This is a genomic window from Stenotrophomonas sp. Marseille-Q4652, assembly GCF_916618915.1.
GTDB lineage: Bacteria > Pseudomonadota > Gammaproteobacteria > Xanthomonadales > Xanthomonadaceae > Stenotrophomonas.
Window position 1 is genome coordinate 3,171,702 of record NZ_CAKAKE010000001.1, and the last position, 55,893, is coordinate 3,227,594.

Here is a 55,893-nt window from a genome sequence, read left to right on the forward strand (position 1 = left end):
TCGCGATCAGCATGCAGGCACATGGTCCGTACCATGACAAGGCAGAAGTGGAGGATCCCACGGCATGGGCTGCCATCCAGCTTCCGTCAAGCCTGCAAGGCGATGCGGAGCTGCCACTACGCAACCACCTTTATCACGTGAGCAAGGCAGACGAGCAGTTTGGTCGGCTGTTGCAGGAGATGCGCAAGCGAGGGCGTCCGTTTGTACTGGCCTTCTTCGGGGATCACCTGCCTGGGCTGCCGGAAGCCTGGTCTGCAATGGGATTCACCAACGGCGGTGGTACAGATCTGCAACTGCTGCCCTGGACTGTCGTGGCTGAAGGCATCGAGCGACCATCGGGTCCGAGTGCCGCCGTGCCTCAGCATTCGTGGCAGTTGCCGGCCTACATCCTGTCCAGTGCCGGTATCGAGCCCCGTACTTCAGTTTCATTGGACGGGCTGGGCATAAATTGGAAGGAACAGGTCCCCTGCGGGAGCGACCGGTATTCCGCGGCATCAGGACTGCCGCGGTACTGAACCTGGATGGTGAATTCGAGGAGGCGCTGGAATGAACCTCGCATCGATTGCCGATCTCCGGCTTCTTCTTATGCTGGTAAGCGCCATCGTCTTGACTGGGTGCACGGCCAAGGCTGAGCTGACGATGGTTCCCGAAGTGGTTCGCGAGTGCGAGGCGCCCGTGGCCACCCGGGTAATCTGGGATGTCTCGCCGCTGGGCCTGCAAAAGGCGACCCTTGAGATCAACAATATTGGCCAACCCCGCAAGTTCTGGGAGGCTGGTGGTGCCAAGGGCAGTGCGGAGGCTCCGGCCTGGGCGCAGGATGGTTATACCGTGACCCTGGTGTCCGCCAATGGCGTCGTGCTTGCGAGACGCACGCTGATGACGGTGCCGTGCAAATAGGTGCATGCAGGGATTGAATCACGGCGTTACGCCGGTCCGGTCATCCCCCCCCGGGCACTCCGTATAAAAGAAGAGGGCCTCGTGATGAGGCCCTCTCGTCATATCAGAGCTGTGCTTCCAGCTCCGGCAGCAGGGTGAACAGGTCACCCACCAAGCCGATGTCCGCGATCTCGAAGATCGGGGAGTCCGGGTCCTTGTTGATGGCCACGATCGTGCCGGCATCCTTGATGCCGGTCAGATGCTGGATGGCACCCGAGATGCCAACGGCGATGTACAGGTCTGGCGCGATGATCTTGCCGGTCTGCCCGACCTGCAGCTCGTTTGCGACGTAGCCGGCGTCGACCGCAGCGCGCGAGGCGCCCACCGCCGCGCCGAGCTTGTCGGCCAGCTGGTAGATCACCTTGAAGTTCTCGGCCGAGCCGACGCCGCGGCCACCGGAGACCACGCGCTTGGCGCTCTGCAGGTCCGGACGGTCGCTGCTGGCTGCGGCCAGGCCGACGAAGCGGGTGTGGCTCGGCAGCGCTGCATCGACGCTCAGTGCCTCGATGGCGGCGTTGCCGCCCTGCGCCGCTTCCGGCCACGAGGCGGTACGCACGGTGGCGACCACGACCTGGTCGGCCGGGGCCTCGACGGTGATGATCGCGTTGCCGGCGTAGATCGGACGCTTGAAGGTGTGGCTGCCTTCCGCGGCCATCAGGTCGGACACCTGGTTGACGCCCAGCAGGGCGGCCACGCAGGGCATCAGGTCCTTGCCGAAGGTGGTCGACGGGCCGAACACATGGCTGTAGCCGGCTGCGGCCTTGGCAATCTGCGGGGCGAGGACCTGTGCGACCGGGTTGGCATTGGCGGCGTTGCCCACGGTCAGCACCCTGGACACGCCGGCGATCTTCGCCGCTTCGGCAGCCACGGTGGCCGGATCGGCAGCCAGCACCAGCACGTCGATCTGCGCACCGGGGATGGCCGCGGCAGCACTAACGGTCTTGGCGGTGGCGGCATTGAGCTTGCCGCCGAGGTGCTCGGCGATGACGAGAATCTTGCTCATTACAGCAACCCCTTCTGCTTGAGTGCGGCCACCAGCTCGGCGGCATCCTTGACCATCACGCCCTTGCTTCGCTTGCCCGGCGCGGAGTAATGGGTGGTCTTGAGGGTATCGGCGGCCTCAACGCCCAGGTCGGCCAGCTGCAGCGTCTCCAGCGGCTTGCTCTTGGCCTTCATGATGTCCGGCAGCTTGATGAAGCGCGGCTCGTTCAGGCGCAGGTCGGTGGTTACCACCGCGGGCAGGTCCACTTCCAGCGTTTCCAGGCCGGCGTCGACCTCGCGGGTAACGGTGGCCTTGCCGTCGGCGATCTCCAGCTTGCTGGCGAAGGTGGCCTGCGGCCGGCCCCAGATCGTGGCCAGCATCTGGCCGGTCTGGTTGGCGTCGTCGTCGATGGCCTGCTTGCCCAGGATCACCAGCTCCGGCTGTTCCTTCTCGATCAACTTGAGCAGGGTGCGGGCGGCGGTCAGCGGCTGGATGGCCTGGTCGGTGACGACATGGATGGCGCGGTTGGCGCCCATGGCCAGGCCGTTGCGCAGGTGCGCCTGGGCGTCGGCGGGGGCGATGGTGGCCACGATCACCTCCGATGCGATGCCCTTGTCGCGCAGCCGCAGCGCTTCTTCCAGTGCGATCTCATCGAAGGGATTGGGGGACAGCTTGACGCCGTCGGTGACCACGCCGGACCCGTCCGGCTTGACCTGGATGCGGACGTTGTAGTCCACAACGCGCTTGTAAGCGACGAGGATTTTCATCTGGTGCAGGGTCCTTTTCAGTTACTGGGAACCAGGCGGGCCGGTTCAGAGAGTTCCCGATTCTAACTGCCCCGGAGGGACCATGCGAGAGCGTATGGTGGGGAGACTGGGAGGGTCGCCGCTTGTTAATGCTCCGTAGGGACCGCCGGGAACGGCCGTTGTATCCTTCCATGCTTAACGGCGGGCCATGGTGGGCTGCCAAAGTTTGATCAGGAGAACAGCGAGTGTCCACGTGGCTTGTCACCGGCGGGGCCGGGTTTATCGGCGGTAACTTCGTGTTGGAAGCGGTCGCCAAGGGCCATCGGGTCATCAATCTGGATGTACTGACCTATGCCGGCAACCTGCAGACCCTCGCCAGCCTGAAAGGCAACCCCGACCATGTATTCGTGCAAGGCGACATTGGAGATCGCGAGTTGGTCTCGAGGCTGCTGGCCGAGCACAAGCCCGATGCGGTGCTTAACTTCGCTGCCGAAAGCCATGTCGATCGTTCAATCGACGGTCCCGGTGCCTTCATCCAGACCAACGTGGTTGGCACCCTGGGGTTGCTCGAGGCCGTGCGCGATTACTGGAAGGCACTCCCGACGCAGCAGGCCGAGGCGTTCCGGTTCCTGCATGTGTCCACCGACGAGGTCTACGGCACCCTGGGCGAGACCGGCAAGTTCACCGAAACCACCCCGTATGCGCCGAACTCGCCGTACTCGGCATCCAAGGCGGCGTCAGACCACCTGGTCCGCGCCTTCCACCACACCTACGGCCTGCCGGTGCTGACCACCAACTGCTCCAACAACTACGGTCCATACCACTTCCCGGAAAAGCTCATCCCGCTGGTGATCGCCAAGGCGCTGGCCGGCGAGCCGTTGCCGGTCTACGGCGATGGCAGGCAGGTGCGCGATTGGCTGTTCGTCTCCGACCACTGCGAGGCGATCCGCACCGTGCTGGCCAAGGGCACGGTCGGCGAGACCTACAACGTGGGCGGCAATTCCGAGCGCCAGAACATCGAAGTGGTGCAGGCCATCTGCGCCCTGCTGGACGAGCGTCGCCCACGCAAGGATGGCCAGCCGCGCAGCAGCCAGATCACCTACGTCGCCGATCGCCCTGGCCATGACCGCCGCTACGCCATCGATGCGTCCAAGCTCAAGAACGAGCTGGGCTGGGAGCCGGCCTACACCTTCGAGCAGGGTATTGCCCTGACCGTCGACTGGTACCTGGCCAACCAGGACTGGGTAAACGGCGTCCTGGACGGCAGCTACCGCTTGCAGCGCATCGGCACCTCAGCCTGATATCGGACGATCACAATGACCCAACGCAAAGGCATCATCCTCGCCGGCGGTTCCGGCACGCGTCTGTATCCGATCACCAAGGGCGTCAGCAAGCAGCTCCTGCCGGTGTATGACAAGCCGATGATCTACTACCCGCTCAGCGTGCTGATGCTGGCCGGGATCCGCGAAGTGCTCATCATCAACACGCCGCACGAGCAGGCCCTGTTCCAGCACCTGCTGGGCGATGGCTCGCAGTGGGGAATGGACATCCGGTACGCGGTGCAGCCGAGCCCCGATGGCCTGGCGCAGGCCTACCTCATCGGCCGCGACTTCGTGGACGGCAAGCCGAGCTGCCTGGTACTGGGCGACAACATCTTCCACGGCCACGGCATGCGCGACATGCTGGCCCGTGCCGATGCCCGCGAGGACGGTGCGACTGTGTTCGGTTACTGGGTCAATGATCCCGAGCGCTACGGCGTGGCCGAGTTCGGCGCGCAGGGCAAGGTCGTGGGCCTGGTCGAGAAGCCGACGCAGCCGCGTTCGAACTACGCCGTCACCGGCCTGTACTTCTACGACGGCAAGGCCAGCGACTACGCGGCCGAACTCAAGCTCTCGCCGCGCGGCGAACTCGAGATCACCGACCTCAACAAGCGTTACCTCGAAGACGGGGCCCTGTACCTGGAACAGCTCGGACGTGGTTATGCCTGGCTGGATACCGGTACCCATCAGTCGCTGCTGGAAGCCTCCAACTTCATCGAGACCATCCAGACCCGCCAGGGCCTGCAGGTCTGCTGCCCGGAGGAGATCGCCTTCGGCAAGGGCTGGATCGATGCTGCCCAGCTCGAGAAGCTTGCCGCGCCGCTGAGCAAGAACGCCTACGGCCAGTACCTGCTGTCGCTGGCCAAGCGGGGGATCGTGCCATGAAGGTGATCCAGACCCGGCTGCCGGGCTGCGTGGTGATCGAACCGGCGGTATTCGGCGATGCCCGTGGTTATTTCTTCGAGACCTGGAACGCCGAGCGCTTTGCTGCCGCCGGCCTGCCGGACCGTTTCGTGCAGAGCAACGTCTCCACCTCGGCCAGGGGTGTACTGCGCGGCCTGCATTACCAGTGGCCGCGGCCGCAGGGCAAGCTGGTCAGCGTGCTCGAAGGAGAGGTCTACGACGTCGCGGTCGACATCCGTCGTGGCTCGCCGACCTTCGGTCAGTGGGAAGCGGTGATCCTGAGCGCGGAGAACAAGCGCCAGTTCTGGATTCCCGAGGGCTTTGCCCATGGGTTTGCGGTGCTGTCCGAGCGCGCGGTGTTCAGCTACCTGTGCACCGAGGTCTACCTGAAGGACTTCGATGCCGGCGTGCGCTGGAACGATGCCGCCATCGGCGTGGACTGGCCGGTCAGTGCGCCGACCCTGTCGGCCAAGGACGAGAGCGCCCCGTTCCTGGAGGACATCGCCGAGGACCGCCTGCCGGTCTACACGCCATGACCGTGCTGGTGTTCGGTGGCAATGGCCAGGTGGGTCGGGAGCTGCTGCGCGCGCTGTCGCCACTGGGCCCGGTGATCGCCACCACCCGTAGCGGCCAGTTGCCTGATGGCAGCGCCTGCGAGGTGGCTGATTTCGGCCAGCCCGACACTCTCACCACGCTGCTGGACCGGCTGCAGCCATCAGCCGTGGTCAACGCCGCGGCATACACTGCGGTGGACCGTGCCGAGCAGGAGCCCGAAGCCGCGTTCGCGGCCAATGCCGTGGCTCCCGGCGTAGTCGCGCGCTGGTGCGCGGCGCACGACGTACCGCTGGTGCATTACTCCACCGACTACGTGTTCGACGGGCAGGGCAGCGCGCCGTATCGCGAGGACGAGCCGACCGCCCCGCTCGGCGTGTATGGCGCCAGCAAGCGCGATGGCGAGGAGGCCGTGCGTGCAGCCGGCGGGCGTCACATGATCTTCCGCACCGCGTGGGTGTATGCCTCGCATGGCGGCAACTTCCTGCGCACGATGCTGCGCGTGGGCGCCGAGCGCGACCAGCTGCGCGTGGTGGCCGACCAGATCGGCACGCCGACCCCGGCCTCGCTGATCGCCGATGTCACCGCGCAGGCATTGCGCCATCCGGGCAGGCTGTCCGGCACCTGGCACCTCACCGCAGGTGGCCAGACCAGCTGGCATGGCTTTGCCGAGGCGATCTTTGCCGAAGCGGTCGCCGCCGGCCTGCTGCCGCGTGCACCACGGGTCGAGGCGATCGCCAGCTCCGAATACCCGACGCCCGCAAAGCGTCCGGCCTGGTCGGTGCTGGACAACCGCAAGCTGCAGCACGACTTCGCACTGGAGCTGCCGTCCTGGCAGGCGGGGCTGAAGCGTGTCATCGCCGAACTGGCCGCCTGAAACGAAAACCCCGGCCGAAGCCGGGGTTTTTTTGTTGCCTGCGGTCAGCCTCAGCTGCGGCCGTAGGTGTCCTCGAAGCGGACGATGTCGTCCTCGCCCAGGTAGCTGCCGGACTGGACTTCGATCAGTTCGAGCGGGAGCTTGCCGGGATTGCGCAGGCGGTGGGTCACGCCCAGCGGGATGTAGGTGCTCTGGTTTTCGGCCAACAGGATCACCTCGTCGCCACGAGTGACCTCGGCGGTGCCGCTGACCACGATCCAGTGCTCGGCGCGGTGGTGGTGCATCTGCAGGCTCAGCGTGCCGCCGGGCTTGACCGTGATGCGCTTGACCTGGAAACGCTCGCCATGGTCGATCGAGTCATACGCGCCCCACGGTCGGTAGACCTTGCGATGCCACGCGGCCTCGCTGCGCTTCCCGGCCTTCAGCCGGGCCACGACATCCTTTACTTCCTGCATGCGGTCGGCCTTGCCGACCAGGATGGCGTCATCGGTTTCCACCACAACCACGTCATCCAGGCCCACCAGCGCGACCAGACGTCCGCCATAGACGTAAGTGTTGCGGCAGTCGATCGCGATGACATCGCCCTTGTGCGCGTTGCCATCGGCATCGCGCGGGGAGACGTCGCGCAGCGCGGTCCACGAACCGACGTCGTTCCAGCCCGCGTCGAGCGGCACGACGACGGCATCCTGGGTCTTCTCCATCACCGCGTAGTCGATGGAATCCGACGCCACGGCCGAGAACAGGTCGCGGTCCAGCCGGGTAAAGTCCGAATCGCGCTTTGCCTGCTCCCAGGCCCTGCGGCTGCCCGCGAGCATGGCCGGGTTGAGTCGTTCCAGCTCCTGCAGGTAGCGCGAGGCCTTGAACAGGAACATGCCGCTGTTCCAGTAGTACTGGCCGCTGGCCACGTACTCGCTGGCGGTGGCCAGGTCCGGCTTCTCGACGAAGCGCTCGACTGCACGCACCGAGTCGCCGGCGACGGCCTTGATGTAGCCGTAGCCGGTTTCCGGGCCGGTAGGGACGATGCCGAAGGTCACCAGCTTGCCGGCGTCGGCCGCCGGTGCAGCCAGCTGCACGGTTTCTCGGAACTTCGCCTCGTCGGCAATCACGTGGTCCGAGGGCAGGACCAGCAGCAGGGCATCGCCGCCGCTGCGGGTGGCTTCCAGCGCCGCCACCGCAATCGCAGGCGCGGTATTGCGGCCGATGGGCTCCAGCAGCATCGCCTGCGGGCGGACGTCGAGCTGCTGCAGCTGCTCGGCGGCCACGAAGCGGTGCTCCTCGTTGGCGACCACGATCGGGGGCTGCGCGGCCAGCGCGGCCACGCGCAGCCAGGTGGCCTGCAGCATGCTGCGCTCGCCGACCAGCGGCAGGAACTGCTTGGGGTAGCTCTCGCGCGAGAGTGGCCACAGGCGGGTGCCGGAGCCGCCGGACAGGATGACGGGAACAATCGGGTTCATTCGTGGGGGCTCCGGGAATCAGCCATTGAGCAGGCGGGAGATCTCGTCGGTGCGCTGCCGCAGCAGGTCGGCGTCACCGCGGGTTTCGACGTTCAGGCGCAGCAGCGGTTCGGTGTTGGAGCTGCGCAGGTTGAAACGCCAGTCGGAAAATTCAGCGCTGATGCCGTCGGTGTGGTCCAGCGACGGCGACAACGCGGCGTAGTGCTGCATGACCCGATCTACTGCTTCCTTGGCATCGGCGACCTTGAAGTTGATTTCGCCACTGCAGGGGAAGCGCGCCATCCGGTCCTCGACCAAGTATGCCAGCGAACGGCCGGATTCGGACACCAGCGCGGCGATCAGCAGCCACGGGATCATGCCCGAGTCGGCATAGGCGAACTCGCGGAAATAATGGTGGGCGCTCATCTCGCCGCCGTAGATTGCATCCTCGGCGCGCATCTTTTCCTTGATGAAGGCGTGGCCGCTCTTGCACAGCACCGGGACGCCGCCGGCGGCTTCCACCATTTCTACCGTGTTCCAGACCAGACGCGGGTCATGCACGACCTTGCCGCCCGGATGGCGGGCCAGCGCGGCCTGGGCCAGCAGCCCGACCAGGTAGTAGCCCTCGATGAAGCGGCCGGTGTGGTCGAAGAAGAAGCAGCGGTCGAAGTCGCCATCCCAGGCAATGCCGAAGTCGGCGCCATGCTCGATCACCGCCCTGGCAGTGAGGTCACGGTTCTCCGGGAGCAGCGGGTTGGGAATGCCGTTGGGGAAGCTGCCGTCGGGCTCATGGCAGATGCGCACGAACTCGAAGGGAAGGTGTGGGGCCAGCAGGTCCACGATCGCACCGGCACCGCCATTGCCCGCGTTGACCACCAGTTTCAGCGGCTTGAGCGGGGCCTGCTGCACGTAGCCCAGCAGGTGCTCGATGTAGTGGGCCTTGTCCAGGTGCTGGCTCTGCCCGGCGGTTGGCGCGCCGGCCTCGGCGGTGCCGGCGGCCACCGCGTCGGAGATGGCGAAAAGGCCGGTGTCCGAGCTTATCGGCCGGGCCTGCTCGCGCACCAACTTCATGCCGTTGTAGTCCATCGGGTTGTGGCTGGCGGTAACCATCACGCCGCCGGCCGCGCCCAGGTGGTCGACCTGGAAGTACACCTCTTCGGTGCCACACAGGCCGATATCGATCACCTCGCGCCCGGCGCTGCGCAAGCCGAGTGCCAGGGCGTCCTGCAGTTCGGGACTGGTCAGGCGCACGTCATGCCCCACCACGACCGGACCGGGACCAAGCTGCGCGGACAGTGCCACGCCGATGCGGCTGGCTAACCCGGCGTTCAGTTCGTCGGGCACGCGGCCACGGATGTCATACGCCTTGAAGGCAGGTAGGGGCATGGGGATCCTGCTGTGCTGAAAGGAACCGCTAGTCTAGTGCGCGCGGCGTCGGCCTGCCGAGGTTTCGGTGGACGAAAGTCCAAGGGGGAGGGCCCGGTGCTGCGGCTAGAATGCCGGGCAACCTTTCAAGCGAGTCAGGCTGATGAGCGAGTCCCGTCCCACTTCACCCACCCGTCGCGGCAAGCTTTTCCCCGATGCCCGGCAGGCGCTGTCCGGCGTCGTGGCCGATGGCCAGATGCTGGCAGTCGGCGGATTCGGGCTGTGCGGCATCCCGGAGGCGCTGATCGAGGCGCTGCGCGGTTCCGGAGTAAAGGACCTGACCGTGGTGTCCAACAACGCCGGTGTCGACGGCTTCGGCCTGGGCCAGCTGCTGGCCACGCGCCAGATCCGCAAGATGATTTCGTCCTACGTGGGCGAGAACAAGGAATTCGAACGCCAGTTCCTGGCCGGTGAGCTGGAGCTGGAATTCAACCCACAGGGCACCCTGGCCGAGCGCCTGCGTGCCGGCGGTGCGGGCATCCCGGCCTTCTTCGCCGCCACCGGCTACGGCACGGTGGTGGCCGAGGGCAAGGAAACCCGCGAGTTCGACGGCAAGCACTACGTGCTGGAAACCGCGCTGCGCGCCGATGTTGCCCTGGTCAAGGCGTGGAAGGCCGACGAGGCCGGCAACCTGGTGTTCCGCAAGACCGCGCGCAACTTCAACCCCGCCTGCGCGATGGCCGGCAAGGTATGCATCGTCGAGGTCGAGGAAGTGGTGCCGGTGGGCAGCATCGATCCGGACCAGGTGCACCTGCCGGGCATCTACGTGCACCGCATCGTCCACAACCCGCATCCGGAAAAGCGCATCGAGCAGCGCACCGTGCGCCAGGGCTGAGTCCGACCTTCCCGATGCGGCCCGGGCCAGTGCCCGGCGTCCATACCACACCCCGCAAGGCCGACATGGCCGACGAGTAACGGAGAACTGCAATGGCCTGGACCCGCGATGAAATGGCGCAGCGCGCCGCACGCGAACTCACCGATGGCGCCTACGTCAACCTGGGCATCGGCCTGCCGACCCTGGTGGCCAACCACATCCCCGACGGCATGGACGTCTGGCTGCAGAGCGAGAACGGCCTGCTCGGCATCGGTCCGTTCCCGACCGAGGAGGAAGTCGACGCCGACCTGATCAACGCCGGCAAGCAGACGGTCACCGCACGCGCGGGCGCCAGCTATTTCGGCAGCCACGATTCGTTCGCGATGATCCGTGGCGGCCACATCAACCTGGCCATCCTTGGCGCGATGCAGGTCACCGACAAGGGCGACCTGGCCAACTGGATGGTGCCGGGCAAGATGGTCAAGGGCATGGGCGGTGCAATGGACCTGGTGGCCGGTGTGCAGCGTGTGGTGGTGCTGATGGAGCACACCGCCAGGAACGGCGAACACAAGATCCTGCCTGAATGCACGCTGCCGCTGACCGGCGTGCGCGTGGTCGACCGCATCATCACCGACCTGGCCGTGTTCGACGTCACCGCCGATGGCCTGGTGCTGGTGGAGACCGCCGAAGGCGTCGACGAGGAAGAACTGAAGCAGAAGACCGGCGTCGCATTCCGCCGCGCCTGATCCTGACGATGCGCCAGATAGTCAGTTGGCGCACAGATTCCCCCGGAACTGCCGTGATACGGTCACGGCATGTCTTTTCCAGCAGATATCCGGGGCGCCGAGCTCCGCCATCTGCCAGGCTGGATGCCGGCACCGCAGGCGGATCGGCTGCTTCAACACCTACTCAAGGCCGTGCCCTGGGAAGTCCATCGCATACGTTTTTTCGGTCGCGACGTCGATTCTCCGCGACTGAGTTGCTGGATGGGCGATGCCGACGCGCGCTACCGCTATTCAGGCGTCCAGTTCGAACCCCATCCGTGGCTGACCGAACTGCTGCCGTTGCGTAGTGAACTGGAGGAAGCGACCGCCGGTCGCTTCAACAGCGTGCTGATCAATCGTTATCGTGATGGCCGCGACAACATGGGCTGGCACAGCGACAACGAACCCGAGCTCGGTCCCGAGCCGGTGATCGCGATGGTCAGTCTCGGCGAAACCCGCCGCTTTGTGCTTCGCGAGCGGGCCAATCACCGCAACAGGATCAAGCTGCAGCTCGCCCACGGTGACCTGCTGGTCATGGCCGGCGAGACCCAGCGGCTGTACCAGCACTCGCTGCCGAAGACGACCAAGCCGGTCGGCGAGCGCATCAGCCTGACCTTCCGCTGGGTGGAGCAGGTCGCTCCCGTCAGCGAGTAGCCGGATCCACGGCGTCGGGCCCGCGCTGCCGGTCGCGCTCGCCGTTGGCCAGGGTCCAGCCGATCAGCTCGCTGCCCATGGCCTGCATCACCTGCTCGAAGGCATTGGCGACGTCGGCCACCGCGGTGGAGCGTGCCGGCTGTACCCAGGTGAAGCTCTGCGAGGCCACCACGCGCTGGTCGGTGCTGTGGATCAGCTTGGCGTTGAGTTCGATCGTCGCTGCAGGCGTTGAACCACCCTGGTAGTCGGCTTCAAACCGGCGCAGGTCCAGCGCCAGCTTGTAGTCGGGGCGGATGCCGGTGGCGGTGCGTGCAACCGCGGCGATCCGGCCCGAATCCTCGAAGCCGCGCAGCAGCGCGCCTTCCAGCAGGTCCGGCGCCGGCTGCGACCACGTCGCGCCGCGATAGACCTCCAGCTCGCCCGGCGTCGGTCGTACCGCGATGCGCGGGCTGTCGAGCAGGCGCGAGGCGCTGGGCTTGGCGATGGCCAGCTGCCACTGCACCGTGGGCCACGACGGATCTGCGCTGATCCGCGCCTCGGGTGCATAGATGGTGATGGGATCCTTGTTGCGGCCGCCGCCAAGCAGCGAGCAGCCACCCAGGGCCAGGACCAGCAGTGGGGCGAACAGACGGAAGGTGGCGTGGCGGCTCATTCGGGGTCGAACTCCTTGGGTGCGTCGCGACCGAGCAGGAAGCGCGCAGGGTTGCTCTCCAGCCGGTCGCTGACCTGGCGCAGGTCGCGGATCAGGCCGCGCATCTCGGTCAGGGTCGGGCCGAGCTGGCCGAGACCGTCGTTGGCGAAGCTGTTGATGGCCGCCCGGTTCTCGCCAAGGATGGAATCGGCATTGCCGGCGGCCGAGTCCAGCTTGACCAGCGTGGTTTCCATCTTCTCCAGGATCGGCGGCAACTGCTGCACCAGGTTCTGGTCCAGGCGGCGGATCGCGCCATTGGTCGTGGTCAGGGTGGCATCGAGGTTGCGTGCGGCGTCGCGTGCGCTGGCCAGCAGTGCGCGCGTGCCTTCCTCGCGATCGGCCAGGCCGTCGCTGATCGTCTCGAGGTTCTGCAGCGTGGAAGAGATGCTGGCCACGTTCCTGTCGCTCAGGATCTGGTCCATGCGCTCGACGATGCGGTTGGCCACGTCGGCGATGTTCTGCAGCGCCGAGGGCGAGGTCGGGATGATCGGGGCCGGGTCCTTGCTGGCCGTGGTCAGCGCGGGCGCCTGCGGGCTGCCGCCGCTGAGCTGGATGATCGACGGGCCGGTCAGGCTGGTGATCGCCAGCTTGGCGCGGGTATCGGTCTTGACCGGGGTGTTGGAGGCCAGGCGGATGCGTGCGACCACCTGGCGCGGGTCGTCCGGGGCCAGGGTCAGCTCGGTGATCGAGCCGACGGCAATGCCGTTGTACTGGACCGGACTGCCTACCGACAGGCCGGTCACCGCCTCGTTGAACACCACCCGGTATTCCTGCCAGGTGCGGTCGGAGGAGAACTTGGCCGCCCACAGTCCAAACGCCAGCAGGGCGATGCCGGTGAGCAGGGTAAACGCGCCGATCAGCACGTAATTGGCTTTGGTTTCCATGCGTCAGGCACTCTCGGTCTTGGCTTTGCGCGCAGCGCGCGCGCGCGGCCCGTGGAAATATTCGCGGATCCAGGGGTGATCAAGGCGTTCAATCTCCTCCAGCGGCGCGTTGGCGACCACCTTGCGGTCAGCCAGCACCGCCACGCGGTCGCAGATCGCATACAGCGTGTCCAGGTCGTGGGTGATCAGGAGCACGGTCAGGCCCAGCGCCTGTTGGAGGGTCCTGAGCAGGCGGTCGAAGGCGGCCGCGCCGATCGGATCCAGGCCGGCGGTGGGCTCGTCCAGGAACAGCAGCGGCGGATCCAGCGCCAGTGCACGGGCCAGGCCGGCGCGCTTGCGCATGCCGCCGGACAGCTGCGAGGGCAGCTTGTGGATGGCATCGGCCGGCAAGCCGGCGAGCTTGACCTTGAGCAGGGCCAGTTCGTAACGCCACTGCTCGGGCAGTTCGCCGAAGTGCTCCTTCAACGGCACCTGCACGTTCTCGCCGACGGTGAGCGAGGAGAACAGCGCGCCGTCCTGGAACAGCACGCCGGTGTTGCGCTCGATGTGCAGGCGCGCGGCGGCGTCGCTGGAGCGGGCATCCACGCCCAGCACCTCGATCTGGCCGTCATCGGGCTGGCGCAGGCCGAGGATGCTGCGCATCAGCACCGACTTGCCGGTACCCGACCCGCCGACCACGCCGAGGATCTCGCCGCGGCGTACCTCCAGGTCCAGCCCGTCATGCACGACCTGGCTGCCGAAGCGGTTGACCAGGCCACGCACGCGGATTGCCGGCTCGCCAGGAGACGAAGCGGAAGAGGACGGCGGGGGCAGGGAGTCGTTGTCCATCACCAATCCATGTGCATGAACCACAACGCGGCCAGCGCGTCGATGATGATCACCAGCGAGATCGTCTGCACCACGCTGGAGGTGGTGCGCTCGCCCACCGACTGCGCGGTGCCTTCGACCTTCATGCCCTCCAGGCAGCCGATCAGTGCGATCAGCGCGGCGAATACGGGCGCCTTGGACATGCCGACCAGCATGTGCCGCACCTCGATGGTCTCGTGCATGCGTGCCAGGTACATGCGTGGCGGAATGTCCAGGTCGAACGCGCCGACGGTGATGCCGCCGGCCAGGCCCGCGGCCATCGCCACGAAGGTCAGCAGCGGCAGCATCACCAGCAGCGCAACCACGCGCGGCAGTACCAGCAGGTCCACCGGGTCCAGGCCCAGGGTCTTGATCGCATCGATCTCCTCGCGCGCCTTCATTGCGCCGATCTGCGCGGTGAAGGCGCTCGCCGTGCGACCGGCCAGCACGATCGCCGTCAGCAGCACTGCGAACTCGCGCAGGAAGGCGATGCTGACCAGCTCCACCACGTAGATCTCCGCGCCGAAGTCGCGCAGGATCGTCGAACCCAGGAAGGCGATCACCGCGCCGACCAGATAGGACAGCAGGGCCACCAGCGGCACCGCATCCAGACCCACCTGCTCCATGTGGTAGACGGTGGCGGTCAGGCGGAAACGCCGGGGTTGTCGGAACAGGCGCGCCAGCTTGACCAGGTTTTCGCCGAGGAAGCTCACCAGCGCCACGATGTTGGTGGCCGTGCCATGGGCCGCGATGCCCAGGCGCTCCAGCGCCGCCGCAACGCCGAGGTCACGCTTGCGCTTGGGGCGTTCGTCGGCGACATCCTCGATGGTCGAGACCAGAGCCTGGTGTTCGGCGCGGAACTGCAGCGCGTCCTCGCCCAGCTGGTGGCGCTTGGCATGGCGCAGCAACTGCAGCACGCCGGCCGAATCGAGGTGGTCGATGCCGGTGGCGTCGAGCTGGCGCACATCGGACGGCAGCGATTCCAGCGTCTCCCCGACCCGCAGGGCGGTGGCCAGCGTCCAGCAGCCGCTCAGCCGGATGCGGTCGGCGCTGTCGGGGTCATGCTGGAAGGCGGGGGATTTGAGTTCGGTCATGGGCGCGTCCGCCGCGGAGCATACCGTGTCCCTTCGTCAAGCGAAGATGAGGAAGATGAGCACGCGCCCTGTTCGCGCCATACTAGCGGGCATGTCGCCCGATCCGATCGCGTCCACGAACCAGGCCACCTATGCCCAGCGGGTGGCGTTCGTGTCCGAGATTGCCGGTCGCCTGCACAGCTATGGCACCACCGCGCAGCGCCTGGAAGCCGCGGTGGTGGCGCTGTCGCAGCAGCTGGACCTGGACTGCGAACCGTGGTCCAACCCGACCGGCCTGATCCTGAGCTTCAGTGATCCGACCAAGGCGATCGGCTCCAGTGACATCACCCGCGTGATCCGGCTGGCGCCCGGCGACAACGACCTGCACAAGCTGAGCGTGGCCGACCAGATCGCCGACGCGGTGGCGCAGGGGCGGATGAGCATCGCCCAGGGCCACACCGCGCTGCGCCAGCTCGACCGCCCGATGGACTGGCGCGGACACACCCGCAACCTGCTGTCCTTCGCCCTGGGCTCGGCCGGCGTGGCCGGGCTGTGGGGCCTGCCGTGGCTGGACATCGCCACCGCCGGCGTCACCGGCCTGCTGATCGGGCTGATGCTCTATTACACCGATCGCCGCCCGGCCACCCGCGAGGCCAGCGAGGCACTGGCGGCATTGCTGGCCGGCTTCCTTGCGGTCGTGGTCGCCAGCTTCATCGGGCCGCTCAACCTCAATTCGACGATCATCGCCTCGCTGGTGGTATTGCTGCCGGGTATGACGCTGACCAATGCGGTCAACGAACTGGCCAGCCAGCACTGGGTATCGGGTACCGCCCGTTTTGCCGGGGCGGTGACCACCATCATGAAACTCACGGTAGGCGCGGTGATCGCGGTCACCCTGGCCGGCCTTATGGGTCTGGAGCCGGTGGTGAAGGCCTCGCGCCCGCAGTCGGACTGGGTGATCTGGGGCGCGATGCTGCTGACCTCGTTCGCCTTCGCGATGCTGTTCCGCGCCAGCCGCCGCGATTATCCCTGGGTGATGGCCGCGGCCATCGCCGGTTATGCGATTTCCCGTTATGGCGGGGAAATATGGGGCGTGCCGGCGGGGGTATTCCTCGCGGCGATGGTGCTGACCGCGGCCGGCAATCTTTTCGGCCGCCTGGCCCAGCGCCCGGGCGCGATCGTGCGCCTGCCCGGCATCATCATGCTGGTGCCGGGAAGTACCAGCCTGCGCGGCGTGCTCAACCTCATCCAGCAGCAGGACGTGAATGCCGGCCAGTCGGCGCTGCTGATCGTGCTCAACGTGGTGATGGCGCTGGTGGCCGGCCTGCTGTTCGGCAACCTGGTGATTCCGGCGCGCAAGAACCTCTGAAAACAAAAAACGCCGGCAGGCGCCGGCGTTTTTCCAGGCAGGCCGTTTACCGGCTTACTTGGTGATCAGGAAATCCTCGACCTTGGCGCCCTTGCCGGTCAGTTCGGCCAGCCAGCGCGGCTGCTTGCCGCGGCCGGTCCAGGTCTCGTCCGGATTGGCCGGGTTGCGGTACTTGGGGGCGACCTTGCCACCCTTGGCCGGGCCCTTGCCGGCCCTGGCGGCCCTGGCCGGACGCCCGGCCCTGGCGCTGGTGGAAGCGCCGGCGGTACCGAACAGTTCCTCGATCGAATAACCGGCCTTGCGGGCGGCGGCGGTCAGCTGGGCCCGGACCTTGGCGATCGGCGGGCGCTTGGCCACCAGGGTCCTGCGCTTCTGCGCATCGCGGATCAGGGCGGCCAGCTCTTTGGCCGACAGGCCACTCAGGTCAATACTCATCGGTCAACTACTCCGGATAATGGAATTGGGGTGATGCCATTCCGTGGCAGCGGTGCAGAGCATACCGCCACGCCCTGGAGATAAACACCTCCAATCCCGTTTCCGGAACCGGCAAAAACAAAAACCGGGATATTGCACCCGGTTTTCGCCGATTAACCTGCCAGTCGCTGCAGCAGGGTGGCGTGGTCGAGGGTTTCGGCCTCGGCCGCCGAACGGGCGCGGTATTCAAACGTGCCCGCGGCCAGGCCGCGTTCGGAAACCACGACCCGGTGCGGGATGCCGATCAGTTCGATATCGGCAAACATCGCGCCCGGGCGCAGGCCGCGGTCGTCCAGCGCCGCATCCAGCCCGGCGGCCTGCAGGTCGGCCAGCAGCGATTCGGCCGCGGCGGTAATGGCCGGGTCCTTCTTCGGGTTGATCATGCACACCACCACCTGCCACGGCGCCATCGCCTGCGGCCAGATGATGCCGGCCTCGTCATGGTTCTGTTCGATCGCCGCGGCGACGATGCGCGACACGCCGATGCCGTAGCAGCCCATGCTGACCACGGTGGCCTTGCCGTTCTCGTCCAGTACGGTGGCCTTGAGCGCCTCGGCATACTTGCGGCCCAGCTGGAATACGTGGCCGACCTCGATACCACGTGCCAGGCGCAGTTCGCCGCCGTCGCGGGCGCGGTCGCCGGCCACGACATTACGGATGTCGGCCACTTCCGGCTCGGGCAGGTCGCGGCCGAAATTGACACCGGCCAGGTGGAAACCCTTTTCGTTGGCACCGACCACGAAATCGGCCATGGCCGCGACGTCGCGGTCGGCAATGACCCGGATTGGCTTGCGCGGATTCACCGGACCGAGGAAACCCGGCTCGCTGCCCAGGTAATCGGCAATCTCGGCCTCGTTGGCCATGCGGTAATCCAGCAGGCCCTCGACCTTGGCCAGCTTGATTTCATTGACCTCGTGGTCGCCACGCACCAGGGCCAGCACGAAATCGCCTTCGCTGGTCACCACCGCGATCGACTTGACCGTGCGCAGCAGGGCGATGCCCATCAGTGCGGCCACGTCCTCGCAGGTTTTCTGGGTCGGGGTATCGACCTTGCGCATTTCCTCGGCCGCGGCCGGGCGTTGGGCCGGGTCGGCGGCCACGGCGGTTTCCACGTTGGCCGCGTAATCCGAGCCGGTCGAGAAGGCCAGCGCGTCCTCGCCCGAGGCGGCCAGCACGTGGAATTCCTGCGAGGCATCGCCGCCGATGGCACCCGAGTCAGCCTGTACCGCGCGGAATTCCAGGCCCAGCCGGGTAAAGATGCGGGTGTAGGCCGCCTTCATGTTTTCATATTCGGCCACCAGGCTTTCATCGGTCAGGTGGAACGAATAGGCATCCTTCATCAGGAATTCGCGCGCACGCATCACGCCGAAACGCGGGCGGATCTCGTCGCGGAACTTGGTCTGGATCTGGTAGAAATTGACCGGCAGCTGCTTGTAGCTGGACAGCTCCTGGCGGGCGAAATCGGTAATCGCCTCTTCCGCGGTCGGGCTGTAGCAGTATTCCTGCTCCTTGCGGTCCCTGATCTTCAGCAGCTGGCCGCCGAATTTCTGCCAGCGCCCGGTTTCCTCCCAAAGTTCCTTCGGCTGGATGGTCGGCAGCAGCAGCTCGACGGCGCCGGCGCGGTTCATTTCCTCGCGCACGATCGTTTCCACCTTGCGCAGCACCCGCAGGCCCAGCGGCGACCAGGTGTACAGGCCCGAGGCCAGCTTGCGGATCATGCCCGCGCGCAGCATCAGCTTGTGGCTGGTGAGTTCCGCGTCGGCGGGGGTTTCCTTGGTGGTGTGCAGGTGGAACTGGGAGAGGCGCATGGCGGCTTCGCAAATCGGCGGAATCGCCTATTTTGCCAGCCCGGCCCGCGCTTGGGGCGGCGGACGACGGCCCGGGCGTCGCCGCACCTGGTCCGGGCGCCGGGTCACGCCATCAGCGGATGTCGGGGCCTGGCCGGCCCGCGACCTCAGGGTTTGCAGTAGGCCTTGGCGGTGGCCTCGGCCAGTTCCTTCTGGGCCTGGCGCTGGCTGTCGTCCAGCGGCGTCTCAGGGGTGCCGTCGCCGTCGTTGTCCTGCAGCAGCTTGGCCGTGCTGGACAGCAGCTCCAGGTTCTTGCGCGCGGCCAGGCACTGGGCCGGCTGGTCTTCAGCGGCCGCTGGGGCCTCGGCTACGGCGCCGCCGCGGTTGTCGATGCGCATGGCCTCGTAGGCCTTGCCCACGGGTGGCTTCTCCGAGTACTGGGTGACGCCGTTGGCGTCCTTCCACTTGTACACGTTGCCGGCGGCGGCCGCGAAACTGGTGAACAGCAACAGGCAGCCAAGATGGGCCAGCACGCGCATTGGACAACTCCAGGAACCGGTGTGGAGCGCGGATTGCACCACCGGCGGCAGCGGCTGGCAAGCCGCGCGGCCTGCCGCGCGAGGATGGGCGTGACCGCGTCCACGGTTCAAGCTACTCGGGCGGCCCCGCAACGCCTACACTTTCCAGTATGGATGAGATCAAACCCCCGCCGCGCTCGCGCAGCATCTACCTGTTGCCCAACCTGATCACCACCGGCGGCCTGTTTGCCGGCTTCTACGCGATCATCGCCGCGGCCAACGGTGATTTCGTCAACGCAGCGATCGCGGTGTTTGTCGCCGCGGTGATGGATGGCCTGGACGGGCGCGTGGCGCGCCTGACCGGCACCAGTTCCGAGTTCGGCGTGCAGTACGACTCGCTGGCCGACCTGGTCAGCTTCGGCATGGCCCCGGCGCTGGTCATGTACCACTGGTCGCTGGCCGCGCTGAAGTTCGACGGCCAGCTGCTGGGCCGGCTGGGCTGGGCGGTGGCGTTCCTGTATGCGGCCTGCGCCGCGCTGCGCCTGGCCCGCTTCAATACCCAGGTCGGCGTGGTCGACAAGCGCTGGTTCATCGGCCTGGCCAGCCCGGCCGCGGCCGGGCTGATGATGTCCTTCGTCTGGGCCTTTGCCGATGGCAACCTGGGCTGGAGCGGTGAAGAGCTGCGCTTCGTTGCCCTGGGTGTGACCGTGGTTGCCGCGCTGCTGATGGTCAGCCGCATCCGCTTCTGGAGCTTCAAGGGTGGCGGTGACCCGAATCCGCGTGCCGGCCGCGTGCCGTTCCTGGTGCTGGCCCTGGTGCCGGTGATCCTGGCGATGATGGCCGTCGATCCGCCGCGGGTGCTGCTGGTGGTCGGCGTGGTCTATGCGCTGTCCGGCCCGCTGATGTGGCTGTGGCAGCGGCGCAAGCCGGTGGCCCCGGCCGCGTGATGGACATGACCGGCGCCTTGCCCTGGTCCGAGCAACAGCTGTCATGGCTGCAGGCCATGGGCTACACGGTCTATGTCGACGCCCAGGCCGCCGAGGCGGCAGCGGTTCCGCTGGTGCCGGCCGAGCCGGTGGCGGCTGCTCCCAGCGAAGCGCCGGCGCCGCGTCGCATCGAGGCACCGGCGATGCCGCCGCGTCGCGCTCCTGTTCCTGCGCCGGAGCCTGGGGTTGCCGCTGCCCCGGCCTCGGCGCGAGCGGCGGGCCGACGTGCTTCTGTACGCCTGCCTGACCGCCTGCAGATCGCATTGCTGCGGGCCTCCGGCTTGAATCCGTCCGACCCGCAGACGCAGTCGGTCATGGAAGGCTGGCGGCTGGACGAGCTGCGCGGCAACCCGGCGGCCAAGCGCGCACTGTGGCCGCAGTTGCGCGCGCTGAGGCGGGCACGCCGGCAATGAGCACGCTGGCAAGGCCGGTGACGGCGGCGATGCGTCCGCTGCGCGAGCAGGACCTGGACGCGGTGATGCAGGTGGAGCGCCGCGCCTATCCGTTCCCGTGGACCCGCGGAATCTTCCTGGACTGCCTGCGCGCCGGCTATCCGGCCCGGGTGCTGGAAGAACACGAGCAGATCATCGGCTACGGCGTGCTCAGCGTCGCGGCCGACGAGGCGCACGTGCTCAATGTCTGCGTCGATCCGTTGAGCCAGTCGCACGGTCACGGCCGCCGCCTGCTGCAGGAACTGGTGCGCGTGGCACGCGCGCAGGGATGCTGCCGCGTGTTCCTCGAAGTGCGGCCTTCCAATGCCCCGGCCGTTGCGCTGTACCGCAGCGAGGGCTTCAACGAGATCGGCCGCCGCCCGCGTTATTACCCCGCGCCCAACAATGGTCGCGAGGACGCACTGGTGATGGCGATGGAGCTGATCGACGGCGACATCGAGAAGATGCCGCCGCTGTAAGCGTCGCGAATTCCACAGACAAAAGGCGCCGTCAGGCGCCTTTGTCGTTTGCGTGGCACGGGAGCCGCGCAAGGCGGCTCCCGTTGCGGTCACAGCTTGGCGCGCTGCTCCTGCAGGCCGGCCAGCTGGGTATTCCAGTCGGCCAGGCGCACGCGCTCCTGCTCGACCACCGCGGCCGGCACCTTGTCGGTGAACTTGGCCAGCTTGGTTTCGCTCTTTTCCTTCTCGGCCAGGACGCGGGCGATTTCCTTGTCCAGGCGTGCGCGTTCGGCGTCCAGGTCGACCAGGCCTTCCAGCGGCACCAGCAGCTTGAGCTCGCCGACCACGGCCGGGGCCACCGGCGGGCAGGTTTCACCGTCGGCCAGCCAGGTGATGGCCTCGAGCTTGAGCAGGAAGCGCAACTGCGAGCTGAAGCGCTCGACGCGGCCGCGGTCGGCGCCCACGCCACCCTGCAGCAGCAGGGAGATCTGCCTGGACGGGGAGACGTTCAGTTCGCTGCGTACGCGGCGCAGGGCGCTGACCATGGACTTGAGCCATTCCACGTCGGCTTCGGCGGCGGCGAAATCGCCAGCCACTTCGCCAGCGGTCGGGTAGGGGCGCAGCGACAGGGTATCGGCGGTGATGCCCAGGCGCGGTGCCACTTCCTTCCACAGCTGCTCGGTGACGAACGGGATCAGCGGGTGCAGCAGGCGCAGCACCGCTTCCAGCACGTACAGAAGGGTGTGGCGGGTGGACTGGGCGTCCTGCGCGTTGTCACCGTTCAGTGCCGGCTTGCTCAGTTCCAGGAACCAGTCGCAGATCTCGTTCCAGACGAACTCGTACAGGCACTGCGCCAGCAGGTCGAAGCGGTAGCCGGCAAAGTGCTGCGCGGCCTCGGCGGCCACGGCATCCAGGCGGGCCAGGATCCAGCGCTCGGCATCGGTGCGCGGGCTCGGCACGCCGCTGAAGCTCGCACCCTCGGTGTTCATCAGGGTGAAGCGGCTGGCGTTCCACAGCTTGTTGCAGAAGTTCTTGTAGCCCTCGGCACGCGACATGTCGAACTTGATGTCACGGCCGTGGGTGGCCAGCGCGGCAATGGTGAAGCGCAGCGCGTCGGCACCGTGGGCGGCGATGCCCTCGGGGAATTCCTTGCGCGTGGCCTTCTCGATCTTCTCGACCATCTTCGGCTGCATCAGCCCGCGGGTGCGCTTGGCGAGCAGGTCTTCCAGCGAGATGCCGTCGATGATGTCCAGCGGATCGAGTACGTTGCCCTTGGACTTGGACATCTTCTGGCCCTGCGCGTCGCGGATCAGGCCGGTGATGTAGACGTCCTTGAACGGGATCTGCCCGGTGAAGCTGTCGGTGGCCATGATCATGCGCGCCACCCAGAAGAAGATGATGTCAAAGCCGGTGACCAGCACGTTGGACGGCAGGTAGCGCTCGAAACCGCGCTCGGCCATCGCCTGTTCGTTCGGCCAGCCCAGGGTCGAGAACGGCCACAGTTGCGAGGAGAACCAGGTTTCCAGCACATCGCTGTCCTGGTTGAGCACGACATCGGCGCCGAGGTTGTTCTTCTCGCGCACTTCGGCCTCGTTGCGGCCGACGTAGATCTTGCCGGCTTCATCGAACCAGGCCGGGATGCGGTGGCCCCACCACAGCTGGCGGCTGATGCACCAGTCCTGGATGTTTTCCATCCAGTGGCGGTAGGTGTTGATCCAGTTGCCCGGGACAAACTGGATCGAACCGTTCTCGACCAGCTCCAGGCCGCGCCTGGCCAGGCCGTCCATCTTCACGAACCACTGGTCGGTCAGGTAGGGCTCGATCACCTGGCCGGTACGGTCGCCGCGCGGCACCTGCAGCTTGTGCGGCTTGGCCTCGACCAGCAGGCCGGCTTCTTCCAGGTCGGCAAGAATGGCCTTTCGTGCGTCATAGCGATCAAGACCGCGGTACTTCGGAGGGATGGCTTCGACCCAGCGATGCCCTGTGCCCAGAGATTTGTCAGAGCTCGGTGCCATCTGAGTGATCAAATCAGACGGCGAGCCGACGATCTTCGCTTCTTCGGTGAATAGATTGATCATCGGCAGGCCATGACGCTGACCCACCTGGTAGTCGTTGAAATCGTGGGCCGGGGTGACCTTGACCACGCCGGTGCCGAACTCGCGGTCCACGTAGTCATCGGCAATCACCGGGACGCGGCGGCCGGTGATCGGCAGGATCACCTCGGCGCCGATCAGGTGCTTGTAGCGCTCGTCCTCGGGGTGGACCATCGCGGCGGTATCGCCCAGCAGGGTCTCCGGACGGGTGGTGGCTACGGTCAGGTAGTTGCGCAGCTCGCGCAGGGTCTCGTTGCCGTCGGCATCGACCTCGACATGCTCGTAGCTGGCGCCATCGGCCAGTTCGTAGCGGATCGACCACAGGAAGCCGTCTTCCTCGACGTTTTCCACTTCCAGGTCGGAAATGGCGGTCTTCAGCACCGGGTCCCAGTTGACCAGGCGCTGGCCGCGATAGATCAGGCCCTGTTCGTACCAGCGCACGAAGGCCTCGATCACCGCCTCGCTCGGGCCAGCGTCCATGGTGAAGGTCGAGCGCGACCAGTCGGCCGAGGTGCCGAGGCGGCGCATCTGGCCCTCGATCACGTTGCCCGAGTGCGCCTTCCACTCCCAGACCTTGCTGATGAAGCCGTCGCGGCCCAGCGAATCGCGGGTATCGCCCTTGCCTTCGGCCGCCAGGTTGCGGCTGACCACCATCTCGGTGGCGATGCCGGCGTGGTCGGTGCCGACCTGCCACAGGGTGTCGTAGCCGCGCATGCGGTGGTAGCGGATCAGTGCATCCATCAGCGTCTGCTGGAACGCATGGCCCATGTGCAGGGTGCCGGTGACGTTCGGCGGCGGCAGCAGGATGGTGTACGGCTCGCCCTTGCCGGACGGCTTGAAGTGGCCGGCCTTCTCCCACGACTCGTAGAGCGCGGTTTCGAAGGATTTGGGGTCGTAGCTGGAGGCGAGGGTGGTCATGGCGGTATCAGGTGGTCAGGGGGAGGGCGGGCGCGGGCTCAGCGGCCCAGGGCGCGCGCGATCTTCTTGTCGGTGTGGTACTGGCTGACCGCGTAGGCGGCCCAGATCGCGCCGGGCAGCCACCCGATCAGGGTGACCTGCAGGACCAGGCAGACGATGCCGGCAATCGGCCGGCCAATGGTGAAGAACGCCAGCCACGGCAGCAGGATGGCAATCAAAAGACGCAAGGCGGCTCTCCGGCAGGAATTACATGTCGTGCTTGTTGAGGGAGTAGCCGGCGGCCTTGTACTGGCGCCAGCGCTCGCGCAGCGGCTCGCGTGCCGACGGATCGGCAGGCACCACTTCCAGCACCCGGTCGCAGGCGCCGAGGTACGGCTCATCGCGCAGGTTGATCACCAGCGGCCGTTCCGGTGCGTCGGTGCCGGGCGTGGCGATCAGCACGAGGGCTTCTTCCTCGTCCACGTCCTCGCCGATGATCTGGTGCGGGATGTAGGCGTCGTCGTCGAAGGCCCACAGCAGCTCGTCCAGTTCCTCGGCCTGCGCCGCGTCGCGGGCGAGCACCGTGGTGAACAGCCCGGCGTCGTTGGCCTTGCGCGCCAGCTCGCACACCAGGCGCAGCGGCTCGCTGAGGAAGCGCGGCTTGGCGATCAGGTAGAAGTCGGCGCGGGGCATTCGGTAACCGGGGAAGGGGTATCAAGGGGGTCAGAGTGCCGTTTTGCGGACAGAACTGCACTCTGACCCGGGTTTTGCTTCTTGCTTTTCAGGCCGCGCGATCCAGCAGCCACTGGGTCAGCAGGCCGACCGGACGGCCGGTGGCCATGCCGCGCTTGCCTTCGTCGCTGGCCACGCCGGCGATGTCCAGGTGCGCCCAGCGCTGGCCCTCGGCAAAGCGGCTCAGGAAGCAGCCGGCGGTGATCGCGCCGGCCCAGCGGCCGCCGATGTTGTAGACGTCGGCGAAGCTGGAATCGAGCATCGGCTGGTACTCATCCCACAGCGGCAGGCGCCAGGCGCGGTCGAACACGTGCTCGCCGGCGGCCAGCAGTTCGTTGGCCAGGTCGTCGTGCTTGCTCATCAGGCCGGCGGTCTGGTGGCCCAGGGCGACCATGCAGGCGCCGGTCAGGGTGGCCACGTCGACCAGCGCGGCCGGCTCGAAGCGCTGCGCGTAGGTCAGCGCGTCGCACAGGATCAGGCGGCCCTCGGCGTCGGTGTTGCCGACCTCGATGGTCTTGCCGGACATGCTGGTGATGACGTCCGACGGGCGGTAGGCGTTGCCGTCGATGGCGTTCTCCACCGCCGGCACGACCACGACCAGGTTGATCGCCATCTTCGCCTTGACCGCGGCGACGAAGGTGCCGATGACGTTGGCGCCACCGCACATGTCGTACTTCATTTCCTCGATGCCGCCCTGGGTCTTCAGGTTGACGCCACCGGTATCGAAGGTGATGCCCTTGCCGACCAGCACGTACGGCCTGGCCGACTTGTCAGCGGCACCATTCCACTTCAGCACGACCAGGCGCGGGCGGTTGGCCGAGCCGCGGGCCACGGCCAGCAGCGAGCCCATGCCCAGTTCCTGCATCTGCTGCTCGTCCAGGATCTCGACCTCGGCGCCCTCGTGCTCGCTGGCGAACCTGACCGAGCTCTCGGCCAGGTAGGCCGGGGTGCACAGGTTCGGCGGCAGGTTGCCGAGTTCACGGGCGTATTCCACGCCGGCGGCGATGGCCTGGCCCTGGGCCAGGGCGGTGGCGTCCTTGCCGGCGATGGCCAGCTGTGCCAGGCCCGGCTCCTCGGGCTTCTTCTTGCCCAGGGTGGCGGTGTAGCGATAGCTGGCGTGATCCGCCGCAATCACTGCCTGGCGGATCTTCCACGCCTCGTCGCGATCCTTGACCGGCAGCTCGGTGAGGGTCAGCAGGGCGCTGCGGGTCACGCCGATCTTCAGGGCGCGGGCGGCATCGCCCACCGCCTTGATGTACTGCGCCACGCCGAAGCGGGCGGCTTCGCCCAGGCCCACCACCAGCACGCGCGGCGCGCTCACGCCCGGCAGGTCATGCAGCAGGGCGGTGGTGCCGGTCTTGCCGCTGATGTCACCGCGGGCGGCCAGCTGCGACAGGCGGCCATCGGAAGCGGCATCCAGCGCCTGCGCCGCCGGCGACAGCGACTTGTCGGCAAAGGCGCCGACGATGATGCAATCCAGCGCGGCGGAGGCCGGCGCGGCGGGGTTCAGGGTGAATTCCAGGGACATTGATCAGATTTCCGTAGCCAAATCCGTACAATCGCGGACTGTTTACGCCCAACCATGCAGGCTGGGCACGTCGCGAACCGATCAGAGAGTTTAAACCACCCGCCCCATGCCGAAGCTTGACCGCTACCTGCTACGTGACTTCGTCCAGAGCTTCCTGGCCACCCTGATCGTGCTGCTGGTGGTGAGCGTGGGCGGCGTGCTGGTGGACATCCTCGGCAACATCGCCGACGGCAAGCTCCCCGCGCGGCTGCTGTTCTCCCAGCTCGGCCTGCAGTTCGTGGTCTACATGCCGCTGATCCTGCCGCTGGCGCTGATGCTGGGCATGCTGCTGGCCGTGGCCCGGCTGTACCGGGATTCGGAGATGGCGGTGCTGACCGCCATCGGCGTGGGTCCGCGCCGCCTGCTGCGGCCGCTGGCGATGCTGGTGGTGCCGGTCGTCGCGCTGGTCGGGGCCTGCTCGCTGTGGCTGGGCCCGTGGGCCGAGCGCACTGCCGAGCGCCTGATCCAGGATGCCAACCGCAGCGTGGTGCTGGCCGGGCTGGACGCCGGGCGCTTCAACCAGCTGCCCGGCGGCGGCATCGTCTACCTGTCCTCGGTTTCGGCCGACGGCACCGGGCTGGGCAAGGTGTTCATGCAGCGCCAGCAGGACGGCCGCATCGACGTGGTGCTGGCCGAGCGCGGGGCGATGTTCTTCGAGGGCGAGCGCCGCCGCTTCCTGCGCCTGGAGGACGGTCATCGGGTCGAGGGCCCGGCCGATGGTGCACTGGACTACCGCCTGATGCGCTACGCCAGCAACGAGGTCGCGCTGCCGGACCGGGCCGAAGCGCGCGAGAGCGATGACCCCGAACTGCTGCCGACGATGCAGCTGATCGGTGATCCGCGCCCCACCGCCACTGCCCAGCTGCATGCGCGCATTACCCCGCCGCTGCTGGCCCTGGCATTTGCCCTGCTGGCGGTGCCGCTGTCGCGCAGCGCCCCGCGTCAGCAGCGTCATGGCCGCATGCTGCTGGCCTTCCTCGCGTATCTGGCCGGCATCAACCTGATGTTCGTCGGCACCCAGCTGCTGGCCAACGGCAAGCTGCCGGGTGTGGTCGGCCTGTGGTGGCTGAGCCTGCCGCTGCTGGCACTCGCCGTGTGGGCCTACTTCCGTGATGGCCGCCTGTCGCGGCGGAGGGCCAGCGCATGAAGCTGCGGCCGATGATCTTTGACTTCTACCTGTGCCGCGCGGTGCTGGGCACGGTGCTGCTGACCTGGGCAGTGCTGGTCGGACTGGACGTGGTGATCGCCCTGTCCGGTGAGTTCAAGAACGTGGGCCAGGGTGACTACAGCTTCGGCCACGCGGTGGCCTGGGTGGCCTACACGGTGCCGCGCCGCGCCTACACGATGTTCCCGACCGCGGCGGTGATCGGTGCGCTGATGGGACTGGGCCAGCTGGCCGCGACCTCCGAGCTGACCGCGCTGCGCGCGCTGGGCCTGTCGCGGCGGCGGCTGGCACTGTCGGTGGCGGTGTCGCTGTCGCTGCTGACCGCACTGATGGTGGTCAGTGGCGAAACCGTCGGTCCGTGGGGCCAGGCCCGCGCGGACATCCTCAAGACCAGCGCCCGGTTCCAGACCAATGTGACCATGGCCCGCTACTCGGGCATGTGGGCACGCGAGGGCGACACCTTCCTCAACGCGCAGTCCGGCGAGGAGCAGCTGACCGACGACGGCGGCACCCGGCTGGTGCTGCACGACGTGCGCCTGTACCAGGTATCACCGGAAGGGCGACTGGCTTCGATCACCCACGCAGCCCAGGCCGAACATGATGGCCAGGGCTGGATGTTGAAGGGGGGGCGCCGCGACGTGTTCGGCGAGCGCTCGGCCACCCGCGAGACCTTCGAGCAGCAGCCCTGGGCGTCGGACCTGGACGCCACCGCGCTGGCGGCCGGCCTGACCAAGCCGCGCAACCTGCCGGCCAGCGAGTTGCGCACCAGCATCGAATACCGCCATCGCAATGGTCTGGATGCCCGTGACTACGAGGACATCTACTGGAGCCGCTGGTTCTATCCGCTCAACGTGCTGGCCCTGTGCCTGGCGGCGGTGCCGTTTGCCTTCGGCTCGCTGCGCAGCGGTGGCATGGGCAAGCGGCTGTTCCTCGGCATCCTGTTCGCGCTGGGCTTCTGGCTGCTGCAACTATTCTTCGGACGCATGGCCGGTGCGCTCAAGTTCGATTACCGCATCGCCTACGCACTGCCGCCCATCGTGATGCTGCTGGCTTCGCACTTCCTGTTCCGGCGCAAATCCGGCTAACAGGTCGCCGCCGCAGGGCGACGTGGGGCGCCCAGTTGCCTTTGGCTGGACTGAAGGATGTCGCAGCGCAGCATCGAGAAGGCCCGGCACCTGCGCCGGTGACGGGGTTAGAATCGACGGTTCAGCCACAGCAAAGCCCGTCGATGTCCCAGGAAGATTTCAAGCAGGCCGCCCTCGACTACCACCGTCTGGCGCCGCCGGGAAAGATCAAGGTCACGCCGACCAAGCCGATGCTGACCCAGCGCGACCTGTCGCTGGCCTATTCGCCGGGTGTGGCCCATGCCTGCGAGGCGATCGTCGCCGACCCGCAGCAGGCCAGCGAGCTCACCGCACGCGGCAACCTGGTGGCGGTGATCACCAACGGCACCGCGGTGCTGGGTCTGGGCAACATCGGCCCGCTGGCCGGCAAGCCGGTGATGGAAGGCAAGGGCGTGCTGTTCCAGAAGTTCGCCGGCATTGACGTGTTCGACATCGAGATCAACGAGAACGACCCGGACAAGCTGGTCGACATCATTGCCTCGCTGGAACCGACCTTCGGCGGCATCAACCTGGAGGACATCAAGGCGCCGGAATGCTTCGTGGTCGAGCGCAAGCTGCGCGAGCGCATGAACATCCCGGTGTTCCATGACGACCAGCACGGCACCGCGATCATCGTCGGCGCCGCGATCCTCAACGCGCTGGAAATCACCGGCAAGAAGATCGAGGACGTGAAGCTGGCCACCACCGGCATGGGCGCGGCCGGCGTGTCGTGCGTGAACATGCTGGTGCAGCTGGGCCTGCGTCCGGAGAACATCCTGGCCTTTGACCGCGACGGCGTGATCCACAGCGGCCGCACCGACCTGGACGAGGCCAAGGCCCGTTACGCGCGTGACACCGACAAGCGCACCCTGGCCGAGATCGTCGACGGCGCGGACATCTTCCTGGGCCTGTCGGCCCCGGGGATCCTGACCGCCGAGATGGTCAAGACCATGGCCAAGGATCCGGTGATCTTCGCCCTGGCCAACCCGACCCCGGAGATCATGCCGGAGATCGCGCGGGCCGCGCGCCCGGACGCGATCATCGGCACCGGCCGCTCGGACTACCCGAACCAGGTCAACAACGCGCTGTGCTTCCCCTACCTGTTCCGCGGCGCGCTCGACGTTGGTGCCACCGGCATCAACGAGGAGATGAAGGTCGCCTGCGTGCGCGCGATCGCCGCGCTGGCGCGCAAGGAGGCCTCGGACCTGGGCGCCGCCTATGGCGATGACATCCCCAGCTTCGGCCGCGACTACCTGATCCCGCGTCCGTTCGACCGCCGCCTGCTGGTCGAGCTGTCCGCCGCCGTGGCCCAGGCCGCGATGGACTCGGGCGTGGCGACCCGGCCGATCATGGACATGGCCGCCTACCGCGAGAAGCTGGCCCAGTTCGTCTACCGCACCAGCCTGATGATGAAGCCGGTCTACGACCGCGCCCGCGCCGACAGGCAGCGCGTGGTCTATGCCGAGGGCGAGGAAGAGGTGGTGCTGCGCGCCGTGCAGAACGTGGTCGACGAAGGCCTGGCGCACCCGATCCTGATCGGCCGTCCGGACGTGATCGAGGCGCGCATCCAGCGCCTGGGCCTGCGCATCCGTCCGGGCGTGGATTTCGAGATCACCAACATCAACGATGATCCGCGCTTCAACGACTACTGGCAGTACTACCACAACCTGACCGGCCGCCGCGGCGTGACCGTGGCCGCGGCAAAGAACCTGATGCGCTCGCGCCCGACCCTGATCGCGGCGGTGATGGTGGCCCGTGGCGAGGCCGACGCGCTGCTGACCGGCATCGTCGGCCGCTTCCACAAGAAACTGGGCTACGTGCGCAGCGTGCTGCCGCTGGAGGCGCGGGTCAGCTCGACCTCGGCGATGACCGGCGTGATCAACCAGCAGGGCGTGTTCTTCTTCGTCGACACCCACGTGCAGGAAGACCCGACCGCCGAGCAGATCTGCGAAGCGACCCTGCAGGCGGCCTACCGCATGAAGCTGTTCGGCATCGAGCCGAAGGTGGCGCTGCTGTCGCATTCCAACTTCGGCAGCCACGACTCGCGCGATGCGGTGAAGATGCGCCAGGTCCGCGAGCTGCTGCGCAAGCGCAACCCGCGCCTCAACGTGGACGGGGAGATGCAGGGCGACACCGCCTGGGATGAGGCGCTGCGGCGCAAGATCCTGCCCGACAGCACCCTCGAGGGCCGCGCCAACCTGTTCGTGCTGCCCAACCTGGAGGCGGCCAACATCGCCTACAACCTGGTGCGGGTGTTCACCGACGGCGTGGCGATCGGCCCGATCCTGATGGGCGTGTCCAAGGCCGCGCACATCCTCACCACCAGCGCGACCTCGCGCCGGGTGCTGAACATGACCGCCATCGCCGCGGTCGACGCGCAGATCCGCAAGCAGCTGGAAGCCGAGAAGAACGGCTGATCCCACACCCGGTTGCACCGTGCAGGCCCGGCATCTCCGGGCCTTGCCGTATCCGGGCCACGGACGCGCGGCGCTGCTAGAATTGCCGCCTCGCACTCGCTGATGCCATCAATCCCCATGAACCACACCGCCACCGCGCCCGCCAACGCCCAGAAGCGTTACAACGTGCACCGCAACGAGCTGCCGCTGAGCTGCCCGACGCCGGAAATGGCGCTGTGGAACTCGCATCCGCGCGTGTACCTGCCGATCGAGGACGAGCCCAACGGCGAGGCCGCCTGCCCGTACTGTGGTTCGGTGTTCGTACTGGTCGACTGACCCGGTCCGCCGATGCGCCGGCTGACCGTGGTGCAGTTGCTGCCGGCACTGCATTCGGGCGGGGTCGAGCGCTCGACACTGGAAATTTCCGCCGCGCTGGTTGCCGCCGGGCACCGTTCGCTCGTGGTCTCGGCCGGCGGTCGCCTGGTCGAGCCCCTGCTGGCCGCCGGTGGCGAGCACCTCACCCTGGACATCGGTCGCAAGTCGCTGCTGACCCTGCGCCATGTCGCCAGCCTGCGCCGGCTCTTCGCCGAGGTCGGGGCCGACATCGTGCATGCACGCTCGCGGTTGCCGGCCTGGCTGGGCTGGCATGCGCTGCGCGCGCTGCCCCAGGCGCAGCGTCCGCGCTGGGTCACAACGGTCCACGGGCTCAATTCCCCGGGCCGCTACAGCGCCATCATGGCCAGCGGGCAGCGCGTGATCTGCGTATCGAACACGGTGCGCGACTACGTGCAGCGCCATTACCCGGCCACCGACCCAGCGGTACTGCTGGTCATCCCCCGTGGCGTGGACGTGGCCCAGTTCCCGCGTGCAGCGCGCGGCGATGCCCGTGCCCGTGCGGCGGTGGCCGAGCTGCATCCGTCGCTGGCCGGGCCCGACCCGGTCCTGCTGCTGCCCGGCCGTGGCACCCGGCTCAAGGGCCATGGTCATGCCGTGCGCCTGCTGGCCGGGCTGCACGCCGCCGGCGTGCCGGCGCGGCTGTGGATGCCCGGGGCGCGCGAGCCCGGGCGCGAGGACTACATCGCCGGCATCGAGGCCGAGGCCACCCGCCTGGGCGTGGCGCAGTCGCTGGTGATCAGCGAGGCAACCTCGGCCATTGCCCGGGCCTATGCCGCCAGCGACCTGGTGCTGCAGCTGTCCGACAAACCCGAGGCCTTTGGCCGTACCGTGCTCGAGGCCCTGTCGGTGGGCCGTCCGGTGCTGGGCTGGGACCATGGTGGCGTTGGCGAACTGCTGGGCCAGCTGCAGCCTTCCGGCGCAGTGGCGCCGATGGACGCGACGGCACTGGCGCAGCGCGCGCTGCAGTTGCTGGCCGCGCCGCCGACCCCGCCGACCCGCATCCCCTTTACCCTGCAGGCCATGCAGCGCCAGACCCTCGATGTCTATGAACAGCTTGTCCGCTGACCCCGCCCGTCCCGTCGTACCGTCGCCGATCGGCGCATGGACCCCGGCCTGGATGATCGCCTTCGTCGCGCTGTGGCCGTTGCCGGGTCTGGCCGAAGCGGTGCTGGTGCTGGGTGCGCTGTTCGCCTGCGTGCGGTTGCTGCAGGCCCGGGCGCGCGGCGGCATCGCACCGCTGCTGAGCGTGGAGGCCTGGGCGCTGACCTCGGCCCTGTTCGCGGCGTACTGGCTGCCGCAGCTGGTCTCGGCCATCGACGCGGTCGATCCGGCGCGGGCCTGGGCCAAGGCCGTGGCCGGCCTGCGCTACCTGCCGTTCCTGTGGCTGGCGGCGATGGCCGTGGCCACCCCCTCGCGACGCACGAGGACCTTTGCCGGGCTGGCCGTGGTGGCGGGCCTGTGGGTGGTCGATGGCCTGGTACAGGCCGCGCTGGGTACCAGTCCGCTGTTCTGGTCGCTGGAGCAGCTCAAGTGGGCGCTGCAGGGCCGTGAGCTGTGCGCGCCGGAAGACATGCAGGTGTTGGACCGGCTGGGCGGTGTGTTCGGCCTGTGCAACCCCAAGCTCGGCCAGGTGCTGGCATCGCTGTCGCCGTTCCTGCTGTTTGCCGCCGGTCGCCGCTTCGGTCGCACCGGCTGGCTGCTGGCGGCTGCGACCGCCGGCATCGTGATCGTGCTGGCGGGTTCGCGTGCCTCGTGGCTGACCTATCTGCTGGTGCTGGTGTTCTCCGGCTGGCGGGTGCTGGGCGGCAGGGGGTTGCTGGTGGTGATGGCGCTGGCACTGGCCGGCGCGCTGGCGCTGGGCGTGGTGTCGCCGCAGGTGCGGGCCCGGGTCGAGCAGACCGCCCAGGCGCTGCAGGCCGACGGCGGTGGCGTCGATGCGGCGCTGTCCGGTCGCGGCCGGATCTGGGGCGCGGCGCTGTGCATGTTCGGCGAGCACCCGGTCAACGGGGTTGGCGCGCGTGGCTTCCGCGAGGCGTACCCCGCCTGCGACCCGGCTCCCGGCGAGCCCGGCGCGTGGGGCGAGGGCCCGGCCCTGCATGCCCACCAGATCGTGCTGGAAATCCTGTCCGAGACTGGCGCGATCGGCCTGCTGCTGTGGCTGGCTGGTACGGCGCTGGCGTGGCGGGCCTGGCGCTATGCCACTGCGGCGGCGCGCGAACAGGCGCGGCCGGCGATGGTGGCGCTGGCGGTCACGGTGTTCCCGATCAACACCCACCTGGCGTTCTATTCGACGTTCTGGGGCGGGGTGACCCTGCTGCTGGCCGCCCTGTATGCCGGCGCGCTGCTCGGCCGCACGACCGAGGCGCAGGCGGCCGGCTGACGCTCACTCGTAGTAGTGGCTGCGCCCTTCGGGCTGGCGCTTGAAGCGGCGGTGGATCCACAGGTACTGCGAGGGCGCCTCGCGGACCATGTCCTCGATGGCCTGGTTGACCCGCGTGGTATCGGCAGCGACATCATCGGTGGGGAAGTCGGGCAGCGGCGGGGCGATCTTCAGCACGTAGCTGCCGCCTTCGCGGCGGTGGAAGTACGGCACCACCGCGCAGCCGGTCATGCGCGCGAACTGGTGGGTGGCGGTGATCGTGGCGGCAATATGGCCGAAGAACGGCACGAACACGGTGTCCTTGCCGCGCATGTCCTGGTCCGGCGCGTACCACAGCAGGCCGCCCTTCTTGAGGTGGCGCACGGTGGCGCGGATGTCCTCGTTGGCGAACATGGCGCTGGCGTAGCGCAGGCGGCCGCGCTTGACCGCCCATTCGAACACCGGGTTGCGGTGCCTGCGGTACATGCCGGCCAGCGGCACGTGCTGGCACAGCAACCGACCGCACATCTCCAGGGTCATGAAGTGGCCGGACACCAGCAGCACGCCGCGGCCCTCGGCCTGCAGTTTCTGCAGGTGCTCCAGGCCCTCGATGCTGACCTGCGGGCGGATCGCCTCGATGCTGCCCCACCAGGCGCGGGCGAACTCGAAGATGCCCACGCCCAGCGCGGTGAAGCTGTCGCGCAGCAGGCGCTGGCGCCAGGCTTCGTCCTTGTCCGGGAAGCACAGCTCCAGGTTGACCTCGGCGGCACGGCGGCGGCTGCCGGCCAGGTGCCAGGCCAGCCAGCCCACGCCTCGCCCCAACGCGCGCTGCACGAACCACGGAAGGCGGGCCAGCAGCACGGCGATGCCGATGCCGATGAACATCGGCCAGTGGCGGGGCTGCAGCAGGGAAGGGCGGGTGGCGCTGGTGGGGGACTCGGACATGGGGAGATTCTACCGGCAGTGCGTGCACGGGGCCGCCGCAGGGCCGCTTCGACATGCTTTCCGCGGGTGCCTCCCGTATCCTTCCGCGATGCGAAAAAGCCCCGTCGAGCGCATCCTGCGCGGCCTGTACTCGGTCGTGCTGTACCTGCTGCTGCCCATCACCGTCTACCACCTGGTCTGGCGCGGCTTCCGGGTGCCCGACTACCTGCGCCGCTGGGGCGAGCGCTACGGTTTCTACGGTGGCATCGCGCCCGGCCAGCGGGTCTGGCTGCACGCCGTTTCGGTGGGCGAGGTCAATGCCGCCGCGGCCGTGGTCAACGCCCTGCGCGAGCAGCGCCCGGACCTGCGCTGGGTCATCACCACCATCACCCCGACCGGCTCCGAGCGCGTGCGTGCGCTGTGGGGCGATGCGGTGGACCACGTCTACCTGCCCTACGACACGCCCGGCAGCGTCGGCCGCTTCCTGGCCCGCTTCCAGCCGCGGATGGCGCTGATCCTGGAGACCGAGCTGTGGCCGAACCTGCTGTTCGGCTGCCGTGACCGCGGCATCCCCGTGTACATCCTCAACGCGCGTCTGTCGGCGCGCTCGCTGCGCGGCTACCAGGTGCTGTCGGCGCTGATCCGCCGCACCCTGCGCACGGTGACCTGCGTGGCCGCGCAGTCCTCCGATGACGCGCGACGCTTTGTGCGCCTGGGCGCCGCCCCCGAGCAGGTGCAGGCGCTGGGCAACCTCAAGTTCGACATCGCCGCGCCGCGGCCACAGGCCTTCATCGACGAGTTCCACGGCCGGGTTCCGGCCTCACGCCCGGTGTGGATCGCGGCCAGTACCCACGAGGGCGAGGAGGCGGCGGTGATCGAGATCCACCGCGCGCTGCTGCGTCGCCATCCGGACCTGCTGCTGCTGTGGGCGCCGCGCCATCCCGAGCGCTTCCCGCGGGTGGAGGCGGCTGCGCTGGAGCAGGGCTGGAAGGTGGCCACGCGCCGCCAGCAACGCTGGCCCGAGGCCGACACCGGCGTGTTCGTGGTCGATACCCTGGGCGAACTGATGTCGTTCTACGGCTGCGCGCAGGTGGCCTTCGTCGGCGGCAGCCTGCAGCCGATTGGCGGCCACAACCTGCTCGAGCCGGCGGCGATGGGCACCCCGTCGGTGACCGGCCCGCACCTGCACAACTTCTCGGAGATCTCGCGGCGCATGCGCGAGGCCGGTGCGGTGCTGATCTGCCAGGACGCTGCCGGCGTGACCGCGGCACTGCAGCGTCTGCTGGACGATGCCGACGAGCGCAAGCGCATGGCCGATACCGGCTGCGCGCTGGTGGAGAACGGCCGCGGCGCGCTGCACAAGACCCTGGCCCTGATCGGCCCCCGACTGCCGCCACCGGCCTGAAGGCATGAAAAAAGGCGGGCCGGAGCCCGCCTTTTTCGTTTCCGCTACCGGCCGGATCAGGGTGCCGGGGCGGTCTGCTGCAGCTTGGCTTCGGCGTCCTCGGTCAGCAGGCGGTTGATCTCCTGCACCTCGGCGATGTCCAGGTCGCCAATGGCCTGGCTCAGCTGCAGGCGGCTCTGCAGGAAGTTGTAGCGTGCCTGGGCGTAGTTGAGCTGCGCGGCGAACAGGGTGCGCTGGTTCTGCACCAGGTCCAGCACGGTGCGGGTACCCACTTCCAGGCCGACCTGCGAGGCGTCGTAGGCGCTCTGCGCCGAAACCACCGCCAGGCGGCGTGCCTCCACCTCGCTGATGCCGGCCACCAGGGTCTGCCAGGCATTGCGGGTATTGCGGTCCAGGGCGCGGCGCTGCTGTTCGTAGCCGTCCTGGGCGATGTCGCGCTGGGCCAAAGCCTGGCGCACGTTCGACTGGGTGGCACCGCCGGAGAAGATCGGCACGTTCAGGGTCAGGCCGATCGAATTGGTGGTCGCATCCGGGTCGCGGCTGGCGCCGCCGACGCTGTCACCCCAGGTCGCCGACTTGCCCCAGCTGGCGCCCAGCGACAGGCTCGGATAATGGCCGCCGCGGGCGGCCGACACGCTGGCCTCGGCGGCGCTGACCTGCAGCTGCTGCGCCTTCAGCGCCGGGTTGCGCGCCACCGCATCGGCGACCAGCTGGTCGACGTCGCCACGGTTGCCCGGCAGTTCCGGACGGAAGTCCTCCGGCAGCGCGCGCAGGTTGCGCACCGGCTGGCCGGTCAGCTCGGTCAGGGCCTGATAGGCGTCTTCCAGCGCGTTGCGGGCCAGGATCGTATCGGCACGCGCCTGGTCGTACTGGGCGCGGGCTTCGTGCACGTCGGTGATCGGCGCCAGGCCCACTTCCAGGCGCTTGTCCGCATAGTCGAACTGCTTCCTGGCCGCCGCTTCATTGGTCTGCGCCGCGCTCAGCGATTCGATCGCCACCAGCACGTTGAAGTAGGTGGCGGCGGTGCGCACGATCAGGTCGTCGTTGGCCGATTCCAGATCGTAGTCAGCCGCGGTGCCCAGGGCACGCTGCGCGCGCAGGTTGGCGAACTGGCTCCAGTTGAACAGGGTCTGGCTGCCGTCCACGCCGTAGGTGCGGCGCTTGGTGGTGATGCTGCCGGAAACGCCGTCTGCTTCCGCACGGCTGCGGCTCAGCGAAGCCTGCCCGTTGATCTGCGGCAGCAGCGCCGCGCGTGCCTGCACCTGGCCTTCCTTGTTGAACAGCCGGGTGGATTCGGCGGCGGCCAGCTGCGGGTCGCCATTGCGCGCCATCTCGTAGACCTGCAGCAGGTCGGCAGCCTGGACGGTCAGCGGGCAGAGGGCGGCGGCCAGCGCAAGAACGAGGGATCGGCGGATCATTGCGGCTTCCTTGGACGTTTTCAGAATTGGAACTGCGGGGTCGGTGCGGCGCCCTGCAGGTAGGCGATGTCGGTTTCAAACAGCGATTCGGTGGTGCCGTCGGCGCGGACCAGCACCGCTTCCATCACCGGCGAGCGGCCACGGACCACGAACAGGCGGCCATTGGGACGCAGCCACTGCAGGAACTGTGACGGCACGGTATCGACCGCGGCGGTCACGCAGATGGCGTCGAAACGGCGCTCGGTGGTCCAGGTCAGCGCATCGGCAGTCTGGATGCGGACGTTGGTACCCAGGGCAGTGGCATCGAGCTGGGCGCGGGCGCTGGCAGCCAGTTCCGGCTGGATTTCCAGGCTCAGTACCTCGCGGGCCAGCTGGCCCAGGCAGGCGCTGATGAAGCCGCTGCCGGTGCCGATTTCGAGCACTTCCTCGTTGGGCTGCAGGTCCAGCGCCTGCAGCATGCGGCCTTCGACGACCGGCTTCATCATCTTCTGGCCGTGGCCGATCGGCAGCTCCACGTCGGCATAGGCCAGGGCGCGGTGCGCCGGGGCAACGAACGCCTCGCGGGGCATGCGGGCCAGAACGTCGAGCACGCGCATGTCCAGCACGTCCCAGGGACGTATCTGCTGTTCAACCATCAGTTCGCGGGCTCGGGAGTAATCGATCGTCATGGGGTCTTTCCAGCGCAGTGGGCCGGCCATTTTAGCGGTTGCCGGGGGCGGCGGCGCGGGGCAAGCATCGCCGGGGCCGGGGAGGGGTCGCAGTGCCGGAAGTCACCACGACCTCCGGGCTGTTCAGGTTGTCAGCGGCGGGCATAGGCGCGCAGGAAGAAGTCCACCGAGTGGCGGATGTGCTCGCGCGCATCGGCCGGGGTGGGGCGGGCGCACATCCCGCACATCATCTTGGTGTGCAGCTCGCCCTTGATCAGGCAGAAGAACTGGTGGGCCGCCAGCTCGGTGTCGCTGATTTCCAGCTCGCCAGCCTCGGCATGGGCGCGCAGGAACTCGTTGAGCGCCTGCAGGGTGCGCAGCGGCCCGGCCTGCCAGAACATGCCGCGGACCCGGTCGTCGGTGTCCGGGGACATCATCATCCGCTGGGTGGCAATGGCCGCATCGCTGCTGACCATGCTGAAGAAGGCCTCGCCGATGCCCAGCAGTTGCGCGCGCAGCGGCGCGTCGGCGTCGGGTAAGAACAGCTCGTCGGGCATCATGTCCATGCAGGCGGCGGTGATCGCCTCCAGGAACAGGGTTTCCTTGTCGCCGAAGTGGCTGTAGACGGTGAGCTTGGACACCCCGGCGCGGGCGACGATGCCGTCCATGCTGACGCCGTTGTAGCCGAGTTCGACGAACATCTCCTTGGCCGCCTCGAGGATCGCGGCGCGCTTGCCAAGATCCTTCGGGCGACCGGGGCCGGCGACCTTGGCCGTGGACTTCTTCGCGGCGGGAGCGGGGCGTACGCTGGACATGCGTCAATACTAGACCACGCGGTTCGATATTTATACTCTACCGGGCAGTTCAGATAACCGCAGCGACCCGCTGCGTACCCCCGGTTGTTCCTACCTTCCCCGGTGCCCGATGAAAAACTTGCGATGGATTGTTGGCAGTGTGCTCGTAGCCCTGTTGTCGGCCTGTGGGGAGGGCGCGCCACCCGCTGAAACCGCGGTGCCGGTGCTGGTGGTCAAGCCGCAGCCGGCGTCCGGCGCCGGTGGCCAGGCCTTCCCGGGCGAGGTACGGGCACGCCAGGAAAGCGCGCTGTCCTTCCAGGTCGGCGGCAACCTGCTGCGGCGCCACGTCGATGCCGGCCAGCGGGTGAGCAAGGGCCAGGTGCTGGCCGAACTGGATGTCTCCGATTACGCGCTGCGCGCGCAGGCCGCGCAGGCGCAGCTGGCTGCCGCGCAGGCCGACCTGGAGCGCACCCGCGACGACTACCGGCGCTACCAGACGCTGGCCGCCGAGCAGCTGGTCAGCCAGTCGGCACTGCAGGGCCAGGCTGCCGCGTTCAAGGCGGCGCAGGGCCAGGTCGATGCGGCGCGGTCCAACCTGGACGTGGCCCGCAACCAGGCCGGTTACGCACAGCTGCGTGCGCCGGCCGATGGCGTGATCGCCAGCCGCCAGGCCGAGGCCGGGCAGGTGGTGGCCGCCGGCCAGACCATCTACACGCTTGCCGCCGACGGCGGCCGCGAGGTCGCGATCGCCTTGCCGGAAAACGCCATCGGTGATTTCTCCGTGGGCCAGGCGGTGGAAGTGGAACTGTGGAGTGCGCCGGGCAGGCGGCTGCCCGGCAGCATCCGCGAGATCGCCCCGGCCGCCGATGCGCAGACCCGCACCTATGCGGCCCGCGTGAGCCTGGCGGCCGAGGCGCTGGAAGCGGTCGAACTGGGCCAGAGCGCGCGCGTCTACGCCAGCGCCACCGGCAGGCAAGCCCTGCAGCTGCCGCTGGGCGCGGTCCAGCGCGGCGAGGGTGACCAGGCCAGTGTCTGGGTGGTCGATGCGAAAACCACCGAACTCGAGGCGCGTCCGGTCCAAGTGCTGGCCTATGCGGCCGACAGCGCCACCGTGCAGTCGGGCGTCGAGGCCAGCGACTGGGTGGTCGCCGCCGGTGGCCACCTGCTGCGCGAAGGCCAGAAGGTGACGCCGGTCGATCGCCAGAACCGCCCGGTGCTGGCACCGGCCGCCCCCATCGCGACCAAGGACTGAGCGCATGCGCCGCTTCAATCTTTCCGAGTGGGCGCTGGGCAACCGGCCGCTGGTGCTGTTCGCGATGCTCGCCTTTGCGGTCATCGGCACCTGGTCGTACCGGCACCTGGGCCAGTCCGAGGATCCGCCGTTCACCTTCAAGGCGATGGTGGTGCAGACCAAGTGGCCCGGCGCGACCGCCGACCAGGTGGCGCGCCAGGTGACCGAGCCGATCGAGAAGGCGCTGATGAACACCGGCAAGTACGAGTTCATCCGCTCGTACTCGCGCCCCGGCGAGTCGCAGGTGATCTTCATGGCGCGCGACAGCATGCGCTCGAAGGAAATCCCGGACCTCTGGTACCAGGTGCGCAAGAAAGTCGGTGACATCCGCCCGACGCTGCCACGCGAGATCATCGGCCCGTTCTTCAACGACGAGTTCGGCGACACCTTCGGCAACATCTACGCGCTGACCGGTGCCGGCTTCGACTACGCGGTGATGCGCGACTATGCCGACCGCATCCAGCTCGAGCTGCAGCGGCTGGATGACGTGGGCAAGGTCGATCTGCTCGGCCTGCAGGACGAGAAGGTCTGGATCGAGTTGTCCAACACCAAGCTGGCCACGCTCGGCGTGTCGATGGCGGCCGTGCAGCAGGCGCTGGCCGACCAGAACGCGGTGGTGGCCACCAGCTGGTTCGAGACCCCGACCGACCGCGTGCAGCTGCGCGTGAGCGGCCAGTTCGACAGCGTCGAGGACATTGGCCAGTTCCCGATCCGCGCCGGCGACCGCACCGTGCGCCTGGCCGACATCGCGCAGGTCAAGCGCGGCTTCGCCGATCCGGCCGCGCCGAAGATGCGCTTCATGGGCGAGGACGCGATCGGCATCGCGGTGGCGATGAAGGACGGTGGCGACATCCTGCGCCTGGGCAAGACCTTGGACAGCGAGTTCGATCGGCTGCAGCAGACGCTGCCGGCCGGCATGCAGCTGCGCAAGGTCTCCGACCAGCCGCATGCGGTGCAGGACTCGGTGGGCGAGTTCGTCAAGGTGCTGACCGAGGCGGTGGTGATCGTGCTGCTGGTGAGCTTCTTCTCGCTGGGCCTGCGCACCGGCCTGGTGGTCGGCGTGACCATCCCGCTGGTGCTGGCAATGACCTTCTTCGTCATGCACCAGTTCGACATCGGCCTGCACAAGATTTCGCTCGGCGCGCTGGTGCTGGCGCTGGGCCTGCTGGTGGACGACGCGATCATCGCTGTGGAGATGATGGCCACCAAGATGGAGCAGGGCTACGACCGCCTGCGCGCGGCCAGCTTCGCCTGGGAGTCGACCGCGTTCCCGATGCTGACCGGCACGCTGATCACCGCCGCCGGCTTCCTGCCGATCGCCACCGCCGCCTCCAGCACCGGTGAGTACACCCGCTCGCTATTCCAGGTGGTGACCATCGCCCTGGTGGTGTCGTGGATCGCCGCGGTGCTGTTCATCCCTTACCTGGGCGACAAGATGCTGCCGGACCTGTTCAATCCGCAGCCGCCCAAGCCGCGCAGCCTGGCCGGGCGCTGGCTGGCCGCGCGCGAGCGGTGGGCCGACCGCCATCCCGCATTTGCCAACCTGGTCCGGCCCAAACAGCACGGACATGACCACGATCCGTACAAGAGCGCGTTCTACCAGCGCTTCCGCGGCTTCCTCGATACCTGCCTGCGCCATCGCTGGCTGGTGATCCTGGCCACGGTCGGGTTGTTCGTAATCTCGCTGCTGCTGTTCCGCTTCGTGCCGCAGCAGTTCTTCCCGGATTCGACCCGCCCCGAGCTGATGGTCGACCTGGAGCTGGCCGAGGGCGCCTCGCTGCGCGCCACCGAGCAGCAGGCCGCCAAGCTCGAGGCGCTGCTGGCAAAGCGCGAGGGCATCGCCAACTACGTGGCCTATGTCGGCACCGGTTCGCCGCGCTTCTACCTGCCGCTGGACCAGCAGCTGCCGGCGACCAACTTCAGCCAGTTCGTGGTGCTGGCCGAGGACATCCATGCCCGCGAGCAGACCCGCGACTGGCTGCTCAACGAGGTCGTGCCGCAGTTCCCGGACGTGCAGCTGCGCGTGACCCGGCTGGAGAACGGCCCGCCGGTGGGTTACCCGATCCAGCTGCGCGTGTCGGGCGAGCACGTCGAGCGTGTGCAGGCCATTGCCCGTGAAGTGATGGAGAAGGTGCGGCAGAACCCGCACGTGGCCAACGTCAACCTGGACTGGAGCGAACCGAGCAAGGTGGTACGGCTGCAGATCGACCAGGACCGTGCCCGCGCGCTGGGCGTGAGCAGCGCGCAGGTCGCGCAGTTTCTGTCCAGCTCGCTGGCCGGCATGAGCGTGAGCGCCTACCGCGAGGGCAACCGGCAGATCGAGATGCTGCTGCGTGGTCCGGAAGGCGAGCGCGCCGAGCTCGAGATGCTCGGCAGCCTGGCCATTCCCACGCCCAGCGGCACCGCGGTGCCGCTGTCGCAGGTGGCCACGCTGGAGTACGGCTTCGAGGACGGCATCATCTGGCACCGCGATCGCCTGCCGACGGTGACGGTGCGCGCCGACGTCGCCGGCGACGTGCTGCCGCTGGGCGTGGTCGAACAGATCCTGCCCACCCTCGATCCGATCCGCGCGCAGCTGCCCGAGGGCTACCTGCTGGAAGTCGGCGGCACCATCGAGGACTCGGCGCGCGGCCAGAACTCGATCAAGGCCGGCATGCCGCTGTTCCTGATCGTGGTGGCCACCTTGCTGATGCTGCAGCTGCGCAGCTTCTCGCGCGCGGCGATGGTGCTGGTCACTGCGCCGCTGGGCATCATCGGCGCGACGTTGTTCCTGCTGCTGTTCCGGGCGCCGTTCGGCTTCGTCGCGCTGCTCGGCACCATCGCGCTGGCCGGCATGATCATGCGCAACTCGGTGATCCTGGTGGACCAGATCCAGCAGGACATCGATGCTGGCCACGACCGCTGGCACGCGATCATCGACGCCACCGTGCGCCGCTTCCGCCCCATCGTGCTGACCGCGCTGGCCGCGGTGCTGGCGATGATCCCGCTGTCGCGCAGTGCGTTCTACGGCTCGATGGCGATCGCGATCATGGGCGGGCTGATTGTCGGCACGGTGCTGACCCTGGTGTTCCTGCCGGCGCTGTATGCGGCGTGGTTCCGGGTCAAGCCGGACGAGGCGGTGCACGACTGAATGGGGGCTGTCGGGCTTTGCCCGATAGTCGGCTCGGCGGGCCACTGATAAATTGGTAAGTGCCCGAAGTGGCGCCGATTCCTTACGGCTGCCGCGGGTGCAAAGGACCTGAGTGCCTCTCCCCGACACCCGCCCCGACCCATCCCGGCATACGAGCGCAACGGCCCCCTGGCTGCGCGCCCTGCGTGGGCTTTTCCTGCTGGTGCTGGCGGCGCTGCCGGTCATCGCCGGCGCGGCGGTGCGCATGGTGGTCGAAGACCACACCCTCAGTGGCTGGGATGCCGACGACGGCCTGCCGCACAACCTGGTGCATGCCATCGCGCAGGACGGGCAGGGCTTCATCTGGGTGGCGACCTGGGAAGGTGCCGCGCGCTTCAACGGCCGCTCGTTCACTGCGTTCGACCGCGAGAACACTCCGGGCGCCGAACTGTCCGGCGTCTTCAACTTCATCGTCGAGGACGATGGCTCGATGCTGGTCGGCACCGCCGACGGCGTGTACCAGCGCCGCAACGGTCGCTGGATCGCGCTGGCCGACGGTGTGCTCGCCGGCCGCCGCGTCGATGCGATGGTGCGGGCCCGGGACGGCACGCTGTGGGTGGCCGCGCTCAACCACCTCTACCAGCTCGACGCCGCCGGGCATCTGCACGAACTGCGCGAGCAGCTGGGCCTGCCCGATGCGCGGATCACCGCGCTGGTCCGCGACGACGACGCCCTGCTGATCGGCACCGAACAGGGCCTGTTCCGGGCGGTGGATGGACGGGCCACGCCCTGGGGCACCGAGTCCGGCGTCGGCATGACGATCCGGCAGCTGGCCAGCGATCGCCAGGGCGGCTGGTACCTGGCCACCGACCATGGCATCTGGCGCGTACTGCCCGATGGCAGCAACGAACACGTACGCCCGGGTCGCCGCGCCGATGCGGTGCTGCTCGATCGCAACGGCACGCTGTGGATCAGCGAATCCGGTGGCGCGGTCATCCGTCGCGATCCGTTCGGCGCCGAGACCGCGTTGAGGGTTCCCGGAACGCTCACCGCCGCGCTGGTCGAGGACATGGATGGCCTGATCTGGGTCGGCAGCTCGGCCGGCCTGTTCCAGATCTCGCGCGGTGCCGCGCAGGGTGTCAGTGGCAGCGAAGGTTACGTGCGCTCGGTGATGCAGACCGGCGACGGCGCGATCTGGGTCGGCGATGCCGCCGGCCTGCAGCGCCTGCACCACGGCGTGATCAGCCGCGTCCACCAGCACGACGGCAATGGTCGCGACAGCTCGGTGCCCTCGCTGGCGCGGGCCAGCACGCCGGGCAGCGTGTGGGGCGGCACCTACGACAAGGGCGTGTTCCTGTTCGGCCCCGACGGCCGGGTCCGGCAGCGCATCGACCTCAACCCGGGCCGGACCTCGCCGATGGTGCGCGCGGTGCTCGAGGATGCAAGTGGCACGGTCTGGGTCGGCACCGCCACCCACGGCCTGTACCGCTACCGCGATGGCGAACTGGTCCGCCTGACCGCCAGCGAAGGGCTGCCGGGCGACGCCGTGCAGGTGGTGTTCGAGGATCCGAAGGACGGCGCGATCTGGGTAGGCACCAGTGGCGGCATGGCGCGGATCGCAAAGGATGATTCAATCCGGTCCTGGGCCGAAGGCGTGGATGTCCCGGCGCAGACGGTGTTCGACTTCCTGCGCGACGAGGGCGACGGCGGCCTGTGGATCGCCAGCAACCGCGGCCTGCTGCGCATGCGCGGTGACCGCTTCGATGTCTACGACCACGGTCGTGGCCTGCCCCGTGACAAGGTGTTCCGCATCATCGACGACGGCCACGGCTTCTTCTGGTTGCCGAGCAACCGCGGCGTGTTCCGGGTTGCGCGCAGCGAGATCGAGCAGGTCGATGCCGGCACCCGCCAGCAGTTGTCGGTGGTCGTGGTCGACCAGACCGATGGCATGCCCGGCAGCCAGGGCAATGGCGGCACCTGGCCGGCCGGCTGGCGTACCCGGGCCGGCAACCTGATGTTCCCCACCGCGACCGGCCTGGGCCTGATCGAGCCGGATCGCGTGGAGTACGTGCGCCGTGGGTCGGTGCCGGTGGTGCTGGAGGAAATCAGCATCGACGGCGAGCTCGTGGACACGGCGCGGCCGGTGTCCCTGCCCGCCGGCGCCCAGCGTTTGTCGGTGGGTTATTCCGGCCTGGATTTCCGTGCGCCCGAACGCGTGCGCTACCGCTACCGGATGCGTGGTTTCGATCCGGACTGGATCGAGGCCGGCGCCCGTACCGAGGCGGTCTATACCAACCTGCCGCCAGGCGACTACACCTTCGAGGTGCAGGCCATGCGCATGCCGGTGGAATGGTCGGCGCTGGAGCGCATCGCCTCGGCCAGCATGCCGGTGCATGTGACCCCACCGTTCTGGCGGCACTGGGGCTTCATCGCGGCGGTCACCACCACCGCGGTACTGCTGCTGGCGGGCGCGTGGTGGCTGCGAACCGCGCATTTCCGCCGTCGCCAGCGCCAGCTCAACAGCATCATCGAACTGCGTACCCGCGAGCTGACCGAGAAGAACCTCGAGCTCGAGGCCCACGCCCGCGAGCGCGACGAGCTTATGCGCAAGCTGGCCCACCAGGCCAGCCACGATGCGCTGACCGGGCTGCCGAACCGGCGCGCGGCCGACCGCTACCTGGAAGAGGCGGTCAACCGCGCCCGCGAACAGCACCATCCGCTGTGCGTGGCGCTGCTGGACCTGGACCACTTCAAGGCGATCAACGACAACTACGGCCACGAGGCCGGCGACCAGATGCTGCAGGTGGTGGCGCGGCGGCTGCGCAACCTGTCCGGCGGAAAATTGTTCAGTTCGCGCCATGGTGGCGAGGAGTTCCTGCTGGTGCTGGAGCTGGAGCCCGAGGCCTCGCGTCGCGCGCTGCAGCAGCTGCGTGTGGACATCGCCAGTGACTCGATCACCCTGGCCGACGGCCGCAGCGTGTGCTGTACGGTGAGTATTGGCCTGGCCTGCTACGGCGATGGCCTGGAGATGCCGCGCCACCTGCTCAGCACCGCCGACCGCAACCTGTACGTGGCCAAAGGCCAGGGCCGCAACCGCCTGATCGGCTGAGGCGCGCGGGTCAGTACAGGCCCTGTGCGAGCATCGCGTCGGCGACCTTGACGAAGCCGCTGATGTTGGCGCCATCCACGTAGTTGACGCTGCCATCGGCACGCTTGCCGTGGCGCACGCAGTTGGCGTGGATCTCCTTCATGATCGCGTGCAGGCGCTCGTCGACGTCGGCGTGGTGCCAGCCCAGGCGCAGCGCGTTCTGGCTCATCTCCAGGCCCGAGGTGGCCACACCGCCGGCATTGCTGGCCTTGCCCGGGGCATACAGCGTGCCGGCCTGCTGGAACACGTCCACCGCCTCCAGCGTCGAGGGCATGTTCGCGCCTTCGGCCACGCAGATGACGCCGTTGTCGACCAAGGTGCGCGCGTCGTCGCCGTCCAGTTCGTTCTGGGTGGCGCAGGGCAGGGCGATCTCGGCCGGGATGTGCCACGGGCGGCGGCCTTCGAGATAGTCAAAGCGCGCGTCACCGGCCAGTTCGGCCAGGCGGCCACGGCGTTCGTTCTTCAGCGCCATCACTTCCTGCAGCGCCTCCTCGTCGAAACCATCGCGCGCGTACAGGGTTCCGCCGGAATCGGACAGCGTCAGCACCCGCGCGCCGAGCTCGCGTGCCTTCAGCGCGGCGTACTGGGCCACGTTGCCCGAGCCGGACACCAGCACGCGTGCGCCGTGGGTCTGGCGCCTGGCGTGATGCAGCATCTGCTCGACGAAGTACACCGTGCCGTAGCCGGTGGCCTCCGGCCGCATCAGGCTGCCGCCATAGGACAGGCCCTTGCCGGTGAACACGCAGGAGGCATCGTTGCTGAGCTTCTTCATCATGCCGGCCATGTAGCCGACCTCGCGTGCGCCCACGCCGATGTCGCCGGCCGGCACGTCCGTATCCGCGCCAAGGTGGCGGTGCAGTTCCAGCATCAGCGCCTGGCAGAAACGCATCACCTCGCCATCGCTCCGACCCTTGGGATCGAAGTCCGAGCCGCCCTTGCCGCCGCCCATCGGCAGGGTGGTCAGCGCGTTCTTGAAGGTCTGCTCGAAGGCCAGGAACTTCAGGATCGACAGGTTCACCGACGGGTGGAAACGCATGCCGCCCTTGAACGGGCCAATCGCCGAGCTGTGCTGCACCCGCCAGGCGCGGTTGACCCGCGCATGGCCTTGGTCGTCGACCCAGGTCACGCGGAACTGGATCACGCGTTCCGGTTCGACCAGCCGTTCCAGCAGCGCGTGGCGTGCGTAGCGCGGGTTTTCCAGCAGGAACGGCCACAGGCTCAGCAGCACTTCCTTCACCGCCTGCAGGAACTCCGGCTGGTGCGGATCACGTGCGGCCACGTAGGCCAGGAAGTCGTCGGGGGTACGGTAGTCCATGCGCATGGTCCGGGCAGGGTGGCGCACATCCGGTTACGGCGGTGTCGCCGCCCGGACGCACGCGCAGGGCGGCGACACCGCGTGGGGTTCAGCCCAGCTGTCGCAGCAGCGCTTCGGTGGCCTGGGTGGTGGAGACGGCGCCATCGCGGGCCAGGTCGGCGGTCAGCACGCCGGCATCGAGCACCGCGCTGACCGCCGCCTCGATGTGCGCCGCTTCGGCGTCCAGCCCCAGCGAATGGCGCAGCAGCAGGGCGGCGCTGAGCACGGTGGCATAGGGATTGGCGATGCCCTTGCCGGCGATGTCGGGGGCCGAGCCGTGGATCGGTTCGTAGATGCCGACCTTGCCCTGCCCGCCCAGCGAGGCCGAGGGCAGCAGGCCCAGCGAGCCGGCCAGCATCGAGGCCTCGTCGGTGAGGATGTCCCCGAACATGTTCTCGGTGACGATCACGTCGTAGGCACGCGGCTTGGCGATCAGGTGCATCGCCATCGAGTCGACCAGCTGGTGTTCCAGTTCGACGTCGGGGAATTCCTCGCGGCCGATGCGGGTGGCGATGTCGCGCCACAGCCTGGAGGTCTCCAGCACGTTGGCCTTGTCCACCGAGGTGAGCCTGCGGCGGCGCTGGCGCGCCAGCTGGAAGGCGCTGCGCAACACGCGTTCGATCTCGACCACGGTGTAGCGGCACAGATCGCTGGCGCTGTCGGCATCGCGGCTCTTGTCGCCGAAGTAGATGCCGCCGGTCAGCTCGCGCACCACCACGAAGTCGACGCCGGCCAGCAGTTCGGGCTTGATCGGCGAAGCGTGGATCGCGGCCGGATGGGTACGCACCGGCCGCAGGTTGGCGAACAGCCCCAGCGCCTTGCGGATCGCCAGCAGGCCCTGTTCGGGACGTACCTTGGCGTTGGGGTCGGACCACTTCGGTCCACCCACCGCACCGAGCAGGACCGCGTCGGCCTGGCGGCAGGCCTCGAGCGTTGCGCCCGGCAGCGGTTCGCCGTGGCGGTCGATGGCGATACCGCCGATGTCGTGCTCGCTGAAATGGAACTCGTGGCCGAAACGGGCGGCGATCTTCTTCAGCACTTCCACGGCGGCCACGGTGATTTCCGGGCCAATGCCGTCACCCGGCAGTACGACGATGTCAGCGTGCATGTTCACTCTCGTAGCGTTCGATCTCGTTGACGCGGCCCAGCAGGTAGCCCAGCTGGTCCACGCCCTCCAGCAGGCAGGTCTGCGAGAAACCATCCAGCGGGAACGTGTAGGTCCTGCCGGTGGGGCTGCGCAGTTCGCGCGCGGCCACGTCGATGGTCAGTTCATCGTCCGGTCGCTGCATCAACTCCTGCACGTCGGCTTCGTCGAGCACGATCGGCAGCAGGCCGTTCTTCAGCGAATTGCCGCGGAAGATGTCGGCGATCTCGGAGGACACAATGGCGCGCAGGCCCAGGTCGGCCAGCGCCCACGGCGCGTGTTCGCGCGAGGAGCCGCAGCCGAAGTTGCGCCCGGCGATCAGGATCGCCCGGCCCTGGTTGTGCGGCTGGTTGAACGCGAATTCCGGATTCGGCGTGCCGTCGGCCTGCCAGCGCCAGTCGTTGAAGGCGTGCTTGCCCAGGCCGGCGCGCTCGGTGGTGGACAGGAAGCGCGCGGGGATGATCTGGTCGGTATCGATGTTGGTCTGGCGCAGCACCACGCTGGCCGAAGTCAGGGTACGGAAGCCGGCCATCACGCCACCTCCCTGGCGAACAGTTCGCGGGTATCGGCCACGCACCCGTTCACCGCGGCCCACGCCGCACTCAGCGGCGAGGCCAGCAGGGTGCGAGAGCCTGGTCCTTGGCGCCCTTCGAAATTGCGGTTGCTGGTGCTCACCGCCAGCTGGCCTGGTGCGACCAGGTCACCGTTCATGGCGATGCACATCGAGCAGCCAGGTTCGCGCCACTCGGCCCCGGCGGCGCGCACGATCGCATCAATGCCCTCGGCTTCGGCATCGCGCTTGACGATCTCCGAGCCGGGCACCACCAGCATGCGCACGCCCGGGGCGACCTTGCGCCCGCGCAGCACCTGCGCCACTTCGCGCATGTCACGCAGGCGGCCATTGGTGCATGACCCGACAAACACCACGTCCACCGGCGTGCCGGCCAGCGCATGGCCCGCTTCGAAATGCATGTAGTCCAGGCCCTTCTGCGCGGCGGCATCGGCCGCGACCGGGATCGGTGCATCCACCGCGATCGCGGTGCCCGGATGCGTGCCCCAGGTCAGGGTCGGGCGGATGTCGGCCGCATCAATGTGCACCTCCACGTCGAAGCGCGCGCCCTCATCGCTGCGCAGCTGCTCCCAGCGCGCTACCGCGGCGTCGAACTCGGCGCCCTTGGGGCCACGTGGAGTGTTGGCGACCCAGTCGAAGGTGACCTGGTCGGGGGCGACCATGCCGGCGCGGGCGCCGGCCTCGATGCTCATGTTGCACAGGGTCATGCGCTGCTCCATGTCCATCGCCTCGATGGTGGAGCCGCGGAACTCGATGACGTGGCCGGTGCCACCGTTGACCCCGATCACGCCGATGATGTGCAGCACCACGTCCTTGGCACCGACCCCCGCGGGCAGTTCGCCATCGACGGTGATCGCCATGGTCCTGGCCTTGCGCTGCAACAGGCACTGGGTGGCCAGCGCGTGGCCGACCTCGCTGGTGCCGATGCCGAAGGCCAGCGCGCCGAACGCGCCGTGGGTGGAGGTGTGGCTGTCGCCGCAGACGATGGTCATGCCCGGCTGGGTGAAGCCCTGCTCGGGGGCGATGACGTGGACGATGCCGCGGCTGCTGGAGGCCATGTCGAACAGCTCGATGCCGTGTTCGTCGCAGTTGCGCGCCAGCATCGCCACCTGTGCGGCCGAGGCATCGCTGGCGTAGGGCAGCTTGCCGTCCGGGCCCGGCGGCAGGGTCGGGGTGGAGTGGTCCATCGTCGCCTTGGTGCGGTCCGGGCGGCGCGGGGACAGGCCGCGCTCGCGCAGTTCGGTGAACGCCTGCGGCGAGGTCACCTCGTGGATCAGGTGCAGGTCGATGTACAGCACCGCCGGGGCGCTGTCGCTTTCAGGCACGACGACGTGGGCGTCCCACAGCTTGTCGTACAGGGTCTTGGCAGTGGAGCTCATGGATCGTTCCGTTCTCGGCAGTGCGGCTCAGGCGGTGGCGAAGGCTTCTTTGCGGTGGTGGTCGCGCTGGCGAAGCAGGCGGTTGGCCACGTCCAGCCAGGCCAGGGCACTGGCCTCGATGATGTCACGGCTGGTGCCGGTGCCTTCGTAGGCCTCGCCGTCGTGGCGCACGCTCAGGTTGGCCTCGCCGCGCGCATCGGCGCCGATGCCGACGCTGTGCACGTGGTAGCTGTCCAGCACCAGCTGCACGCCGGTGGCCGAGGCCAGCGCGGCGAACAGCGCGTCCACCGGGCCATCGCCCTGGGCAGTCTCGCTGATGCGGTGGCCTTCCGGATCGGACAGCTCGACCAGCGCGTTGGCACGGCTGCCGACATCGGAGATCGTCATCGAGGCCAGGCGGTAACCGTCGCTGCCCGAGGCGTCCTGCATCAGCGACTGCAGGTCGGCATCGGTGACCACGCGCTGCTGTTCGCACAGTGCCTTGAACTGCTCGAACACCAGCTTCAGTTCCTCTTCCTCCAGCCAGTAGCCCAGCGCACGCAGGCGCGCCTCGACCGCGGCGCGGCCGCTGTGGCGGCCCAGCACCATCTGCGTGTCCGGCCAGCCCACGTCCTGCGGCCGCATGATTTCGTAGGTGTTGCGGTTGCGCAGCATGCCGTGCTGGTGGATGCCCGACTCATGGGCGAAGGCATTGGCGCCGACGATGGCCTTGTTGCGCTGGACCGGCATGCCGACCAGGCGCTGCAGCAGCTGCGAGGTGGCGACGATGCGGCGGGTCTCGATGCCGGTGTCCAGGTTGTAGAAGGCGTTGCGCACCTTCAGCGCCATCACGATCTCCTCGATGGCGCAGTTGCCGGCGCGCTCGCCGATGCCGTTGATCGAGCCTTCCACCTGGCGCGCGCCGCCCTCGATGGCGGCCAGCGAGTTGGCCACGGCCAGGCCCAGGTCGTTGTGGCAGTGCGCCGAGAAGATCGCCCTGTCCGAGCCGGCGGCGTTGGCGATCACGTGGGCGAACATGTTGCGGATCTCTTCCGGGGTGGTGAAACCCACGGTGTCGGGCAGGTTGATGGTGGTGGCACCGGCGGCGATCGCGACCTGGGTCACTTCGGTCAGGAAGTCCAGCTCGGTGCGGGTGGCGTCCTCGGCCGAGAACTCGACGTCGTCGATGTAGCTGCGGGCCAGCGAGACATGCCTGTGCACCGATTCCAGGATCTGCTCCTTGGTCATGCGCAGCTTGTGCTCGCGGTGCAGCGGGCTGGTGGACAGGAACACGTGCAGGCGCGGCTTTGCCGCGGCCTCCAGCGACTTCACCGAGGTCTCGATGTCGCCGGGCAGGCAGCGCGACAGTACCGCCAGGGTCGGCGCGCGCACCTCGGCGGCGATCAACGCAATCGCGTCGCGGTCGGACTGCGAGCTGGCCGGGAAGCCGGTTTCGATCACGTCCACCCCCAGCTCGGCCAGGGCGCGGGCCATCACCAGCTTCTGCGGTGGGGTCATGCTGCAGCCCGGGGATTGCTCGCCGTCACGCAGGGTGGTGTCGAAAATTCGAATGCGGGGATTGATCGGAGTATTCACCAGAGGGTCTCCTCGACAGCGGTAGCGGTGACGGTCTTGCGGATGGATGGGGAAGGGCTGGGTGAAAGGTTGGGCCGGTTGCGCAGCACGTCGGTATTGCGCCGCCGTGGCTTGCGCGGCGGCCGCGGCCGCACTTCCGAAAGCAGGGTGGCCAGTACCGCGGCATCGATGTTGCCACCGGAAACGACCGCGCACTTGCGCTTGCCGGCGACGCGACGGCCCGCAGCCAGCGCCAGCGCGCCGGCACCTTCGGCGATCAGGTGTTCTTCCAGTGCCAGGCGCACCAGCGTCTCGCGCAGTTCGGCCTCGCGCACGATCACCACCTCGTCCAGCAGGCTGGCGCACAGGCGGCGGGTGATGAAGCCGGGGATCTTGACCTTGACGCCGTCGGCCAGGGTCGGGACCGGCGCGATCTCGCGCACGTCGCCGGCGATGGCGCGGGCCATCGAATCGACGCCCTCGACCTGGGCGCCGACCACGCGCACGCCCTGCGATTTCAGCGCCAGCGCCACGCCCGAGGCCAGGCCGCCGCCGCCAATGGGGACGATGACCACGTCGGGCATGTGCGGGGCGATCTCGATGCCGATCGTGCCCTGGCCGGCTATCACGTCCGGATCGTCGAACGCGGACAGGAAGCGGTAGCCATTCTGTTCGGCCAGCTGCAAGGCGAAGGCGTAGGCCTCGTCGTAGCTGTTGCCATGCTGGCGCACGGTGGCGCCCCAGTGGGCGACGCCGGCGATCTTGGTGGCCGGCGCGCCATGCGGCATCACGGTGATGGCCTGCACACCCAGCCGGTAGGCCGACCACGCCACGCCCTGGGCGTGGTTGCCGGCCGAGGCGCAGATCACCGGGCGCTCGTCCCCGCGCTCCAGCGCCGCGAGCATCGCATTGAGCGCGCCACGTACCTTGTAGGAGCCGGTGCGCTGCAGGTTCTCCAGCTTCAGCCAGGTGCCGAAGCGCTCGGCGTAGTGCAGCGGGGTGGGTGTCAGGAAGCGGCGCAGCCGCGCCTGCGCGGCCAGCACATCGGCCACGTCGACCGCGACGCGGCCTACGTCGGGCTCCTGTACGGCCGGGCTGCTGTCAGCCATGGTCGTGATCCGGGGTGGGTTGCATGCGTGCGTCCAGCGTCCACGGGCACGCAAGAAGAAGACGCCTCCGCGACTTGCTGCGCACGGCGGTGGCGACGGTCGCGTTCACGCCGCTGCCCCGGCCGCACTTACGGCGGTGATGCGCACCGACTCGCAGTCGTGCACCTTTTCCAGCTGCAGGCGCAGGGTTTCCGGCGGACGTGCGCCGTTGACCAGCAACTGCAGGTGCCAGCGCCCACCATCGGCTGCATCGGGTGCGCCGGAGATGCCGCACGGGGCAAAGCCACGCCGCTCGACCATGCCGATCACGCGCAGCACCGCGCCCTCGACGGGCTTCAGCACCAGGTCAAGCCGGTATTGCATTGGGGGTCTCCTGCCGGCGGTGGGCCGGATTGCTCTCCAGCATGGTGCTGTTGGCGTTGTTGGGCGGCACCAGCGGCCACACGTTGGCGCGCGCGTCGATGGCCACGTGCAGCAGCGCCGGGCCAGGCGCGGCCAGCAGGTGGGCCAGGCCGTCCTCGATCTGGTTGCGCGCGGTGATGCGCAGCGCGGGGATGCCGAACACCTGCGCCAGCGCGGCGAAGTCCGGGTTGTCGGACAGGTCGATCTCGCTGTAGCGCTCGGCGAAGAACAGCTCCTGCCACTGGCGCACCATGCCCAGCGAGGAGTTGTCCAGCAGCACGATCTTCACCGGCAGGCGGCAGCGGGCGATGGTCGCCAGCTCCTGCACGTTCATCATGAAACTGCCATCGCCGGACACCAGTACCACTGGGCGGTCGGGGCAGGCGAACTGCGCGCCCATCGCCGCCGGCAGGCCGAAACCCATCGTGCCCAGCGCGCCGCTGGTCAGGTGGTTGCGCGGATGGTTGAAGCGGCAGTGCTGGGCCACCCACATCTGATGCTGGCCGACATCGCAGGTGATGATGGTGTCGGCCGGAGCCGCCTCGCTCAGCCGCTTGAGCAGCGCCGGCGCGTAGATGTCGGTGCCCGGCGCGTCGTAACGCGCACCGAAGCGTTCGCGGTTGCTGCTGCAGCGCTGCTGCCAGGCCTCGCAGGCGCTCCTGGCGTTGCGCAGCGCCAGCAGTCCGCTGCGCACGTCGCCGGGAATGGCGATGTCGGCGGAACGCAGCTTGGAGATCTCACAGGCGTCGGCATCCAGGTGGATGACGCGCGCGAACGGCGCGAACTCGGCCAGCTTGCCGGTGGCGCGGTCATCGAAGCGCGCGCCGACCACGACCAGCAGGTCGGACTCCTGCACCGCCATGTTGGCCGCGCGGGTGCCATGCATGCCCAGCATGCCCAGCAGCTGCGGATGGCCGGCCGGCAGTGCGCCCAGGCCACGCAGGGTCAGCACGGTGGGGATGCCGCTGGCCTCGACGAACTGGCGGAACTCGTCCACCGCATCGGCCAGGGCGATGCCGCCGCCGGCGTAGATGACCGGCTTCTCCGCCATCGTGATCGCTTCGATCGCCTCGACCAGCTTCTCCACGTCCGGCACCGGCGGGCGCTCGACCTCGGCCGGTACGTGCGCCGGCAGGTGCGAGGCATCGGCCAGCTGCACGTCCTTGGGCAGGTCGATCAGCACCGGGCCGGGGCGGCCTTCGCGGGCGATGCGGAAGGCCTCGCGCACGACCTCGGGCAGCTGGTCGACGCTGCGCACCAGATAGCTGTGCTTGACGATCGGCATGGTCATGCCGAACACGTCCAGTTCCTGGAACGCATCGGTGCCCAGCAGGGGCGTGCCGACCTGGCCGGTAATGCAGACCATCGGCACCGAGTCGAGCATCGCATCGGCGATGCCGGTCACCAGGTTCGACGCGCCGGGGCCGGAGGTGGCCACGCACACGCCGACCTTGCCGCTGACGCGGGCGTAACCGTTGGCGGCCAGCGCCGCGCCCTGCTCGTGGCGTACCAGGATGTGCTTCAGGCGCGAATCCACCAGCGCGTCGTAGAACGGCATGATGGTGCCGCCGGGGTAGCCGAACAGCGTTTCAACGCCTTCGGCTTCCAGGGCCTGCGTCAACCAGCGGGCGCCATTGGGCGGCGTGCTGTGTGCGGAGGAGTTCATGCTTGCGACCTTTTGCCTTGCGGGTGGGGGAGGGCGCGCGGTTACGCGCCCTGGCTTTGCAGCCAGACCATCTTGGCGCGCAGATCGCGCCCGACCTTCTCGATCGGGTGGTCCAGGTCGGCCTGCTTGAACTTGTTGTAGTTCGGCAGTCCGGCTTCGTATTCGGCCACCCAGTTCTTGGTGAAGGTGCCGTCCTGGATGTCCTTGAGCACTTCTTTCATGCGCTCCTTGGTCGAGGCATCGATCACCCGCGGGCCCGACACGTAGTCACCGTACTGCGCGGTCTCGGACACGAACTCGAGCATGCGGGTGATGCCGCCTTCGTAGAACAGGTCCACGATCAGCTTC

At 68.2% G+C, this 55,893-nt stretch carries 50 protein-coding genes and 1 pseudogene (2 of these 51 running past the window's edge); 23 read left to right on the top strand and 28 right to left on the bottom strand.

Features of this window, described 5'->3' with window-relative positions:
- On the top strand, positions 1 to 515 hold the 3' portion of the coding sequence (locus LG380_RS15005) for an alkaline phosphatase family protein (protein ID WP_225766190.1). It extends 1,255 nt beyond the left edge of the window; 515 of the gene's 1,770 nt are visible here — the last part of the coding sequence; the start codon falls outside the window, past its left edge; the stop codon is at positions 513 to 515.
- Positions 516 to 546: 31 nt separating this feature from the next.
- On the top strand, positions 547 to 897 hold the full coding sequence (locus tag LG380_RS15010) for a hypothetical protein (RefSeq protein ID WP_225766192.1): 351 nt from the start codon (positions 547 to 549) through the stop codon (positions 895 to 897).
- A gap of 103 nt (positions 898 to 1,000) precedes the next feature.
- On the opposite strand, the gene LG380_RS15015 is transcribed toward LG380_RS15010, so the two are convergent.
- A complete protein-coding gene (locus LG380_RS15015; protein WP_225766193.1) occupies positions 1,001 to 1,939 on the bottom strand; it encodes an electron transfer flavoprotein subunit alpha/FixB family protein in 939 nt (312 codons plus the stop codon).
- Positions 1,939 to 2,685 (bottom strand): electron transfer flavoprotein subunit beta/FixA family protein, encoded by a 747-nt coding sequence (locus LG380_RS15020; protein ID WP_225766195.1) that lies wholly within the window; start codon positions 2,683 to 2,685, stop codon positions 1,939 to 1,941. The genes LG380_RS15015 and LG380_RS15020 overlap by 1 nt, the downstream gene beginning before the upstream one ends.
- Before the next feature lie 224 nt (positions 2,686 to 2,909).
- On the opposite strand from LG380_RS15020, the gene rfbB reads away from it, so the two are divergent.
- Genes rfbB through rfbD form a run of 4 tightly spaced genes read left to right on the top strand, consistent with a single transcriptional unit; the run spans position 2,910 to position 6,315 of the window.
- Entirely contained in the window at positions 2,910 to 3,965 is a 1,056-nt protein-coding gene (rfbB, locus tag LG380_RS15025) for a dTDP-glucose 4,6-dehydratase (protein WP_225766197.1), read from the top strand.
- A gap of 15 nt (positions 3,966 to 3,980) precedes the next feature.
- Positions 3,981 to 4,868, top strand: a complete 888-nt coding sequence (gene rfbA, locus LG380_RS15030; RefSeq protein WP_225766198.1) for a glucose-1-phosphate thymidylyltransferase RfbA — start codon at positions 3,981 to 3,983, stop codon at positions 4,866 to 4,868.
- Positions 4,865 to 5,422 carry a dTDP-4-dehydrorhamnose 3,5-epimerase gene (gene rfbC, locus LG380_RS15035; RefSeq protein ID WP_225766201.1) on the top strand — a complete coding sequence of 186 codons (558 nt, stop codon included), beginning with the start codon at positions 4,865 to 4,867 and terminating at the stop codon, positions 5,420 to 5,422. Before rfbA ends, rfbC begins: the two co-directional genes overlap by 4 nt.
- Positions 5,419 to 6,315, top strand: a complete 897-nt coding sequence (gene rfbD, locus LG380_RS15040) for a dTDP-4-dehydrorhamnose reductase (protein ID WP_225766202.1) — start codon at positions 5,419 to 5,421, stop codon at positions 6,313 to 6,315. Before rfbC ends, rfbD begins: the two co-directional genes overlap by 4 nt.
- A gap of 50 nt (positions 6,316 to 6,365) precedes the next feature.
- Here the strand turns inward: rfbD and LG380_RS15045 are convergent, their stop codons facing one another.
- Both LG380_RS15045 and LG380_RS15050 read right to left on the bottom strand, forming a co-directional pair.
- On the bottom strand, positions 6,366 to 7,769 hold the full coding sequence (locus tag LG380_RS15045; protein ID WP_225766203.1) for a mannose-1-phosphate guanylyltransferase/mannose-6-phosphate isomerase: 1,404 nt from the start codon (positions 7,767 to 7,769) through the stop codon (positions 6,366 to 6,368).
- Between the two features lie 18 nt (positions 7,770 to 7,787).
- On the bottom strand, positions 7,788 to 9,134 hold the full coding sequence (locus tag LG380_RS15050; RefSeq protein ID WP_225766204.1) for a phosphomannomutase: 1,347 nt from the start codon (positions 9,132 to 9,134) through the stop codon (positions 7,788 to 7,790).
- 142 nt (positions 9,135 to 9,276) lie between these two features.
- On the opposite strand from LG380_RS15050, the gene LG380_RS15055 reads away from it, so the two are divergent.
- The 3 genes from LG380_RS15055 to LG380_RS15065 all read left to right on the top strand — a co-directional run bounded on the left by LG380_RS15055 (position 9,277) and on the right by LG380_RS15065 (position 11,405).
- Positions 9,277 to 10,008 carry a CoA transferase subunit A gene (locus tag LG380_RS15055; RefSeq protein WP_225766205.1) on the top strand — a complete coding sequence of 244 codons (732 nt, stop codon included), beginning with the start codon at positions 9,277 to 9,279 and terminating at the stop codon, positions 10,006 to 10,008.
- Positions 10,009 to 10,100: 92 nt separating this feature from the next.
- Positions 10,101 to 10,733: a CoA transferase subunit B gene (locus tag LG380_RS15060; RefSeq protein WP_225766206.1), complete on the top strand. Its 633-nt coding sequence runs from the start codon at positions 10,101 to 10,103 to the stop codon at positions 10,731 to 10,733.
- A gap of 69 nt (positions 10,734 to 10,802) precedes the next feature.
- A complete protein-coding gene (locus LG380_RS15065) occupies positions 10,803 to 11,405 on the top strand; it encodes an alpha-ketoglutarate-dependent dioxygenase AlkB (protein WP_225766207.1) in 603 nt (200 codons plus the stop codon).
- Here the strand turns inward: LG380_RS15065 and LG380_RS15070 are convergent.
- The 4 genes from LG380_RS15070 to LG380_RS15085 are packed head-to-tail and all read right to left on the bottom strand — an operon-like array spanning position 11,395 to position 14,920.
- Positions 11,395 to 12,057: an ABC-type transport auxiliary lipoprotein family protein gene (locus LG380_RS15070; RefSeq protein WP_225766208.1), complete on the bottom strand. Its 663-nt coding sequence runs from the start codon at positions 12,055 to 12,057 to the stop codon at positions 11,395 to 11,397. The genes LG380_RS15065 and LG380_RS15070 overlap by 11 nt on opposite strands.
- Positions 12,054 to 12,980: an MlaD family protein gene (locus LG380_RS15075; RefSeq protein ID WP_225766209.1), complete on the bottom strand. Its 927-nt coding sequence runs from the start codon at positions 12,978 to 12,980 to the stop codon at positions 12,054 to 12,056. Before LG380_RS15075 ends, LG380_RS15070 begins: the two co-directional genes overlap by 4 nt.
- Positions 12,981 to 12,983: 3 nt before the next feature.
- Positions 12,984 to 13,808 (bottom strand): ABC transporter ATP-binding protein, encoded by an 825-nt coding sequence (locus LG380_RS15080; RefSeq protein ID WP_225766210.1) that lies wholly within the window; start codon positions 13,806 to 13,808, stop codon positions 12,984 to 12,986.
- Positions 13,808 to 14,920: an ABC transporter permease gene (locus tag LG380_RS15085; RefSeq protein ID WP_225766212.1), complete on the bottom strand. Its 1,113-nt coding sequence runs from the start codon at positions 14,918 to 14,920 to the stop codon at positions 13,808 to 13,810. Before LG380_RS15085 ends, LG380_RS15080 begins: the two co-directional genes overlap by 1 nt.
- 91 nt (positions 14,921 to 15,011) lie before the next feature.
- On the opposite strand from LG380_RS15085, the gene LG380_RS15090 reads away from it, so the two are divergent.
- Positions 15,012 to 16,268 carry a threonine/serine exporter family protein gene (locus tag LG380_RS15090; protein ID WP_225766214.1) on the top strand — a complete coding sequence of 419 codons (1,257 nt, stop codon included), beginning with the start codon at positions 15,012 to 15,014 and terminating at the stop codon, positions 16,266 to 16,268.
- A gap of 57 nt (positions 16,269 to 16,325) precedes the next feature.
- On the opposite strand, the pseudogene LG380_RS15095 reads toward LG380_RS15090, so the two are convergent.
- The 3 genes and pseudogenes from LG380_RS15095 to LG380_RS15105 all read right to left on the bottom strand — a co-directional run.
- A pseudogene (locus LG380_RS15095) lies at positions 16,326 to 16,703 on the bottom strand (H-NS histone family protein); the annotation flags it as partial.
- 152 nt (positions 16,704 to 16,855) lie between these two features.
- Positions 16,856 to 18,550, bottom strand: a complete 1,695-nt coding sequence (locus tag LG380_RS15100) for a proline--tRNA ligase (protein ID WP_225766215.1) — start codon at positions 18,548 to 18,550, stop codon at positions 16,856 to 16,858.
- Between the two features lie 146 nt (positions 18,551 to 18,696).
- Positions 18,697 to 19,068 carry a DUF4124 domain-containing protein gene (locus LG380_RS15105; RefSeq protein ID WP_225766216.1) on the bottom strand — a complete coding sequence of 124 codons (372 nt, stop codon included), beginning with the start codon at positions 19,066 to 19,068 and terminating at the stop codon, positions 18,697 to 18,699.
- A 149-nt stretch (positions 19,069 to 19,217) separates the two neighbouring features.
- On the opposite strand from LG380_RS15105, the gene pssA reads away from it, so the two are divergent.
- From pssA to rimI, 3 genes are read left to right on the top strand one after another with little or no spacing between them, the layout of a single operon-like run.
- Positions 19,218 to 19,994, top strand: coding sequence for a CDP-diacylglycerol--serine O-phosphatidyltransferase (pssA, locus tag LG380_RS15110; protein ID WP_225766217.1), 777 nt, complete (start codon positions 19,218 to 19,220; stop codon positions 19,992 to 19,994).
- A gap of 5 nt (positions 19,995 to 19,999) precedes the next feature.
- A complete protein-coding gene (locus tag LG380_RS15115; protein WP_225766218.1) occupies positions 20,000 to 20,446 on the top strand; it encodes an alanine acetyltransferase in 447 nt (148 codons plus the stop codon).
- On the top strand, positions 20,443 to 20,943 hold the full coding sequence (rimI, locus tag LG380_RS15120) for a ribosomal protein S18-alanine N-acetyltransferase (protein WP_225766219.1): 501 nt from the start codon (positions 20,443 to 20,445) through the stop codon (positions 20,941 to 20,943). The genes LG380_RS15115 and rimI overlap by 4 nt, the downstream gene beginning before the upstream one ends.
- Positions 20,944 to 21,032: 89 nt before the next feature.
- Here the strand turns inward: rimI and LG380_RS15125 are convergent, their stop codons facing one another.
- The 4 genes from LG380_RS15125 to LG380_RS15140 all read right to left on the bottom strand — a co-directional run bounded on the left by LG380_RS15125 (position 21,033) and on the right by LG380_RS15140 (position 26,172).
- Positions 21,033 to 23,933: a valine--tRNA ligase gene (locus tag LG380_RS15125; RefSeq protein ID WP_225766220.1), complete on the bottom strand. Its 2,901-nt coding sequence runs from the start codon at positions 23,931 to 23,933 to the stop codon at positions 21,033 to 21,035.
- Between the two features lie 38 nt (positions 23,934 to 23,971).
- Entirely contained in the window at positions 23,972 to 24,160 is a 189-nt protein-coding gene (locus LG380_RS15130; protein WP_225766221.1) for a YqaE/Pmp3 family membrane protein, read from the bottom strand.
- 19 nt (positions 24,161 to 24,179) lie between these two features.
- Positions 24,180 to 24,605: a DNA polymerase III subunit chi gene (locus LG380_RS15135; RefSeq protein WP_225766222.1), complete on the bottom strand. Its 426-nt coding sequence runs from the start codon at positions 24,603 to 24,605 to the stop codon at positions 24,180 to 24,182.
- Between the two features lie 88 nt (positions 24,606 to 24,693).
- Positions 24,694 to 26,172, bottom strand: a complete 1,479-nt coding sequence (locus tag LG380_RS15140) for a leucyl aminopeptidase (RefSeq protein WP_225766223.1) — start codon at positions 26,170 to 26,172, stop codon at positions 24,694 to 24,696.
- A gap of 106 nt (positions 26,173 to 26,278) precedes the next feature.
- Here LG380_RS15140 and lptF point away from each other — a divergent pair, with 106 nt between their 5' ends.
- From lptF to LG380_RS15170, 6 genes are all read left to right on the top strand, one after another.
- Positions 26,279 to 27,358, top strand: coding sequence for an LPS export ABC transporter permease LptF (gene lptF, locus LG380_RS15145; RefSeq protein WP_225766224.1), 1,080 nt, complete (start codon positions 26,279 to 26,281; stop codon positions 27,356 to 27,358).
- Complete coding sequence (gene lptG / locus LG380_RS15150) at positions 27,355 to 28,461, top strand: LPS export ABC transporter permease LptG (RefSeq protein WP_225766225.1); 1,107 nt, start codon at positions 27,355 to 27,357, stop codon at positions 28,459 to 28,461. Before lptF ends, lptG begins: the two co-directional genes overlap by 4 nt.
- 143 nt (positions 28,462 to 28,604) lie before the next feature.
- Entirely contained in the window at positions 28,605 to 30,896 is a 2,292-nt protein-coding gene (locus LG380_RS15155) for an NADP-dependent malic enzyme (RefSeq protein ID WP_225766227.1), read from the top strand.
- 117 nt (positions 30,897 to 31,013) lie between these two features.
- Positions 31,014 to 31,211 carry a zinc-finger domain-containing protein gene (locus tag LG380_RS15160; RefSeq protein WP_225766229.1) on the top strand — a complete coding sequence of 66 codons (198 nt, stop codon included), beginning with the start codon at positions 31,014 to 31,016 and terminating at the stop codon, positions 31,209 to 31,211.
- A gap of 12 nt (positions 31,212 to 31,223) precedes the next feature.
- Complete coding sequence (locus tag LG380_RS15165; protein WP_225766231.1) at positions 31,224 to 32,336, top strand: glycosyltransferase; 1,113 nt, start codon at positions 31,224 to 31,226, stop codon at positions 32,334 to 32,336.
- The gene (locus LG380_RS15170; RefSeq protein WP_225766232.1) at positions 32,311 to 33,651 is read left to right on the top strand and encodes an O-antigen ligase; all 1,341 of its coding nucleotides are present in this window, start codon (positions 32,311 to 32,313) and stop codon (positions 33,649 to 33,651) included. Before LG380_RS15165 ends, LG380_RS15170 begins: the two co-directional genes overlap by 26 nt.
- A 3-nt stretch (positions 33,652 to 33,654) precedes the next feature.
- Here the strand turns inward: LG380_RS15170 and LG380_RS15175 are convergent, their stop codons facing one another.
- Complete coding sequence (locus LG380_RS15175; RefSeq protein WP_225766233.1) at positions 33,655 to 34,575, bottom strand: LpxL/LpxP family Kdo(2)-lipid IV(A) lauroyl/palmitoleoyl acyltransferase; 921 nt, start codon at positions 34,573 to 34,575, stop codon at positions 33,655 to 33,657.
- Positions 34,576 to 34,663: 88 nt separating this feature from the next.
- Between LG380_RS15175 and waaA the strand changes: the two genes are divergently transcribed.
- Positions 34,664 to 35,959 carry a lipid IV(A) 3-deoxy-D-manno-octulosonic acid transferase gene (gene waaA / locus LG380_RS15180; protein ID WP_225766234.1) on the top strand — a complete coding sequence of 432 codons (1,296 nt, stop codon included), beginning with the start codon at positions 34,664 to 34,666 and terminating at the stop codon, positions 35,957 to 35,959.
- Positions 35,960 to 36,015: 56 nt separating this feature from the next.
- On the opposite strand, the gene LG380_RS15185 is transcribed toward waaA, so the two are convergent.
- From LG380_RS15185 to LG380_RS15195, 3 genes are all read right to left on the bottom strand, one after another.
- Positions 36,016 to 37,377, bottom strand: a complete 1,362-nt coding sequence (locus tag LG380_RS15185) for a TolC family outer membrane protein (protein WP_225766235.1) — start codon at positions 37,375 to 37,377, stop codon at positions 36,016 to 36,018.
- 20 nt (positions 37,378 to 37,397) lie between these two features.
- The gene (locus LG380_RS15190; protein WP_225766236.1) at positions 37,398 to 38,045 is read right to left on the bottom strand and encodes a protein-L-isoaspartate O-methyltransferase; all 648 of its coding nucleotides are present in this window, start codon (positions 38,043 to 38,045) and stop codon (positions 37,398 to 37,400) included.
- A gap of 131 nt (positions 38,046 to 38,176) precedes the next feature.
- Entirely contained in the window at positions 38,177 to 38,839 is a 663-nt protein-coding gene (locus tag LG380_RS15195; RefSeq protein ID WP_225766237.1) for a TetR/AcrR family transcriptional regulator, read from the bottom strand.
- A gap of 109 nt (positions 38,840 to 38,948) precedes the next feature.
- On the opposite strand from LG380_RS15195, the gene LG380_RS15200 reads away from it, so the two are divergent.
- The 3 genes from LG380_RS15200 to LG380_RS15210 all read left to right on the top strand — a co-directional run bounded on the left by LG380_RS15200 (position 38,949) and on the right by LG380_RS15210 (position 46,327).
- A complete protein-coding gene (locus tag LG380_RS15200) occupies positions 38,949 to 40,070 on the top strand; it encodes an efflux RND transporter periplasmic adaptor subunit (protein ID WP_225766238.1) in 1,122 nt (373 codons plus the stop codon).
- A gap of 4 nt (positions 40,071 to 40,074) precedes the next feature.
- Complete coding sequence (locus LG380_RS15205; RefSeq protein ID WP_225766239.1) at positions 40,075 to 43,239, top strand: efflux RND transporter permease subunit; 3,165 nt, start codon at positions 40,075 to 40,077, stop codon at positions 43,237 to 43,239.
- A gap of 112 nt (positions 43,240 to 43,351) precedes the next feature.
- Positions 43,352 to 46,327 carry a diguanylate cyclase gene (locus tag LG380_RS15210; protein WP_225766240.1) on the top strand — a complete coding sequence of 992 codons (2,976 nt, stop codon included), beginning with the start codon at positions 43,352 to 43,354 and terminating at the stop codon, positions 46,325 to 46,327.
- A 10-nt stretch (positions 46,328 to 46,337) separates the two neighbouring features.
- Here LG380_RS15210 and gdhA read toward each other — a convergent pair whose 3' ends face one another.
- From gdhA to ilvC, 9 genes are all read right to left on the bottom strand, one after another.
- Positions 46,338 to 47,681, bottom strand: coding sequence for an NADP-specific glutamate dehydrogenase (gene gdhA / locus LG380_RS15215; RefSeq protein WP_225766242.1), 1,344 nt, complete (start codon positions 47,679 to 47,681; stop codon positions 46,338 to 46,340).
- 88 nt (positions 47,682 to 47,769) lie between these two features.
- Positions 47,770 to 48,828 (bottom strand): 3-isopropylmalate dehydrogenase, encoded by a 1,059-nt coding sequence (gene leuB / locus LG380_RS15220; RefSeq protein ID WP_225766244.1) that lies wholly within the window; start codon positions 48,826 to 48,828, stop codon positions 47,770 to 47,772.
- Positions 48,818 to 49,396 carry a 3-isopropylmalate dehydratase small subunit gene (gene leuD, locus LG380_RS15225; protein WP_225766245.1) on the bottom strand — a complete coding sequence of 193 codons (579 nt, stop codon included), beginning with the start codon at positions 49,394 to 49,396 and terminating at the stop codon, positions 48,818 to 48,820. The genes leuB and leuD overlap by 11 nt, the downstream gene beginning before the upstream one ends.
- On the bottom strand, positions 49,396 to 50,814 hold the full coding sequence (gene leuC / locus LG380_RS15230) for a 3-isopropylmalate dehydratase large subunit (RefSeq protein WP_225766247.1): 1,419 nt from the start codon (positions 50,812 to 50,814) through the stop codon (positions 49,396 to 49,398). Before leuC ends, leuD begins: the two co-directional genes overlap by 1 nt.
- Positions 50,815 to 50,841: 27 nt before the next feature.
- Positions 50,842 to 52,389, bottom strand: coding sequence for a 2-isopropylmalate synthase (locus LG380_RS15235; RefSeq protein WP_225766248.1), 1,548 nt, complete (start codon positions 52,387 to 52,389; stop codon positions 50,842 to 50,844).
- Complete coding sequence (locus tag LG380_RS15240) at positions 52,386 to 53,477, bottom strand: threonine dehydratase (protein WP_263973786.1); 1,092 nt, start codon at positions 53,475 to 53,477, stop codon at positions 52,386 to 52,388. Before LG380_RS15240 ends, LG380_RS15235 begins: the two co-directional genes overlap by 4 nt.
- Before the next feature lie 105 nt (positions 53,478 to 53,582).
- Positions 53,583 to 53,840 carry an ACT domain-containing protein gene (locus LG380_RS15245; protein ID WP_225766250.1) on the bottom strand — a complete coding sequence of 86 codons (258 nt, stop codon included), beginning with the start codon at positions 53,838 to 53,840 and terminating at the stop codon, positions 53,583 to 53,585.
- Positions 53,824 to 55,545, bottom strand: a complete 1,722-nt coding sequence (gene ilvG, locus LG380_RS15250; RefSeq protein ID WP_225766252.1) for an acetolactate synthase 2 catalytic subunit — start codon at positions 55,543 to 55,545, stop codon at positions 53,824 to 53,826. Before ilvG ends, LG380_RS15245 begins: the two co-directional genes overlap by 17 nt.
- Positions 55,546 to 55,586: 41 nt before the next feature.
- Positions 55,587 to 55,893: the final stretch of a ketol-acid reductoisomerase gene (gene ilvC / locus LG380_RS15255; protein WP_225766254.1), read on the bottom strand. The gene runs 668 nt beyond the window's last position; the window shows 307 of its 975 coding nt (coding positions 669-975); the start codon falls outside the window, past its right edge; it ends in the stop codon at positions 55,587 to 55,589.

Bases quoted from the DNA above. Each gene is read 5' to 3' on its own strand.
- LG380_RS15010 (WP_225766192.1), top strand. From the start codon at position 547: ATGAACCTCGCATCGATTGCCGATCTCCGGCTTCTTCTTATGCTGGTA.
- LG380_RS15015 (WP_225766193.1), bottom strand. From the start codon at position 1,939: ATGAGCAAGATTCTCGTCATCGCCGAGCACCTCGGCGGCAAGCTCAAT.
- LG380_RS15020 (WP_225766195.1), bottom strand. From the start codon at position 2,685: ATGAAAATCCTCGTCGCTTACAAGCGCGTTGTGGACTACAACGTCCGC.
- rfbA (WP_225766198.1), top strand. From the start codon at position 3,981: ATGACCCAACGCAAAGGCATCATCCTCGCCGGCGGTTCCGGCACGCGT.
- rfbC (WP_225766201.1), top strand. From the start codon at position 4,865: ATGAAGGTGATCCAGACCCGGCTGCCGGGCTGCGTGGTGATCGAACCG.
- rfbD (WP_225766202.1), top strand. From the start codon at position 5,419: ATGACCGTGCTGGTGTTCGGTGGCAATGGCCAGGTGGGTCGGGAGCTG.
- LG380_RS15045 (WP_225766203.1), bottom strand. From the start codon at position 7,769: ATGAACCCGATTGTTCCCGTCATCCTGTCCGGCGGCTCCGGCACCCGC.
- LG380_RS15050 (WP_225766204.1), bottom strand. From the start codon at position 9,134: ATGCCCCTACCTGCCTTCAAGGCGTATGACATCCGTGGCCGCGTGCCC.
- LG380_RS15055 (WP_225766205.1), top strand. From the start codon at position 9,277: ATGAGCGAGTCCCGTCCCACTTCACCCACCCGTCGCGGCAAGCTTTTC.
- LG380_RS15060 (WP_225766206.1), top strand. From the start codon at position 10,101: ATGGCCTGGACCCGCGATGAAATGGCGCAGCGCGCCGCACGCGAACTC.
- LG380_RS15065 (WP_225766207.1), top strand. From the start codon at position 10,803: ATGTCTTTTCCAGCAGATATCCGGGGCGCCGAGCTCCGCCATCTGCCA.
- LG380_RS15070 (WP_225766208.1), bottom strand. From the start codon at position 12,057: ATGAGCCGCCACGCCACCTTCCGTCTGTTCGCCCCACTGCTGGTCCTG.
- LG380_RS15075 (WP_225766209.1), bottom strand. From the start codon at position 12,980: ATGGAAACCAAAGCCAATTACGTGCTGATCGGCGCGTTTACCCTGCTC.
- LG380_RS15080 (WP_225766210.1), bottom strand. From the start codon at position 13,808: ATGGACAACGACTCCCTGCCCCCGCCGTCCTCTTCCGCTTCGTCTCCT.
- LG380_RS15085 (WP_225766212.1), bottom strand. From the start codon at position 14,920: ATGACCGAACTCAAATCCCCCGCCTTCCAGCATGACCCCGACAGCGCC.
- LG380_RS15090 (WP_225766214.1), top strand. From the start codon at position 15,012: ATGTCGCCCGATCCGATCGCGTCCACGAACCAGGCCACCTATGCCCAG.
- LG380_RS15100 (WP_225766215.1), bottom strand. From the start codon at position 18,550: ATGCGCCTCTCCCAGTTCCACCTGCACACCACCAAGGAAACCCCCGCC.
- LG380_RS15105 (WP_225766216.1), bottom strand. From the start codon at position 19,068: ATGCGCGTGCTGGCCCATCTTGGCTGCCTGTTGCTGTTCACCAGTTTC.
- pssA (WP_225766217.1), top strand. From the start codon at position 19,218: ATGGATGAGATCAAACCCCCGCCGCGCTCGCGCAGCATCTACCTGTTG.
- LG380_RS15115 (WP_225766218.1), top strand. From the start codon at position 20,000: ATGACCGGCGCCTTGCCCTGGTCCGAGCAACAGCTGTCATGGCTGCAG.
- rimI (WP_225766219.1), top strand. From the start codon at position 20,443: ATGAGCACGCTGGCAAGGCCGGTGACGGCGGCGATGCGTCCGCTGCGC.
- LG380_RS15125 (WP_225766220.1), bottom strand. From the start codon at position 23,933: ATGACCACCCTCGCCTCCAGCTACGACCCCAAATCCTTCGAAACCGCG.
- LG380_RS15135 (WP_225766222.1), bottom strand. From the start codon at position 24,605: ATGCCCCGCGCCGACTTCTACCTGATCGCCAAGCCGCGCTTCCTCAGC.
- LG380_RS15140 (WP_225766223.1), bottom strand. From the start codon at position 26,172: ATGTCCCTGGAATTCACCCTGAACCCCGCCGCGCCGGCCTCCGCCGCG.
- lptF (WP_225766224.1), top strand. From the start codon at position 26,279: ATGCCGAAGCTTGACCGCTACCTGCTACGTGACTTCGTCCAGAGCTTC.
- lptG (WP_225766225.1), top strand. From the start codon at position 27,355: ATGAAGCTGCGGCCGATGATCTTTGACTTCTACCTGTGCCGCGCGGTG.
- LG380_RS15155 (WP_225766227.1), top strand. From the start codon at position 28,605: ATGTCCCAGGAAGATTTCAAGCAGGCCGCCCTCGACTACCACCGTCTG.
- LG380_RS15160 (WP_225766229.1), top strand. From the start codon at position 31,014: ATGAACCACACCGCCACCGCGCCCGCCAACGCCCAGAAGCGTTACAAC.
- LG380_RS15165 (WP_225766231.1), top strand. From the start codon at position 31,224: ATGCGCCGGCTGACCGTGGTGCAGTTGCTGCCGGCACTGCATTCGGGC.
- LG380_RS15170 (WP_225766232.1), top strand. From the start codon at position 32,311: ATGTCTATGAACAGCTTGTCCGCTGACCCCGCCCGTCCCGTCGTACCG.
- LG380_RS15175 (WP_225766233.1), bottom strand. From the start codon at position 34,575: ATGTCCGAGTCCCCCACCAGCGCCACCCGCCCTTCCCTGCTGCAGCCC.
- waaA (WP_225766234.1), top strand. From the start codon at position 34,664: ATGCGAAAAAGCCCCGTCGAGCGCATCCTGCGCGGCCTGTACTCGGTC.
- LG380_RS15185 (WP_225766235.1), bottom strand. From the start codon at position 37,377: ATGATCCGCCGATCCCTCGTTCTTGCGCTGGCCGCCGCCCTCTGCCCG.
- LG380_RS15190 (WP_225766236.1), bottom strand. From the start codon at position 38,045: ATGACGATCGATTACTCCCGAGCCCGCGAACTGATGGTTGAACAGCAG.
- LG380_RS15195 (WP_225766237.1), bottom strand. From the start codon at position 38,839: ATGTCCAGCGTACGCCCCGCTCCCGCCGCGAAGAAGTCCACGGCCAAG.
- LG380_RS15200 (WP_225766238.1), top strand. From the start codon at position 38,949: ATGAAAAACTTGCGATGGATTGTTGGCAGTGTGCTCGTAGCCCTGTTG.
- LG380_RS15205 (WP_225766239.1), top strand. From the start codon at position 40,075: ATGCGCCGCTTCAATCTTTCCGAGTGGGCGCTGGGCAACCGGCCGCTG.
- gdhA (WP_225766242.1), bottom strand. From the start codon at position 47,681: ATGGACTACCGTACCCCCGACGACTTCCTGGCCTACGTGGCCGCACGT.
- leuB (WP_225766244.1), bottom strand. From the start codon at position 48,828: ATGCACGCTGACATCGTCGTACTGCCGGGTGACGGCATTGGCCCGGAA.
- leuD (WP_225766245.1), bottom strand. From the start codon at position 49,396: ATGGCCGGCTTCCGTACCCTGACTTCGGCCAGCGTGGTGCTGCGCCAG.
- leuC (WP_225766247.1), bottom strand. From the start codon at position 50,814: ATGAGCTCCACTGCCAAGACCCTGTACGACAAGCTGTGGGACGCCCAC.
- LG380_RS15240 (WP_263973786.1), bottom strand. From the start codon at position 53,477: ATGGCTGACAGCAGCCCGGCCGTACAGGAGCCCGACGTAGGCCGCGTC.
- LG380_RS15245 (WP_225766250.1), bottom strand. From the start codon at position 53,840: ATGCAATACCGGCTTGACCTGGTGCTGAAGCCCGTCGAGGGCGCGGTG.
- ilvG (WP_225766252.1), bottom strand. From the start codon at position 55,545: ATGAACTCCTCCGCACACAGCACGCCGCCCAATGGCGCCCGCTGGTTG.